Annotated in this window: 45 protein-coding genes and 1 riboswitch; of the genes, 11 read left to right on the plus strand and 34 right to left on the minus strand. The window is 71.7% G+C overall.

The window, feature by feature from the left end:
* On the plus strand, positions 1-1886 hold a 1886-nt coding region (locus tag EAD98_RS19295; protein ID WP_147457444.1), incomplete at its 5' end, for a PhoX family phosphatase.
* A gap of 77 nt (positions 1887-1963) precedes the next feature.
* Here the strand turns inward: EAD98_RS19295 and EAD98_RS19300 are convergent.
* Positions 1964-2746, minus strand: coding sequence for an IclR family transcriptional regulator (locus EAD98_RS19300; protein WP_121655448.1), 783 nt, complete (start codon positions 2744-2746; stop codon positions 1964-1966).
* A 154-nt stretch (positions 2747-2900) separates the two neighbouring features.
* Between EAD98_RS19300 and EAD98_RS19305 the strand changes: the two genes are divergently transcribed.
* Complete coding sequence (locus EAD98_RS19305) at positions 2901-4130, plus strand: MFS transporter (protein ID WP_121655449.1); 1230 nt, start codon at positions 2901-2903, stop codon at positions 4128-4130.
* On the opposite strand, the gene EAD98_RS19310 is transcribed toward EAD98_RS19305, so the two are convergent.
* The 26 genes from EAD98_RS19310 to paaA all read right to left on the minus strand — a co-directional run bounded on the left by EAD98_RS19310 (position 4106) and on the right by paaA (position 31592).
* Positions 4106-5179 (minus strand): polyprenyl synthetase family protein, encoded by a 1074-nt coding sequence (locus tag EAD98_RS19310; protein WP_121655450.1) that lies wholly within the window; start codon positions 5177-5179, stop codon positions 4106-4108. The genes EAD98_RS19305 and EAD98_RS19310 overlap by 25 nt on opposite strands.
* Positions 5180-5280: 101 nt before the next feature.
* On the minus strand, positions 5281-6834 hold the full coding sequence (nuoN, locus tag EAD98_RS19315) for an NADH-quinone oxidoreductase subunit NuoN (protein ID WP_121655451.1): 1554 nt from the start codon (positions 6832-6834) through the stop codon (positions 5281-5283).
* Positions 6835-6886: 52 nt separating this feature from the next.
* Positions 6887-8422, minus strand: a complete 1536-nt coding sequence (locus tag EAD98_RS19320) for an NADH-quinone oxidoreductase subunit M (protein WP_121655452.1) — start codon at positions 8420-8422, stop codon at positions 6887-6889.
* A 64-nt stretch (positions 8423-8486) separates the two neighbouring features.
* Complete coding sequence (nuoL, locus tag EAD98_RS19325; RefSeq protein ID WP_121655453.1) at positions 8487-10412, minus strand: NADH-quinone oxidoreductase subunit L; 1926 nt, start codon at positions 10410-10412, stop codon at positions 8487-8489.
* An 11-nt stretch (positions 10413-10423) separates the two neighbouring features.
* On the minus strand, positions 10424-10741 hold the full coding sequence (nuoK, locus tag EAD98_RS19330; protein WP_121655454.1) for an NADH-quinone oxidoreductase subunit NuoK: 318 nt from the start codon (positions 10739-10741) through the stop codon (positions 10424-10426).
* Positions 10741-11511 carry an NADH-quinone oxidoreductase subunit J gene (locus tag EAD98_RS19335; RefSeq protein ID WP_121655455.1) on the minus strand — a complete coding sequence of 257 codons (771 nt, stop codon included), beginning with the start codon at positions 11509-11511 and terminating at the stop codon, positions 10741-10743. Before EAD98_RS19335 ends, nuoK begins: the two co-directional genes overlap by 1 nt.
* Positions 11508-12149 (minus strand): NADH-quinone oxidoreductase subunit NuoI, encoded by a 642-nt coding sequence (nuoI, locus tag EAD98_RS19340; protein WP_121655456.1) that lies wholly within the window; start codon positions 12147-12149, stop codon positions 11508-11510. The genes EAD98_RS19335 and nuoI overlap by 4 nt, the downstream gene beginning before the upstream one ends.
* 1 nt (position 12150) lies before the next feature.
* On the minus strand, positions 12151-13503 hold the full coding sequence (nuoH, locus tag EAD98_RS19345) for an NADH-quinone oxidoreductase subunit NuoH (RefSeq protein WP_121655457.1): 1353 nt from the start codon (positions 13501-13503) through the stop codon (positions 12151-12153).
* Between the two features lie 31 nt (positions 13504-13534).
* On the minus strand, positions 13535-16042 hold the full coding sequence (locus tag EAD98_RS19350) for an NADH-quinone oxidoreductase subunit G (RefSeq protein ID WP_121655458.1): 2508 nt from the start codon (positions 16040-16042) through the stop codon (positions 13535-13537).
* Positions 16042-17358 (minus strand): NADH-quinone oxidoreductase subunit NuoF, encoded by a 1317-nt coding sequence (gene nuoF / locus EAD98_RS19355; protein WP_121655459.1) that lies wholly within the window; start codon positions 17356-17358, stop codon positions 16042-16044. The genes EAD98_RS19350 and nuoF overlap by 1 nt, the downstream gene beginning before the upstream one ends.
* On the minus strand, positions 17355-18536 hold the full coding sequence (nuoE, locus tag EAD98_RS19360; RefSeq protein WP_121655460.1) for an NADH-quinone oxidoreductase subunit NuoE: 1182 nt from the start codon (positions 18534-18536) through the stop codon (positions 17355-17357). The genes nuoF and nuoE overlap by 4 nt, the downstream gene beginning before the upstream one ends.
* Positions 18533-19858 (minus strand): NADH-quinone oxidoreductase subunit D, encoded by a 1326-nt coding sequence (locus tag EAD98_RS19365; protein WP_121655461.1) that lies wholly within the window; start codon positions 19856-19858, stop codon positions 18533-18535. Before EAD98_RS19365 ends, nuoE begins: the two co-directional genes overlap by 4 nt.
* Positions 19855-20592, minus strand: coding sequence for an NADH-quinone oxidoreductase subunit C (locus tag EAD98_RS19370; RefSeq protein ID WP_121655462.1), 738 nt, complete (start codon positions 20590-20592; stop codon positions 19855-19857). Before EAD98_RS19370 ends, EAD98_RS19365 begins: the two co-directional genes overlap by 4 nt.
* Positions 20589-21266 carry an NADH-quinone oxidoreductase subunit B family protein gene (locus EAD98_RS19375; protein WP_121655463.1) on the minus strand — a complete coding sequence of 226 codons (678 nt, stop codon included), beginning with the start codon at positions 21264-21266 and terminating at the stop codon, positions 20589-20591. Before EAD98_RS19375 ends, EAD98_RS19370 begins: the two co-directional genes overlap by 4 nt.
* Before the next feature lie 14 nt (positions 21267-21280).
* Entirely contained in the window at positions 21281-21646 is a 366-nt protein-coding gene (locus tag EAD98_RS19380) for an NADH-quinone oxidoreductase subunit A (RefSeq protein WP_121655464.1), read from the minus strand.
* A gap of 134 nt (positions 21647-21780) precedes the next feature.
* Complete coding sequence (locus tag EAD98_RS19385; protein WP_121655465.1) at positions 21781-23058, minus strand: geranylgeranyl reductase family protein; 1278 nt, start codon at positions 23056-23058, stop codon at positions 21781-21783.
* 139 nt (positions 23059-23197) lie between these two features.
* Entirely contained in the window at positions 23198-23422 is a 225-nt protein-coding gene (locus EAD98_RS19390) for a hypothetical protein (RefSeq protein ID WP_121655466.1), read from the minus strand.
* 85 nt (positions 23423-23507) lie between these two features.
* Positions 23508-24218 (minus strand): demethylmenaquinone methyltransferase, encoded by a 711-nt coding sequence (locus EAD98_RS19395; RefSeq protein ID WP_121655467.1) that lies wholly within the window; start codon positions 24216-24218, stop codon positions 23508-23510.
* Between the two features lie 108 nt (positions 24219-24326).
* A complete protein-coding gene (locus tag EAD98_RS19400) occupies positions 24327-25622 on the minus strand; it encodes an LPXTG cell wall anchor domain-containing protein (protein WP_121655468.1) in 1296 nt (431 codons plus the stop codon).
* Positions 25623-26078: 456 nt separating this feature from the next.
* Complete coding sequence (gene mqnC / locus EAD98_RS19405) at positions 26079-27269, minus strand: cyclic dehypoxanthinyl futalosine synthase (RefSeq protein WP_121655469.1); 1191 nt, start codon at positions 27267-27269, stop codon at positions 26079-26081.
* Between the two features lie 78 nt (positions 27270-27347).
* Positions 27348-27749: a hypothetical protein gene (locus EAD98_RS19410; RefSeq protein ID WP_121655470.1), complete on the minus strand. Its 402-nt coding sequence runs from the start codon at positions 27747-27749 to the stop codon at positions 27348-27350.
* Complete coding sequence (gene paaE / locus EAD98_RS19415) at positions 27746-28855, minus strand: 1,2-phenylacetyl-CoA epoxidase subunit PaaE (protein WP_121655471.1); 1110 nt, start codon at positions 28853-28855, stop codon at positions 27746-27748. The genes EAD98_RS19410 and paaE overlap by 4 nt, the downstream gene beginning before the upstream one ends.
* Positions 28852-29328, minus strand: coding sequence for a 1,2-phenylacetyl-CoA epoxidase subunit PaaD (gene paaD / locus EAD98_RS19420; protein WP_121655472.1), 477 nt, complete (start codon positions 29326-29328; stop codon positions 28852-28854). The genes paaE and paaD overlap by 4 nt, the downstream gene beginning before the upstream one ends.
* A 110-nt stretch (positions 29329-29438) precedes the next feature.
* Positions 29439-30164, minus strand: a complete 726-nt coding sequence (paaC, locus tag EAD98_RS19425; protein ID WP_121655473.1) for a 1,2-phenylacetyl-CoA epoxidase subunit PaaC — start codon at positions 30162-30164, stop codon at positions 29439-29441.
* 64 nt (positions 30165-30228) lie between these two features.
* The gene (gene paaB / locus EAD98_RS19430) at positions 30229-30510 is read right to left on the minus strand and encodes a 1,2-phenylacetyl-CoA epoxidase subunit PaaB (protein WP_121655474.1); all 282 of its coding nucleotides are present in this window, start codon (positions 30508-30510) and stop codon (positions 30229-30231) included.
* 14 nt (positions 30511-30524) lie between these two features.
* Complete coding sequence (gene paaA, locus EAD98_RS19435; RefSeq protein WP_121655475.1) at positions 30525-31592, minus strand: 1,2-phenylacetyl-CoA epoxidase subunit PaaA; 1068 nt, start codon at positions 31590-31592, stop codon at positions 30525-30527.
* A gap of 372 nt (positions 31593-31964) precedes the next feature.
* On the opposite strand from paaA, the gene EAD98_RS19440 reads away from it, so the two are divergent.
* Together EAD98_RS19440 and EAD98_RS19445 are read left to right on the plus strand one after the other, a co-directional pair.
* Positions 31965-32954 (plus strand): hypothetical protein, encoded by a 990-nt coding sequence (locus EAD98_RS19440; protein WP_121655476.1) that lies wholly within the window; start codon positions 31965-31967, stop codon positions 32952-32954.
* Complete coding sequence (locus EAD98_RS19445; RefSeq protein WP_121655477.1) at positions 32954-33913, plus strand: hypothetical protein; 960 nt, start codon at positions 32954-32956, stop codon at positions 33911-33913. Before EAD98_RS19440 ends, EAD98_RS19445 begins: the two co-directional genes overlap by 1 nt.
* 50 nt (positions 33914-33963) lie before the next feature.
* On the opposite strand, the gene EAD98_RS19450 is transcribed toward EAD98_RS19445, so the two are convergent.
* The 3 genes from EAD98_RS19450 to EAD98_RS19460 are packed head-to-tail and all read right to left on the minus strand — an operon-like array spanning position 33964 to position 36760.
* Positions 33964-34815 (minus strand): menaquinone biosynthetic enzyme MqnA/MqnD family protein, encoded by an 852-nt coding sequence (locus tag EAD98_RS19450; RefSeq protein WP_121655478.1) that lies wholly within the window; start codon positions 34813-34815, stop codon positions 33964-33966.
* Positions 34767-36137 carry an MFS transporter gene (locus tag EAD98_RS19455; RefSeq protein WP_121655479.1) on the minus strand — a complete coding sequence of 457 codons (1371 nt, stop codon included), beginning with the start codon at positions 36135-36137 and terminating at the stop codon, positions 34767-34769. The genes EAD98_RS19450 and EAD98_RS19455 overlap by 49 nt, the downstream gene beginning before the upstream one ends.
* A 38-nt stretch (positions 36138-36175) precedes the next feature.
* Positions 36176-36760 carry a helix-turn-helix transcriptional regulator gene (locus EAD98_RS19460; protein WP_121655480.1) on the minus strand — a complete coding sequence of 195 codons (585 nt, stop codon included), beginning with the start codon at positions 36758-36760 and terminating at the stop codon, positions 36176-36178.
* Positions 36761-37076: 316 nt separating this feature from the next.
* On the opposite strand from EAD98_RS19460, the gene EAD98_RS19465 reads away from it, so the two are divergent.
* Both EAD98_RS19465 and EAD98_RS19480 read left to right on the plus strand, forming a co-directional pair.
* Positions 37077-38327, plus strand: coding sequence for an HNH endonuclease signature motif containing protein (locus EAD98_RS19465; protein ID WP_121655487.1), 1251 nt, complete (start codon positions 37077-37079; stop codon positions 38325-38327).
* A gap of 819 nt (positions 38328-39146) precedes the next feature.
* Positions 39147-41618 (plus strand): AAA family ATPase, encoded by a 2472-nt coding sequence (locus tag EAD98_RS19480; protein ID WP_233583890.1) that lies wholly within the window; start codon positions 39147-39149, stop codon positions 41616-41618.
* Here the strand turns inward: EAD98_RS19480 and EAD98_RS19485 are convergent.
* Entirely contained in the window at positions 41598-42203 is a 606-nt protein-coding gene (locus EAD98_RS19485) for a hypothetical protein (RefSeq protein ID WP_121655481.1), read from the minus strand. The genes EAD98_RS19480 and EAD98_RS19485 overlap by 21 nt on opposite strands.
* A gap of 200 nt (positions 42204-42403) precedes the next feature.
* Between EAD98_RS19485 and EAD98_RS19490 the strand changes: the two genes are divergently transcribed.
* From EAD98_RS19490 to EAD98_RS19510, 5 genes are all read left to right on the plus strand, one after another.
* A complete protein-coding gene (locus tag EAD98_RS19490; protein WP_121655482.1) occupies positions 42404-43048 on the plus strand; it encodes a transporter in 645 nt (214 codons plus the stop codon).
* Positions 43045-43356, plus strand: coding sequence for a transcriptional regulator (locus EAD98_RS19495; RefSeq protein WP_121655483.1), 312 nt, complete (start codon positions 43045-43047; stop codon positions 43354-43356). The genes EAD98_RS19490 and EAD98_RS19495 overlap by 4 nt, the downstream gene beginning before the upstream one ends.
* Entirely contained in the window at positions 43353-44333 is a 981-nt protein-coding gene (locus tag EAD98_RS19500) for an ABC transporter ATP-binding protein (RefSeq protein ID WP_233583891.1), read from the plus strand. The genes EAD98_RS19495 and EAD98_RS19500 overlap by 4 nt, the downstream gene beginning before the upstream one ends.
* Positions 44334-44343: 10 nt before the next feature.
* Positions 44344-45081 carry an ABC transporter permease gene (locus tag EAD98_RS19505; protein WP_121655484.1) on the plus strand — a complete coding sequence of 246 codons (738 nt, stop codon included), beginning with the start codon at positions 44344-44346 and terminating at the stop codon, positions 45079-45081.
* 93 nt (positions 45082-45174) lie between these two features.
* The gene (locus EAD98_RS19510) at positions 45175-45948 is read left to right on the plus strand and encodes a VOC family protein (protein ID WP_121655485.1); all 774 of its coding nucleotides are present in this window, start codon (positions 45175-45177) and stop codon (positions 45946-45948) included.
* Positions 45949-45957: 9 nt separating this feature from the next.
* Here EAD98_RS19510 and EAD98_RS19515 read toward each other — a convergent pair whose 3' ends face one another.
* The 3 genes from EAD98_RS19515 to EAD98_RS19525 all read right to left on the minus strand — a co-directional run bounded on the left by EAD98_RS19515 (position 45958) and on the right by EAD98_RS19525 (position 48873).
* Positions 45958-46716 carry an ABC transporter ATP-binding protein gene (locus EAD98_RS19515; protein ID WP_121655489.1) on the minus strand — a complete coding sequence of 253 codons (759 nt, stop codon included), beginning with the start codon at positions 46714-46716 and terminating at the stop codon, positions 45958-45960.
* Positions 46717-46760: 44 nt separating this feature from the next.
* Entirely contained in the window at positions 46761-47858 is a 1098-nt protein-coding gene (locus EAD98_RS19520) for an iron ABC transporter permease (protein ID WP_121655490.1), read from the minus strand.
* 79 nt (positions 47859-47937) lie between these two features.
* On the minus strand, positions 47938-48873 hold the full coding sequence (locus EAD98_RS19525; RefSeq protein WP_121655486.1) for an ABC transporter substrate-binding protein: 936 nt from the start codon (positions 48871-48873) through the stop codon (positions 47938-47940).
* Between the two features lie 111 nt (positions 48874-48984).
* A riboswitch (cobalamin riboswitch) is annotated at positions 48985-49050 on the minus strand.
* Positions 49051-49204 lie beyond the last annotated feature (154 nt).

Below are 49204 nucleotides of genomic sequence, written 5' to 3' on the forward strand. Positions count from 1 at the left end.
GGGGGGCGCCGGCCGGGGCCGCCCCCGCCGTTCCGGACGTTCCGGAGGCGTTCGGTTTCGGACGGCCCAGCACCGGTGTCGGCAGCGGGGCGTTGACCTTCAAGCCAATCCCGCCGAACAAGTTGGACACCCTGGTCGTGCCGAACGGGTACGACCACGCCGTGGTCATCAAGTGGGGTGACCCGGTGGTGCCGGGCGCGCCCGAGTTCAACGTGCACGGGCAGACCGCCGCGGCGCAGTCCAGGCAGTTCGGCTACAACAACGACTTCGTGGGCGTGCTGCCGCTGGACAAGCGAGGCAATCGGGCGCTGCTCGTGGTCAACCACGAGTACACCAACGAGGACCTGATGTTCCCGGGCTTCCCGGGGCTGGACGGCCTCTCGGTCGAGCAGCTGCGCACCGCGATGGCAGCGCACGGCATGTCCGTGGTGGAGATCGAGCGGGTCGCCGGCACCGGTCAGTGGAAGCCGATCGACAACGGCCGCCGACCGTACAACCGCCGGGTCACCGCGCACGCCACCAAGTTCGACCTGACCGGCCCGGCCGCCGGCTCGGCCTGGCTGAAGACCGCCGCCGACCCCAGGGGCCGTACGGTCGTCGGCACGCTGAACAACTGCGCCGGCGGCGTGACCCCGTGGGGCACGGTGCTCTCCGGTGAGGAGAACTTCAACCAGTACTTCGTCGGCGCCGACGGCGCACCCGCGGAGCTGAAGCCGAAGCTGGACCGCTACGGCATCAGCACGGCGTCCCGCTACCCGAGCGGCAGCCGCAAGTGGGAACGCGCCGACGAGCGCTTCGACCTGGCAAAGCACCCCAACGAGGCACACCGGTTCGGCTGGATCGTCGAGATCGACCCGTTCGACCCGGAGAGCCGCCCGCGCAAGCACACCGCGATGGGCCGGTTCAAGCACGAGGGCGCGAACGTGATCGTGGCGAAGGACGGCCACGTGGTCGCGTACATGGGTGACGACGAGCGGTTCGACTACCTGTACAAGTTCGTCTCGGACAAGAAGTTCCTCAAGGGCAACTCGTGGGCTGCCCGCAAGCACAACCTGACGCTGCTGGAGTCCGGCACGCTGTACGTGGCGAAGCTGGACCAGACCAGCGCGGCCGAGATCGACGGCTCGGGCGGGCTTCCCGCCGACGGCGCGTTCAACGGCCGGGGCCGCTGGATCAAGCTGGTCAGCGGCAACCGTTCGTTCGTCGACGGGATGACCGCCGCGGACGTGCTCACCTTCACCCGGCTCGCCGGCGACCGGGTCGGCGCGACCAAGATGGACCGCCCGGAGGACGTCGAGCCGAGCCTGCTCACCGGCAAGGTGTACGTGGCGCTGACGAACAACACCAACCGGGGCGTCGGCAGCAACCCGAAGGCCGACGAGGCCAACCCGCGCAACGCCAACAAGCACGGGCAGATCCTGGAGCTGGTCGAGGACCGGGGCGACAACACCGCCGAGACGTTCGCCTGGTCGCTGCCGATCGTCTGCGGCGACCCGACCGACCCGTCGACCTTCTTCGCCGGGTACGACAAGACGAAGGTCTCCCCGATCTCCTGCCCGGACAACGTCGCCTTCGACGCCACCGGGAACCTGTGGGTCTCGACGGACGGCAACGCGCTGGGCAGCAACGACGGCCTCTTCGCCACCGCCGTGGAGGGCCCGGAGCGCGGCCACCTCAAGCAGTTCCTGACCGTGCCGCTCGGCGCGGAGACCTGCGGCCCGTTCATCACCGGCGACAACCGTTCGGTGTTCGTCGCCGTGCAGCACCCCGGTGAGATCACCGGGGCCTCGGTGGAGAACCCGGCCTCCAACTGGCCCGACGGGGACTACGCCAAGCCGGGCGTGGTGGTCACCTGGCGCCTGGACGGCGGCCCGGTGGGCAGCTGACGTTGCTCCGGCGGTCCGGCGCTGGACCGCCACGAAAGGCCCTCTCCCAGCCGGGGAGAGGGCCTTTCGCCGTCGGGTCAGTGGTCGGCGGCGATGCCGTCGGCGACGGCGCGGGCCACCGTGAGCAGCTTCGCCCGGACCACCCGGGCGGAGGTCATCATCTCGCTGGCGGGCAGCGCACACGCCAGCACGACGCGGCGTTCCATGTCCTTGTCCGGCGTCACCAGCACGGACGCGCAGGCCACTCCCTGACGGAACTGACCCAGCTCCAACTGCATCCCACGCCGGTCGCCGGCGGCCAGGTCGGCCTCGAACGTCTCGGTGCTGGTCAGCGTCGCCGTGGTGAACGGGCGCATGCCGTACTCCCGCAGGTAGCGGAAGCGTTGTTCGGCGGTGAGGGTGGCGAGCAGGGACTTGCCGAGGGCGGTGGCGTGCGCCCCCTCGTCGAAGCCGGGAACCAGGTCCTCCAGGTAGGGCGACCGGGGCCCCTCGGCGACCGCCGTGAGGGCGACCTGGCCGCCGACGAAGCGGCCCAGGTAGTGGCTGTAGCCGGTGTCCCCGGCGGCCCGCCGCAGCGTCTCACCGACCGCTGGCGGGCCCCGGAACGCCGTCACCAGCTCCCGGTACCGGTCGGCGACCTCCAACCCCACGATGTACGTGCCGTCCTCCCGACGGATCACGTAGCCCTCGTAGGCCAGGGTGCGGACCAGGTGGTACGTGGTGGCCACGGTCAACTCGCACCGCCGGGCGATCTGCTTGACGGTCAGGCCCTTCGGGGCGCGACCGACCGACTCCAGCACCCGCAGCGCTCGGGACACGCTGCGGATCAGGTCCGAAGGTTCTGCCAAGGGGTCGCGCACAACCACCTCCGCCGCCGGGGACTTACACCATATGAAAAACAGGCCGGGTGCGAAATGCCTGTTCGGGTCGAGGATGCCAGATCACCATCCACGCGTTGTGCACCGACGGTCACCGGGAGTGGTCCGAGCGCGACTCGCGTAGGTTTGCCGGACGATGACCGACACCGCCCACACCTCCGCCCCGGACACCGCCCGGACCCGCCCGATCCGGGCCAGCGCCGGCGCTGTCCTCACCACCGTGGCCTGCGTGCTGCCCGTCTTCCTGCTCGGTGGTCTCGCCGTGCAGATGGGCGCGGACCTCGGGTTCTCCCCGGCCGGCCTCGGCCTGGCCGTGGCCGTCTACTTCGGGGTCAGCGCGCTGGCCTCGGTGCCCTCCGGCCGTCTGGTCGAGCGGTACGGACCGGCGCTGGTGGCCCGCTGCGGCATCGTGCTGGCCGCCGGGTCGATGCTGGCCGTGGCGGTGCTGGCCCGGTCGTATCCGGTGCTGGTCGCGCTGCTGGCGCTCAGCGCCGCCGCGAACGCCCTCGGCCAGTTGGCCAGCAACGCCGCGCTGGCGCAGCACGTCCCGACCCGACGGCAGGGGCTCTCGTTCGGCGTGAAGCAGGCGGCCATCCCGGTCTCCACCCTGCTGGCCGGGGTGGCGGTGCCCACCATCGCGCTCACCGCCGGCTGGCGCTGGGCGTTCGTGGCCGCCGCCGGTGCGGCGCTGACGACGCTGCCCGCCGTACCCCGGCAGCTGCCCGGCCGCGCCCGGCGGGCCGACGCCAAGCGTGCTGGCCGCGCCACGGCGGCCCTGGTGGTGATCGGTGTGGCGGCGACACTGGCCGCGGCCGCCGCCAACGCGCTGGGCACGTTCCTGGTGGACTCGGCGGCCGCCCGGGGGCTCTCGCCCGGCCTCGCCGGTCTCACCCTCACCCTGGGCAGCGCGGTCTGCGTGGCGGCCCGGGTCGGTGCCGGCTGGCTGGCCGACCGCCGCACCAGCGGCCACGTCGCGCTCATCGCCGCGATGCTGGTGGTCGGCGCCGGCGGGCTGGGCCTGCTCGCGCTGACCGGCACGGTGCCGCTGGTGGTCGGCGTGGTGCTGGGCTTCGGCCTGGGCTGGGCCTGGCCCGGCCTGGTGAACTTCGCGGTGGTCCGGCTCCACCCGCAGGCCCCGGCCGCCGCCACGTCGATCACCCAGACCGGGGTGTACGCGGGCGGCTGCCTCGGCCCACTGAGTCTCGGCCCGCTCGCCGCGCACCTCGGCTACCCGGCGATGTGGACCACGGCCGCGGTGTCCATGCTGCTCGCCGCCGCTCTGATGCTCGTCGGTAGCCGCCTGCTGACCCGGATCGCGGCCGGGGCGGGTCGAGCTGAGGATCAGCTGGTGCGGTCGGCGATGTAGTCGCAGAGCGATTCGAGGGCGCGGCGGGACGGGCCGGCCGGAAGCGGGGCCAGGCGCTCACGAGCGTCCTCGGCGTAGCTGCGCACGGTCTCCCGGGCACGCTTGAGCGCCGGGCTCTCCCGGAGCAGCCCCAGCGCCTCGGCGTGCAGCGCGTCGTCGGTCAGCGGGCCGGTGGCCAGGATCTCCCGCAGCCGCACCGAGGACGCGTCGAAGTCGTCCGCCGCCTGGGCGTAGAGCACCGGCAGCGTGGGGACACCCTCGCGCAGGTCCGTGCCGGGCGTCTTGCCGGACTGCACCGACTCGGAGGCGATGTCCAGCAGGTCGTCGGAGAGCTGGAAGGCGACGCCGATCGTCTCGCCGTATCCGGCCAGCGCCTCGATGTGCTCGGTGGAGGCGCCACCGAACATGCCGCCGAACTGGGCCGACGTGGCGATCAGGGAGCCCGTCTTGTCGGCGATCACGCTCAGGTAGTGCGCGACCCTGTCGTCGCCGGCGCGCGGCCCGACGGTCTCGGCGATCTGGCCGTGCACCAGGCGGGCGAAGGTCCGCGCCTGCAACCGGACCGCCTCCGGACCCAGGTCGGCCGCGATGTCGGCGGCCCGGGCGAAGAGGTAGTCACCGACGAGGATGGCCACCGAGTTGGTCCAGCGCGAGTTGGCGCTCGGAGCGCCCCGGCGCACGTCCGCCTCGTCCATCACGTCGTCGTGGTACAGCGTGGCCAGGTGGGTGAGCTCCATCACCACCGCCGCCGAGACCACCTGCGGGCTGGTCGGGTCACCGAACTGGGCGCCCAGCGCCACCAGCAACGGCCGGAACCGCTTCCCGCCGGCCTCGAGGAGATGCCGGGCGGCCTCGGTGACGAACGGGTCGGCGCTGGCCACACTGGCCCGCAGCTCGACCTCGACCCCGTCCAACAGCCTCAGCACGGACGCCTCGACGCGGGGATCGGCGAGATGAAGGCCGAGCGCGCCGAACTGACTCGTGCTCGCCCGACCCCGGCGACCGCCGGAGCCGGTGGCACCTGAACGCTCGCCAGCCGGAATCACCACGCATCAACCATGCCACACCCGTTCTACCTGCTCCGGGCCGGGGATACGCACCGGGGGCCGGCACGCGAACACGTGCCGGCCCCCGGTTGCCGAGGCTCTGGTCATCGTACGAAGTCAGCGGCTCCGGTTGCCAGGTCGAGCAGCGGCGCCGGCGCGATGCCCAGCACCAGGGTGGCCAGCACGCCGATCATCAGCGCGGCGGAGGTGAGGCCGCCGGGCACGGTGACGGTCGGCGTGGACTCGCCCGGCTCGGAGAGCCACATCATCACCACGACCCGCAGGTACGGGAAGGCCAGCACCATGCTGGTCAGCACACCGGCGATCACCAGCCAGGCGTGGCCACCGTCCAGCGCCGGCCCGAAGACCGCGAACTTGCTCGTGAAGCCGCTGGTGAGCGGGATGCCGGCGAAGGCCAGCAGGATGAACGTGAACAGTCCGGCGAAGAACGGCGAACGCCGGCCCAGCCCGGCCCAGCGGGACAGGTGGGTGGCCTCCCCGTCGTCGTCCCGGACGAGGGTCACCACCGCGAACGCGGCCAGCACCGAGAAACCGTACGCGACCAGGTAGAACATCGTGCCGGAGAGCCCCTCGCTGCCCGGCGACAGCACACCGACCAGCAGGTAACCGGCGTTGGCGATCGAGGAGTACGCGAGCAGCCGCTTGATGTCGGTCTGGGTGACCGCGAGCACCGCGCCGACCAGCATGGTCAGCACCGCCACCACGCCGAGCACCGGAGTGAAGTCCCAGGCGGCGCCGGCGAACGCGACGTGGAAGACGCGCAGCAGCGCGCCGAACGCGGCGACCTTGGTGCAGGCGGCCATGAAGCCGGTGACCGGGGTCGGCGCGCCCTGGTAGACGTCCGGCGTCCAGACGTGGAACGGAGCCGCCGCGGCCTTGAAGAGCAGGCCGATGGCGAGCAGCCCCATGCCGGCGAAGAGCAGCACCCGGCTGGCCGGCGACTCGGTCACCGCCGCGTTGATGGTGGCGAAGTCGACCCCCGCCACGCGGCCCGGGATGCCGGCGGTGAAGCCGTAGATCAGGGCCACGCCGAACAGGAAGAACGCCGAGGCGTACGCGCCGAGCAGGAAGTACTTCATCGCCGCCTCCTGGCTCAGCAGCCGCCGGCGACGGGCCAGCGCGCAGAGCAGGTACAGCGGCAGCGAGAAGACCTCCAGCGCGATGAACATCGTCAGCAGGTCGTTCGCCGCCACGAAGATCAGCATGCCGCCGATCGCGAACGTGGTGAGCGGGTAGATCTCGGTGAGGCCGTTACGCCCCTCGGCCTGCCGCCGGTCGTCGGCCGACTCGGCGGTCACCGCGGCCTGGGCGACGAACGCCCCACCGCGCTCCACCGAGCGGTCACCGATCAACAGCAGCGCCATCGCGGCCAGCACCAGGATCGCGCCCTGGAGGAAGAGCGTCGGCCCGTCCACCGCGAGAGCCTGGCCGGCGGTGATGATCCGGTCGTCGGCGTTGAGGACCACCATCGTCAGCGCGGCGAGGACGGCCAGCAGGGCCAGCGTCAGCTGCACGACGTGCCGCAGGCGCCGGGGTACGAAGGCCTCGACCAGCACGCCGAGCAGGGCGACGCCCAGCATGATCAGGATCGGGGCGAGCGCCGCATAGTCGAGCGACGGCAGTTTCAACTCGGTCACCGGGCTAACCTTTCGTTCGCGACTGCGGGGCTCGCAAGCTCACTCCTCGCGCTCACCGGCCTGCCTCCTGGACGGTGCCGCCCACCGACGGGGCGGGGTCGGTCCTGCCGATGTCGTCCATGGTCGCCTGGACGGCGGGGTTGATCACGTCAGTGACCGGCTTGGGATAGAAGCCGAGCAGCACGATCAGCGCGATCAGCGGGGCGACCACGAACTTCTCGCGCAGGTTGAGGTCCTTGCGCATCCCGTCGACCTCGGTCAGTGCCGGGTTGAGCGTGCCCTGGGTGGTGCGCTGCACCATCCACAGCACGTACGCGGCGGCCAGGATGATGCCGAGCGTGGCGATGACCGCGACCGGCTTGTTCACCGTGAAGGTGCCGATCAGCACCAGGAACTCGGAGATGAACGGCGCGGTGCCGGGCAGCGCGAGCGAGGCGAGACCGGCGAAGAAGAGCACCCCGGCGAGCACCGGAACCAGCTTGCCGGCACCCCCGAAGTCACTGATCAGGGCCGAGCCGCGCCGGGCGATCAGCATGCCCACCACGAGGAAGAGCAGGCCGGTGGCCAGACCGTGGTTGAGCATGTAGAGCACCGCGCCGGTGCCGGCCTGGGTGGTGAAGGCGAAGATGCCCACCCCGATGAAGCCGAAGTGCGCGATCGAGGTGTACGACACCAGCCGCTTGAGGTCGTTCTGGCCGACCGCCAGCAGCGCGGCGTAGACGATGCCGATCACGCCCAGCGCCAGCGCCCACGGCGCGAACCACTTGGACGCCTCGGGGAACAGCGGCAGGCAGTAGCGCAGGATGCCGAACGTGCCGACCTTGTCCAGGACGCCGACCAGCAGCGCCGCGGCGCCCGCGGGTGCGGCGCCACCGGCGTCCGGCAGCCAGGTGTGGAACGGGAAGAACGGCGCCTTGATGGCGAACGCGAGGAAGAAGCCGAGGAACAGCCAGCGCTCGGTGCCGGTGCTGATGTCGACCTGCGACAGCGCCTGCCAGTCGAAGGTCTTGCCGCCGACCACCCACAGCCCGATCACCGCGGCCAGCATGAACAGGCCGCCGACGAGCGAGTAGAGGAAGAACTTCACCGCCGCGTACTGCCGCTGGTGGCCGCCGTAGCTGCCGATGAGGAAGTACATCGGCACCAGCATGACCTCGAAGAACACGTAGAACAGGAAGACGTCGGCGGCCGCGAAGACGCCGATCATCGTGCATTCGAGGACCAGCAGCAGCGCGAAGTAGACGGGCACGGACCGCTTCGACGACTCCGCGTCGTGCCACGACGCCAGGATCACCAGCGGCACCAGCACCGCGATCAGCATCAGCATCACCAGCGCGATGCCGTCGGCGGCGAAGGTGAAGCTGACACCCCAGTTCGGGATCCACGAGTACGACTCGCGGAACTGGAACCGGTCACCGCCGGCGTTGAAGCTGACCCACATCACCACCGAGAGCACCAGCACCAGCAGCGACCAGGCGAACGCCACCTGCTTGGCCAGCTCCGGCCGGTGGCGCGGCAGGAACGCCACGACCAGGGCGCCGACCAGTGGCGCCACGGTGAGCACCGAGAGGAACGGGAAGTTGGACATTATGCGGCCTTACCTCCGTCGTCACTGCGTGGTCCGCCGGCGGGGGCGGCCGGAAAGAGGTCGATCACGCCAACCACCCGGCCTGCACCGCCAGGAACGCCGCCATCACCAGCAGCGCACCGGCCAGGATCGAGGTGGCGTACGAGCGGACGAAGCCGGTCTGGAGCCGCCGGAGCCGGCCCGAACCACCGCCGACCGCGGCGGCGAGCCCGTTGACCAGCCCGTCGACGCCCCGGTTGTCGAGGAAGACCAGCGCCCGGGTGAGGAAGATGCCGGGCTTCTCGAAGACCGCCTCGTTCACCGCGTCGGTGTAGAGGTTGCGCCGGGCGGCGGTGACCAGCACACCGGCCGGCTGCGGCGCGGTGGCCGTACCGGCCCGGAACAGGAACCAGGCCAGCCCGGCGCCGAGCACGGTGACCAGCAGCGACAGCGTGGTGATCACGGCGTGTGAGAGGACCGCCTCGTGCTCGGCGTGCTCGCCGCCCAGCCCGCCGGCCGCCGTCAGCCAGTCCGGCACCGACGTGGAGAGCAGGAAACCGGCGCCGACCGAGCCGATCGCCAGCAGGACCAGCGGAATGGTCATCAGTGCCGGCGACTCGTGCGGGTGCTCGATGTCCTCGGTCCACCGCTTCGGGCCGTGGAAGGTGAGCACGAAGAGCCGGGTCATGTAGAACGCGGTCAGCCCGGCGCCGAGCAGCGCCGCCCCGCCGAAGAGCCAGGCGGTCCAGTCCTCCCGCTCGAAGGCGGCCACGATGATCGGCTCCTTGGAGAAGAAGCCGGAGAACGGGAACATGCCGATGATGGCCAGCCAGCCCATCATGAAGGTCAACCAGGTGATCTTCATGTGCTTGGACAGCCCGCCGAAGCGGCGGATGTCCACCTGGTCCTTCATCCCGTGCATGACCGAGCCGGCGCCCAGGAACATGTTGGCCTTGAAGAAGCCGTGCGCCAGCAGGTGCACGATGGCCAGCGCGTACGCGCCACCGCCCAGGCCGACGCCGAGGAACATGTAGCCGATCTGGCTCACCGTCGACCAGGCCAGCACCCGCTTGATGTCGTCCTTGGCCGCGCCGATGATGCAGCCCATCAGCAGAGTGAGCGCACCGACGCTGACCACCACGAGCTGGAGCGTCGAGTTCGCGGAGAAGATCGGGTTGGAGCGGGCGATCAGGTAGACGCCCGCCGTGACCATGGTGGCGGCGTGGATGAGCGCCGACACCGGGGTCGGGCCCTCCATGGCGTCCGGCAGCCACGCCTGGAGCGGGAACTGGCCGGACTTGCCGGCCGCGCCGAGCAGCAGCAACAGGCCGAGCACCAGCACCGTGGCGCCGGTCAGGGCGCCGACGCCGTTGAACACCTCGTCGTACTGGGTGGTGCCCAGCGTGGCGAACATGATGAAGATGCCGATGGCCAGGCCGGCGTCGCCGACCCGGTTCATCAGGAACGCCTTCTTGCCGGCGGTGGCCGCGCTCGGCCGCCCGTACCAGAAGGAGATCAGCAGGTACGACGCCAGACCGACGCCCTCCCAGCCGAAGTACAGCATCACGTAGTTGTTGCCGAGCACCAGCAGCAGCATGGCCGCGACGAACAGGTTGAAGTACGCGAAGAACCGGCGGCGGCCCCCGTCGTGCGCCATGTACTCCACGGCGTACAGGTGGATTAGGAAACCCACCCCGGTGATCAGCAGCACGAAGACCGCGGCCAGCGGGTCGAACAGCAGACCGAAGTCGACGCGGAGGTCACCGACCGCGATGAAGTCCCAGAGGCTCAGCTCGACCGACTTGTTCTCCAGGCCGCGCAGCTGGAAGAAGGAGGCCAGGCCGAGCACGAACGCGGCACCGATGGCGGCGACGCCCAACCAGTGCCCCCAGCGGTCGGCCCGCCGGCCGAGCAGCAGCAGGATGGCCGCGCTGACCAGCGGGATCGCCACCAGCAGCCAGACGCTGCCGAGCAAGCCCGTGGCACCGGCGTACTGCACAGTCTCTTCCACTTGCTTGCCCCTTAGTACTTGAGCAGGTTGGCGTCGTCGACGCTCGCGGAGCGTCGAGTCCGGAAGATCGACATGATGATCGCGAGACCGACCACGACCTCGGCCGCCGCCACCACCATCACGAAGAACGCCATGATCTGGCCGTTGAGGTCACCGTTGATCCGGCTGAAGGTGACCAGCGTCAGGTTGGCCGCGTTGAGCATCAGTTCCACGCACATGAACAGCACGATCGCGTTGCGCCGGACGAGCACCCCGGCGGCGCCGATGGTGAACAGCACCGCGGCGAGAACCAGGTAGTAGTTCGGCTCGACCGAGAAGAACCCGTTCATTACTTGTCCGTCCCCTTCAGCGAAGTCTCCTCGGCGGTCAGCTCGCGCTGCGGAAGGATCGCCGGGGTGCTGCGGTCGGTCAGGCGGCCGTCGGGCAGCCGGGCCGGGGTGGCCACCGAGGAGGAGGTCGCGAAGACGCCGGGGCCCGGCTTGGGGCCGGGGTAGTTGCCCGGCGCGAAGCGCGCCCGCATGGTGGCCGGCTGGTCCATCTTGTCCTGCTTGCGCCGCTCGACGTGCGCCAGCACCATGGCGCCGACCGCCGCGGTGATCAGCAGCGCCGAGGTCAGCTCGAACGCGAAGACGTACTTGGTGAACAGCAGCCGGGCGATGCCTTGCACGTTGCCTTCCGCGTTGGCCTGCTCCAGGCCGACCGCGGTGGTCTTCTCCAGTGCGTGGTAGACGCCGCTGCCGACCAGGCCGGCGAAGCCGAGCCCGAGCACGATCGCGGCGACCCGCTGGCCGCGCAGCGTCTCGATCAGCGAGTCGGTGGAATCCCGACCGACCAGCATCAGCACGAAGAGGAAGAGCATCATGATCGCGCCGGTGTAGACGATGATCTGCACCATGCCGATGAACGGACCGGCCTGGAGCACGTAGAACACGCCCAGACAGAGCATGGTCAGCACCAGCCAGAGCGCCGAGTGCACGGCATTGCGCGCCGCCACCATGCCGATCGCGCCGATCAGCGCCAGCGGGGCGAGGATCCAGAAGGTGACCGCCTCGCCGCCGGGCACCGAACCCGCCGCGGCGAGCACCGTCTGCGTGGTCATGCTCCGTCTCCCTTACCCGCGCCGGCTCGCTGGGCCGCCTGCTCGGCGCCCGGGAACGTCACGCCGGGGTGCTCCTCGACCTGGTAGCGGCCGGGGCCCATCGGGGACGTCTCGGCACCCGCGGAGGTGCCCGGGTTGTCCAACGCGCCCACGTAGTAGTCCTTCTCGCTGTCGCCCAGACGCATCGGGTGCGGCGGCTGCTCCATGCCTTCGAGCAGCGGTGCGAGCAGCTGCTCCTTGGTGAAGATCAGATCCTGCCGATTGTCCCGGGCCAGCTCGTACTCGTTGCTCATGGTGAGCGACCGGGTCGGGCAGGCCTCGATGCACAACCCGCAGAAGATGCACCGGGCGTAGTTGATCTGGTAGACGCTGGCGTACCGCTCGCCCGGCGAGAAGCGCTGCTCGTCGGTGTTGTCGCCACCCTCGACGAAGATCGCGTCCGCCGGACAGGCCCAGGCGCACAGCTCACAGCCGATGCACTTCTCCAGCCCGTCCGGGTGCCGGTTGAGGATGTGCCGCCCGTGGTAGCGCGGCGCCGACACCGGCGGCTTGAACGGGTAGTCGGTGGTGACGACCTTCCTGAACATGTGCGAGAAGGTGACCCCGAAGCCCTTGAACGTTCCGGTGATCGTGCCCATGTCACACCTCCCTGGAGTCCGAGCCGGTGGCGATGTTGGCCGGCTCCCGCTCGGCGACCACGCGCGTGATACGCGGGCTCGGTGGTACCTGAAGATCCATCGGTGGCAGCGGGAAGCTCCCGTACGGGCGGCTGTCCACCTGTTCCTGCGGCGTCGGCTTCGGCTGCGGCCGGCGGCTGGGCCAGAACAGCGTGGCGATCAGCAGGATGCCGGCCGGGATGCCGACGGCGATCAGCTTGCCGCGCGTGTCCCAGTCCTCGATGGAGCGCAGGCCCGACAGGACCAGGATCCAGACCAGGTTGATCGGCAGCAGCACCTTCCAGCCGAAGCGCATGAACTGGTCGTAGCGCAGCCGAGGCAGCGTGCCCCGCAGCCACACGAAGACGAAGACCAGCGCGATCACCTTGCCGAAGAACCAGAGCATCGGCCACCAACCGGAGTTGGCGCCCTCCCAGATGGTGATCGGCCACGGCGCGCGCCAACCACCGAGGAACAGCGTGGTGGTGACCGCCGACATGGTCACCATCGCGACGTACTCGCTGAGCATGAAGAGCGCGAACTTCAGCGAGCTGTATTCCGTCATGAAGCCGGCGACCAGCTCGGACTCGGCCTCGGGCAGGTCGAACGGGGCCCGGTTGGTCTCACCCACGGTGGCGATGAAGAAGATGATGAAGCTGGGCAGCAGCAGGATCGCGTACCAGCCCGGCGCCGGGAGCTGCTGGCCGAAGATGGTCAGCTGGGTGCCGGAGCCCTGGGCGGCGACGATCCCGCTGGTGCTCATCGTGCCGGCGGTCATGAACACCGCCACGATGCTCAGCCCCATGGCGACCTCGTAGGAGATCATCTGGGCGCTCGACCGCAGACCGCCGAGGAGCGGGTACGTCGAGCCGGAGGCCCACCCGCCCAGCACGATGCCGTAGACGCCCATCGAGGAGCAGGCCAGCAGCAGCAGCACCGCCACCGGCACGTCGGTGACCTGCAACGGCGTGTGGTGGCCGAAGATGCTCACCATCGGGCCGAACGGCACCACCGACAGCGCGGTGACCGCGCAGATCACCGAGATGGTCGGGGCGAAGAAGTAGACGACCTTGTCGGCCGCCTTCGGCAGGATGTCCTCCTTGAAGGCCATCTTCAGACCGTCGGCCAGCGTCTGCAGCAGGCCGAACGGGCCGACCTGGTTGGGGCCGGGCCGCACCTGCATGTAGCCCACCACGCGCCGCTCGAACCAGACGCCGAGCAGCGTGGCCAGCAGACCGAAGGCGAACGCGAAGACAATCTTGATGAGGACCAGCCACCACGGATCCTGGCCGAAGTCGGCCAGCGTCGGATCCTGGGCCAGGTAAGACGGGCTCACTGTGCCCACCTTTCGTTCGCGACTGCGGGGCTCACTGGTTACCCCCAGCGTTGAGGAGCGGACCCGGGAGACCGGTCTCGTCCGCCGCGACCCGCCCGGCCGGGACGGCCGCACCCGGTGCGGGGACGGAGATCCGGACGACCGCGCCGGACGTCGCCCCGAGGCTGCGTCGCACGGTCGAGCCGGGTGAGTTGGTCGGCAGCCAGACCACGCCGTCCGGCATCTCGGTGAGCTCCGCCGGCAGGGTCAGTGCCCCCCGGTCGGTGCCGACCGTGACCGCGTCACCGTCGGCGACACCGAGCGCCTCGGCGGTGCCCTTGCCCAGCCGCACCACCGGCGGGCGGGCGGTGCCGGCGAGGTGCTCGTCGCCGTCGGTCAGGGTGCCCAGGTCGACGAGCTGGTGCCAGGTGGCCAGCACGGCCTCCCCGGCGCCCGGGTGCGGCACCCTGCCCGGCGCCACCGACGGCGGGGCCGGCCGCTGGGTGCGGGTCGCCGGCAGCGAGCCCAGTTCGCGGCGCACGCTCGGCACGTCCGCGGTGCCGAGCCGCACGTCGAGCAGCGCGGCCAGCGCGTCGAGGACGCGGCCGTCGGTCATCGCCGCGGTCTGCAGCACCGCCTCGAACGGGCGCAGCCGACCCTCCCAGTCCAGGAAGCTGCCGGCCTTCTCGACCACCGGGGCGATCGGGAGCACCACGTTCGCCCGCCGGGTCACCGCGCTGCCCCGCAGCTCCAGGCTGACCAGGAACGGCACCGCGTCCAGGGCGGTCTCGGCGAGCCGCGGGTCGGCCAGGTCGGCCGGGTCGACCCCGCCGACCACCAGCGCGCCGAGCTGCCCGTTCGCCGCAGCCGCCAGGATCTGATCGGTGTCCCGACCGGCCTGGCTCGGGATCACCCCGGCCGGGATGTCCCACGCCTCGCCCAGCTCGGCCCGGGCCGCCGGCTCGGTGACCAGCCGGCCACCGGGGAGCAGGTTGGGCAGGCAGCCCGCGTCGACCGCGCCGCGGTCACCCGCGCGCCGCGGCACCCAGACCAGCTTCGCGCCGGTCCGCCGGGCCACGTCCGCCGCGGCGGAGAGCCCGCCCGGCACGCTGGCCAGTCGCTCGCCGACGATCAGGATCGCGCCCGGCGCGCTGAGCGCCTCGGCGACCGTGGCGTGCTCGGCGAGCACGCTGGCCTCCTCGCCCGGCACCACCCGGGCCAGCTTGGCGCCGAGCTTCTCCAGGCCGCGGGTGGCGAACGGCGCCAGCGCGTACACCGTCAGGGTCTTCTTCAGGTACGCCTTGCGCAGCCGCAGGAAGAGGATCGGGCACTCCTCCTCCGGCTCCAGGCCCACCAGGACCACCGCCGGCGCGTTCTCCACGTCGGTGTAGCTGACGTCGGTGACCCCGGCGACCGAGCTGGCCAGGAAGTCGGCCTCCTCGCGGGAGACCGGCCGGGCCCGGAAGTCGATGTCGTTGGTGTTCAGCGCGACCCGGGCGAACTTCGCGTACGCGTAGGCGTCCTCGACGGTCAACCGACCGCCGGTGAGCACCGCCGTGCCCTGCCCGCTCTCGCGGGCCGCGTGCAGCCCCTCGGCGGCCACGGTGAGCGCCTCACTCCAGGAGGCCTCGCGCAGCTCGCCGGTGTGCTCGTCGCGGACCAACGGCGTGGTCAGCCGGTCGGTGGCCCGGGCGTACTGGAAGCCCCACCGGCCCTTGTCGCAGTTCCACTCCTCGTTGACCTCCGGCTCGTCGCCGGCCAGCCGGCGCAGCACCTTGCCGCGCCGCCAGTCGGTGCGCTGCCCGCAGCCCGCCGAGCAGTGCTCGCAGACGCTCGGGCTGGAGACCAGGTCGAACGGCCGGGCCCGGAACCGGTACTGGGCACCGGTCAGCGCGCCCACCGGGCAGATCTGCACGGTGTTGCCGGAGAAGTAGGAGTTGAACGGCACGTCACCGGCGTCGCCCTCCTCGCCGTACGCGTCGTCCCGGTAGATGTTGATCTCCTCGGCGGACGACCGGCCCATCAGGTCGATGAACTTGTCGCCGGCGATCTCCTCGGAGAACCGGGTGCAGCGCTGGCAGAGCACACAACGCTCGCGGTCCAGCAGCACCTGGCTGCTGATCGCCATCGGCTTCTCGTACTCCCGCTTGTGCTCGTGGAAGCGCGAGTCGGTGCGGCCGGTGGACATCGCCTGGTTCTGCAGGGGGCACTCGCCGCCCTTGTCACACATCGGGCAGTCCAGGGGGTGGTTGAGGAGCAGCAGCTCCATCACACCCTCCTGCGCCTTCTTGGCCACCGGGGAGGTGAGCTGGGTGCGCACCACCATGCCGTCGGCGACGGTCTGGGTGCAGGAGGCGACCGGCTTGCGCTGCCCCTCCACCTCGACCAGGCACTGCCGGCACGCGCCGGCCGGGGCCAGCAGCGGGTGGTCGCAGAACCGGGGGATCTCCGTGCCCATCTGCTCGGCGGCCCGGATCAGCAGCGTCCCCTTGGGGGCGGTGACCTCGACGCCGTCGATGGTGAGCGTGACGGTCTCGGTCTGCTTGGCTACGTCGGTCATCAGTGCGCCCCTACCAGGGTCTTCTCCGACAGCTTGGGTGCGGTCCGACCCTCGATGTAGTCGAGGTAGTCCTGCTTGAAGTACTTCAGGGACGACGTCACCGGGCTGGTCGCACCGTCGCCCAGACCGCAGAACGAGCGGCCGAGGATGTTGTCGCAGGTGTCCAGCAGGGTTTCCAGGTCCTCGTGGGTGCCCTGGCCGGCGAGGATCCGCCGGTAGACCCGGACCATCCAGTAGTTGCCCTCACGGCACGGGGTGCACTTGCCGCACGATTCGTGGTGGTAGAACTCCAGCCACCGGTACGTCGCGTAGACCGGGCAGTCCTGGTCGGAGAAGATCTGCGTGGCCGTGGTGCCGAGGATCGAGCCGGCCGCCGCCACCCCCTCGAAGTCCAGCGGCACGTCCAAGTGCTCGGCGGCGAGCAGCGGGGTGGACGAGCCGCCCGGGGTCCAGAACTTCAGGTTGTGCCCGGGCTGCATCCCGCCGGCCAGCTCCAGCAGCTCGCGCAGCGTGACGCCCATCGAGCACTCGTACTGGCCCGGGTTGACGACCCGGCCGGACAGCGAGTAGATCATCGGCCCGGAGGACTTCTCGGTGCCCATGCTCTTCCACCAGTCGGCCCCGCCGAGCACGATCGGCGGCACGCTGGCGATGGTGCCGACGTTGTTCACCACCGTCGGGCTGGCGTACAGGCCGTGGGTGGCCGGGAACGGCGGGCGCAGCCGGGGCTGGCCCCGGAACCCCTCCAGCGAGTCCAGCAGCGCCGTCTCCTCGCCGCAGATGTACGCCCCGGCGCCCGAGTGCACCACCAGCTCCAGGTCGTACCCGCTGCGCAGGATGTTCCGGCCGAGGTAGCCCTTGTCGTACGCCTCCTGGACCGCGTTGCGCAGCCGGCGCGCGGCGTGCACCGCCTCGCCGCGGATGTAGATGTAGGCGCGGTTGGCCCGGATCGCGTACGACGCGATGATCACGCCCTCGACCAGCGAGTGCGGGTCGTGGGTCATCAGCGGCAGGTCCTTGCAGGTGCCCGGCTCGCCCTCGTCGGCGTTGACCACCAGGTAGTGCGGCTTGCCGTCGCCCTGCGGGATGAAGCCCCACTTGAGACCGGTGGGGAAGCCGGCGCCGCCACGACCGCGCAGCCCGGAGTCCTTGATGAGCTGGATCAGGTCGTCCGGGTGGGCCTTGAGCGCCTTGCGCAGCGCGGCGTAGCCGTCGAGCTGCTCGTACGTGCCGATCCGCCAGGCGTCCGGCGACAGCCAGCGCTTGGTCAGCACCGGCGTCAGCTTGGCCAACGTCTCCGGGCGGGGAGTGGTCACTTCTGGGCCCCCGTTTCGCTCGCGGCGGCGGAGTTCGCGCCACCGGCGCCCGCCGACGCTTCGTTGAGGTTTCGCTCCTGCGCGCCGGTGGAGTCACCGGCGGGCTTGCCGTCACCAGCCGGTGCGTTGTCCGCCACGCCGGCGGCCTCCGCCTCCCGCGCGTCGCGCGCGGCCGGCGGCGAGTTCTCCACCGGGACCTTGGTGCCGGGTGCGTCGGGCACGGCGGTCGCCGCGTCCGGCTGGCGGGTCTCGGCGGTACGCACCTGCGGCGACTTGTCGTCCGGCGCCTTCACGTCCGGCGCGGTGCTGCCGGTCGCCGCAGCGGCGGGAACCGGCTGGCCGGCGCCGGCGTTGCCGGGCGTACCCGTCGGGGCGGACGCTCCGTCGCCACCCTTCACCGGGCCGACCTGCGGGGCGGGCGCCTCGACCGGCTTGGCGGCCGCCTCGGCGGCCTTCGCCTCGGCGGCCTTCGCCTTGGCGGCTGCCTTGTCCGCCTCGGCCTTGCTGCGGATCGGGGTGTTCGGGTCGAAGCCCGGCACCGACACGCCGTGCTGCTGCGCCAGCCGCAGCCCGCGCAGGGTGGGCTCGCCCGGCCCACCGTCGGCGACCGCGCCGTCGCGCTCGTCGGCGAAACCGGCGAGCTGCACGGCCATCTCCTTGAGCGTGCAGAGCCGGGCGCCCCGGGTCGGCATCGGCCGGCCGCCGGCACGCAGCTCGTCGACCACACCTACCGCGGTGGACGAGTCCACGCCGTCGAAGAAGTCGTAGTTGACGGTCATCACCGGGCCGTAGTCACAGGCCGCCAGGCACTCGGCGTGCTCCAGGGTGATCTTCCCGTCGGCGGTGGTCTCGTCGTGCCCGACACCGAGGTGCTCGGCGAGGGTGTCGTAGACCTCCTGGCCACCGAGCACGTTGCACATGGTGTTGGTGCAGACGCTGACCAGGAAGTCGCCGGTCGGCTTGCGCTTGTACATGGTGTAGAAGGTGGCCACCGCGCCGACCTGGGCCTTGTTCAGTCCGAGCACCTCGGCGCAGAACGCGACACCGGCCGGGGAGACGTAGCCCTCCTCCGACTGGACCAGGTGCAGCAGCGGCAGCAGCGCCGAGCGGGACCGGTCCGCCGGGTAGCGGGCGATGATCTCGCGCGCCCGCTCGCGGGTCGTTTCGGTAAAACTCATCGGTCACACCCACCCATCACGGGGTCCAGCGAGGCGCCGCCGGCGATCACGTCGGCGATCAGGCCGCCCTCGGCCATCGCCGGGAGGGCCTGGAGGTTGACGAAGCTCGGTTCCCGGTAGTGCACCCGGTACGGCCGGGTGCCACCGTCGGAGACCGCGTGCACGCCCAGCTCGCCGCGGGGCGACTCGATGCCGACGTACACCTGGCCCGGCGGGACCCGGAAGCCCTCGGTGACCAGCTTGAAGTGGTGGATCAGCGACTCCATCGACTGACCCATGATCTTCGCGACGTGCTCCAGCGAGTTGCCCATGCCGTCGACACCGATGGCCAGCTGCGCCGGCCAGGCGATCTTGCGGTCGGCGACCATCACCGGGCCCGGCCGGAGCCGGTCCAGCGCCTGCTCGACCAGCTTCATCGACTCCCGGATCTCGGCCAGCCGGACCTGGTAGCGGCCCCACACGTCACCGTCGGGGTGGGTCGGCACGTCGAACTCGTACGTCTCGTAACCGCAGTACGGCATGGTCTTGCGCAGGTCCCAGGCCAGCCCGGCGGAGCGCAGCACCGGCCCGGTGATGCCGAGCGCCACGCAGCCGGTCACGTCCAGCACCGCGACGTTCTTCGTCCGCTCGGTCCAGATCGGCTGGCCGGAGAGGAGGTCCTCGTACTCCTTGAGCTTCTTCGGCATCATCTTCAGGAACTCGCGGATCTTGACGATCGCCTCGTCCGGCACGTCCTGCGCCACGCCGCCCGGCCGGACGTACGCGTGGTTCATCCGCAGGCCGGTGATGGTCTCGAAGATGTCGAGGATGTACTCGCGCTCGCGGAAGCCGTAGAGCATGATCGAGATCGCGCCCAGCTCCATGCCGGTGGTCGCCAGCCAGACCAGGTGCGACGAGATCCGGTTGAGCTCCATCATCAGCACGCGGATGGTGGTGGCGCGCTCGGTGATGTCGTCGGTGATGCCGAGCAGCTTCTCGACGGCGAGGGCGTACGCCGTCTCGTTGAAGATCGGGGCGAGGTAGTCCATCCGGGTCACGAACGTCGAGCCCTGGACCCAGTTGCGGTATTCGAGGTTCTTCTCGATGCCGGTGTGCAGGTAGCCGACGACCGAGCGGGCCTCACGGACCGTCTCGCCCTCCAGCTCCAGGATCAGCCGCAGCACCCCGTGCGTGGACGGGTGCTGCGGACCCATGTTGACGACGATCCGCTCGTCGTTGATCGGGTCGGTGCTCGAGACGACCGTGTCCCAGTCCCCGCCGGTGACGGTGAAGACCCTGCCCTCGGTGGTCTCGCGTTCGGTCGCGTAGTTCGACGTGGTCACTGGTAGGACCTCCTCCGGTCCGGCGGCGGGATCTCAGCGCCCTTGTACTCGACCGCCACGCCACCGAGCGGGTAGTCCTTGCGCTGCGGGTGGCCCTCCCAGTCATCCGGCATGAGGATCCGGGTCAGGTTGGGGTGGCCGTCGAAGACGATGCCGAACATGTCGTACGCCTCCCGCTCCTGCCAGTCGGCGGTCGGGTAGACCGCCGTCACGCTGGGCAGGTGCGGGCTCTCCGCGGAGACGGCGGCCTCCAGCCGGACCCGACGCCGGTAGGTCATCGAGGTGAGCAGGTAGACCACGTGCAGCCGGCGCTCGTCGGCGCCGAGGTAGTCCACCCCGGACACCGAGGAGCACAGCTCGAAGCGCAGCGCCAGGTCGTCGCGCATCACCTGGCAGACCTCGGCGATCCGCTCCGGGCGTACGTGCAGGGTCAGCTCACCCCGGTCGACCACGACCTTCTCGATCGCGTCGCCGAAGGCGGGGTACGCCTCCTCCAGCGCGTCGCGGACCTCGTCGAAGTAGCCGCCGTACGGCCGGGCGGCCTCCTCGATCGGCTGGCGCTGGCGGACCAGGCCGCCGTAGCCGGACACGTCGCCGGTGCCGTGGTTGCCGAACATCCCGCGGCCGGCCGGGCTGGCCGGCGGGTACTCGGCGGGGGCGGTGCTGCTGGCACCGGCCGGGGTGACCGGAACCGGCACGCCGCCGTCGTTGGGCTTGTCGGTGGGTGAGGTCATTTGGGGCCTGCCTGCGGGTGGAGGTGGTTCTGCGCGTTCATCCAGTTCTCGATCCGCAACTGCTCCTCGCGCCCCTCGCGGACCGCCTTGGTCCACTCGGCACGCCGGGCCTTGTCGTTGCGGTACGAGGACGGCATGGAGCCGTAGGGCACGACCGGAACGTCGCCACGCTCCTGCCGGGCCGCCAGCATCTTGCGGCCGGTCGGGCCCAGCGGCTCGTACATGATCTTCTCGCGGAGCTTGAGGATCGCGTCGATGAGCATCTCCGGCCGGGGCGGGCAGCCGGGCAGGTACATGTCGACCGGCACGACGTGGTCGACGCCCTGCACGATGGCGTAGTTGTTGAACATGCCGCCGCTGCTGGCGCACACGCCCATGGAGAGCACCCAGCGGGGCTCGGCCATCTGGTCGTAGATCTGGCGCAGCACCGGGGCCATCTTCTGACTCACCCGGCCGGCCACGATCATCAGGTCGGCCTGCCGGGGCGAGGCCCGGAAGACCTCCATGCCCCAGCGGCCCATGTCGTAGTGCGGACCACCGGCGGCCATCATCTCGATGGCGCAGCAGGCCAGGCCGAAGGTGGCGCCCCACACGGACGACTTCCGGGACCAGTTGACCAGCTTCTCCACCGAGGTGAGCAGGACGCCGGCGGGAAGCTTCTCCTCGATGCCCATCTGACGTTCCTTCCTCAGTCCCAGTCCAGGCCGCCGCGCCGCCACACATAGGCGTACGCGACGAAGACCGCGACGATGAACAGGACCATCTCCACGAAGCCGAAGATCGGCAGAGCGTCGAACGAGACCGCCCAGGGGTAGAGGAAGATGATCTCGATGTCGAAGACGATGAAGAGCATCGCCGTCAGGTAGAACTTGATCGGGAACCGCCCACCGCCGACCGGCTGGGGGCTGGGCTCGATGCCGCACTCGTAAGCCTCGAGTTTGGCCTTGTTGTAGCGATGGGGACCAGCGAAGCGGGCGGCGCCGACGGAGAACAGCGAGAACGCCGCGGCGAGGGCAAACAGCCCGATGATCGGTGCGTAAGGCGAGAGCGACATCGTTTTCTCCTGCTCGTCCTTCCCTGCCCTCGGTGCTTGACGAAAATCACACTATTCACGTCCCTCGCGGTGGCTGCCGGCGGGGGTCGATCTTTGTCCGCGTCGGGGCTGTGACCAGCCCCGACGCGGTCGGTCTAGACCGCTGGCGCGGCCTTCGTCATCGCGTTGATGACCCGGTCCATCGCGTCCCCGCCACGGGGGTCGGTCAGGTTGGCCAGCAGCTTGAGGACGAAGCGCATCAGCGTCGGGTGCGGCATGCCGTGCTTGGTGGCGATCCGCATGATTTCCGGACGGCCGATCAGCTTCACGAAGATGCCGCCCAGCCGGTAGTAGCCACCGAGCCGGGCCTTCAGCTCGTTCGGGTACGCCATCAGCGCCCGCTCCCGCTCCGGGCCGGCCGGTCGCGCGAGGGCCTGCAACGCGACCTCCGCTGCCAGCTCGCCGGATTCCATGGCGTAGGCGATGCCCTCCCCGTTGAACGGGTTGACCATGCCGCCGGAGTCACCGACCAGCATCACGCCACGGGTGTAGTGCGGCACCCGGTTGAAGCCCATCGGCAGCGCGGCGCCGAGGATCGGGCCGTCGGCGTTGGCCTCGTCGGTCATCCCCCAGTCGGCGGGCGTGTTCGCCAGCCAGTCGGTGAGCAGCCGGCGGTAGTTGGTCTTGCCGAACGCGGAGGACGAGTTGAGCACGCCGAGGCCGACGTTGACCCGCCCGTCACCGAGCCCGAAGATCCAGCCGTACCCGGGCAGCAGGTTGTCGCCGCTGTCCTTGCTGCGTAGCTCCAGCCAGGACTCCAGGTAGTTGTCGTCGTGCTTGACCGGAGAGTGGTAGTAGCGGCGGACGGCCACGCCGATCGGCCGGTCCTCCCGCTTGGCCAGCCCGAGAGCGAGCGGGAACCGGCCGGAGACCCCGTCCGCCGCCACGACCAGCGGAGCGTGGAAGGTTGCGGGCTCCTTGCCGGGGCCCACCTCCGCCTCGACGCCGGTCACCCGGCCGTCGCCGTCGAGCACCGGGCCCAGCACGTTGACGTTGGTGCGCAGCTTGGCGCCGGCGGCCACCGCCCGTTGGGCGAGCAGGTCGTCGAAGTCGAGTCGGGTACGCACCAGACCGTAGTTGGGGAAACTGGCGAGCTCCGGCCAGTCCAGTTCCAGGCGCACCCCGCCGCCGATCACCCGCAGGCCCCGGTTGTGCAGCCAGCCGGCCTCGGGCGAGGTGTCCACGCCCATCCGTACGAGCTGGCGCACCGCGCGCGGGGTCAGCCCATCGCCGCAGACCTTCTCCCGGGGGAACTCGGTCTTCTCCAGCATCAGCACCCGTACGCCGTGCCGCGCCAGGTGGTAAGCCGTCGCCGATCCACCGGGACCGGCGCCCACGACGATGACGTCGGCATCGTGTTCCACCGCGGTCATCCGCGCCTCCTCCCGCACGCTCGTGAAATGCTTCACAAGCCAGACGGGACGAGTGTATGACCGGCGTCATACCTGCCCAGGATCAGGGGTACCTAACTCGCAGATGTGACAGTCAACGACCGTCCACAGCAGGCAGGTGTCAGGCCGGGCTGGGCGCGTCCAGGCCCGCATCGACGCGGATGGTCTCCGGCAGGTGCTCGCGGAGCGCGCCGCCGGCCGCCCGGTCCAGCGCGGCCAACACCTCGGCGACGACCTGCCGGACCTCCGCCGGATCGGCGCCCGCCAGCGCGCGCAGCTGCGCGATGAGTTCGGCCGCGTCGTCGTCGGTGGCGGCCACCGGGTCCGCCCGCTCTGCTCGGGTCATGCGGACGAGCGTACGGCGCAAAGTGGACTAAAGACCGATATTCACGAAACCTGACTATTGTCGGTGTCGGCGGTGGGGGCCAGGGCTACTCGCGGATTCCCCGGTGCAGGGCGACCACGCCGCCGGTCAGATTGCGCCACGCCACCCGTCCCCAGCCGGCCGCGGCGACCCGACCGGCCAGCGCGGCCTGGTTCGGCCAGGCCCGGATCGACTCGGCGAGGTAGACGTACGCGTCGGGGTTGCTGGACACCGAGCGGGCCACGACCGGCAGGGACCGCATCAGGTACGACAGGTAGACCGTCCGGAAGGCCGGGTTGACCGGGGTGCTGAACTCGCAGACCACCAGCCGTCCGCCGGGCCGGGTCACCCGGGCCAGCTCACGCAGGGCCGCGTCGGTGTCGTTGACGTTGCGCAGCGCGAAGGAGATGGTCACCGCGTCGAAGCTCGCGTCGGCGAACGGCAGCCGCAGCGCGTCCCCGGCCAGCAACGGCACCTCGGGCCGGGCCCGCTTGCCGGCGTGCAGCATGCCCAGGGACAGGTCCACGCCGACCGCGTACGCCCCGGACTGGGCCAGCTCCCGGGTCGAGACACCGGTGCCCGCGCCCACGTCCAGCACCCGCTCGCCGGGCCGTAGCCCGAGGGCCGCACGGGTGGACCGACGCCAGGAGCGGTCCTGGCCGAAGGAGAGCACCGTGTTGGTCAGGTCGTATCGCTCCGCCACGCCGTCGAACATCGCGGCGACCTCGTGCGGCTGCTTGTCCAGGCTGGCGCGCTGGCCCTGCGGGGTACGGCTCACCCCTCCACTCTGCCAGCCGCGTCCCGACCGGTGGTCGCTGGGTGCCGCGGGCCCGGCACGCGAAAGGGCGGGGTGGTCGCCCACCCCGCCCTCGCGTCGTGCCGTGTGTCAGTCGGTCGACTTCTCGTCGCCCGGGGCCACCAGGACGACCTTGCGCCGGCGGGAGAGCACCAGCAGCGCCCCGCCCGCGAGCAGGATCATGCCGCCGATGCCGCCGATCAGGCCGACCTGCACACCGGTGACCGGCAGCCCGCCGCCGTCACCACCGCCGCCACCCGTACCCGGCGACGTGGTCGCGCCCGGCGTCGTCGTGCCACCCGGGGTCGGCGTGGCCGTACCCGTGGGCGTGGCCGTCGCCGTCGGCGTGGCCGTGGGCGTGGCGGTGGGCGTCGCCGTCGGAGTCGGGGTCGGGGTGGGCTGCACGGTCAGGTCGACGAAGACGTCGAACTGTGCGCTGTTGTCGCCGTCGTCGGTCTCGGTGAACGTCCGGCGCTGCGTGCTGGTCGCCACCTGCGGCTGATCCTCAGGGGTGCCCCGAGCGGCGTCCAGGCCGGCGGCGAAGAGGAAACCGGGCCGGAGCACCGGCTGGGTCACGTCCGCGCCGATCTTCACCCGCACATCGGCGGTGTAGAACTGGCCCGGCTTCAACACCACGCCCGAGTCCTCGCAGTACGCGTTCGCCAGACCGTTCAGCGGCTGCTCCACGCAGCCCTCCGGCAGCTCGGCGAAGGTGACGCCGGCCGGCAGGGTGATCCCGTACGCCAAGCCGGTGGCCTTGCGGCTGCCGTCGTTGTACACCGCCCAGTCCAGCGGCGCGGTCGCGCCGAGCGCCACCGGCTTGCGGCCGGACTCGCCCGCCGTGTCGCCGTCCACCACCACGTCGGCGTAGACGTCCTGCACCCAGGTGGTCAGGTCGTAGCCGGGCTTGGCGACGGTGATGTCGTGCTCGACGGTGTTGTCGTCGAGGTTGGGGTCGGCGGTGGCCGAGCTGATGGTGACCACCAGCGTGCCGGCCTCCCCGCGACCTCCGGTGGAGAAGAGCGGGATGCCGAAGTCCTCGGTGGTGCCGGCGGCCAGGTCACCGAGAAGGCAGCTGAAGGTGGTGCCGGCGAACTCGCAACCGTCCCAGGCGAGCACACCGACCTTGCGGTTCAGACCCTTGGTCTCGACGGTGACCCGGACGTCCTTGGCATCGACGGTGCTGCGGGTGTTGTCGACCTGGAACTTGAACGGCTTGGCCTTGGCTTCCTTGACGCCCTTGGCGAGTTCGTAGCTCATCGGCACCAGGGCCAGATCGGCCTGGTCGGCGGCCTGCGCCGGGGCGGCCGCGGTGGCCAGGCCACCGGCCGCGAGCAGGGCCACGACGCCGGCGCGGGCCAGTGCCGAGCGGTGGAAGGCTGTCATCAGTCCCCCGGGGGTAGGGAAGAAAGAACGGTTGCGGAACGAGCGGACGTTATCGAAGGTCGATCTCCGGCGCCAGCGGGCGGGGCCGCTTTCATCCGTCCGGCCGGGAGCGAGCAGACGGTACGGGCGGAATGGTCACCCATCCCGCCCGTACCGCCGTGCGTTATGTGAACGGCCCGCACGGGCCGATGGAGGACTGTCTCGCGCCGTCGCGCGACCGCACCATCAGACCATCCGCCACCAGCACGGTCGTGCCGATTCCACCGATCCACGCCCCCGACGGTGACGACGGTCGGCGGTGTGGACCCCGGAGCGGCTGGCGAAGGGTATGAGGCGGCACGCTAGCCGCGCACGATCATCTCCACCACCCCTGAAGGGCAGGGACGACCCGATCGCCGGGACGGCCGGGCGGGAGCATGAGCCCCGGTCAGCCGAACGGCCGGGCTTCGACCAGGGTCAGTTGACCTCGACCAGCGGCAGGGACCGGCCGGCGCCGCCGCCGGGCAGCGCGATCGAGGAGAAGTGCGAGACCACCCGGTCGTCGGTCGGGTCGTCGGCCGGGGTGTGGTGCACGGCGAGCCGGTTGTAGAGCGTGTCCCGCTGGGCGGGGATCCGGTCCGCGGAGCGGATCATGCCGATCAGCTCGTGCAGGTTGGAGCGGTGCCGCGCGCCGGCCGAGGAGATGACGTTCTCCTCCAGCATGATCGAGCCGAGGTCGTCCACGCCCATGTGCAGCGCGAGCTGCCCGACGTCCTTGCCGGTGGTCAGCCAGGACGCCTGGAGGTGCGGCACGGTCTCGAAGAAGAGCCGGGCCACCGCGACCAGTCGCAGGTATTCCAGCGTGGTCGCCTGGGTGCGGCCCTTGAGGTGGTTGTTCTCCGGCTGGTACGTCCACGGAATGAAGGACCGGAAGCCCCCGGTGCGGTCCTGCACGTCGCGGATCATGCGCAGGTGCTCGATCCGCTCCGCGTGCGTCTCGCCGGTGCCCATCATCATGGTGGCGGTCGACTCGATGCCCTGCCGGTGCGCCAGCTCCATGACCTCCAGCCAGCGCTCACCCGACTCCTTGAGCGGCGCGATGGCCCTGCGCGGCCGCTCGGGCAGCATCTCGGCGCCGGCGCCGGCGATCGAGTCCAGGCCGGCGGCCTTGATCCGGGCGATGGCCTCGTCCAGGCTCACGCCGGAGACCTTCGCCATGTGCAGGATCTCGCTCGGCCCGATGGAGTGGATGACCAGCTGCGGGTACGCCTGCTTGACCGAGGCGAACAGCTCCTCGTAGTACTCCACGCCGTAGTCCGGGTGGTGCCCGCCCTGGAGCATCACCTGGGTCGCGCCCAGCTCGACGGCCTCGCCGCAGCGGCGCAGGATCTCCTCGGTCGGGTGCGTCCACCCCTCGCCGTGCTTCGGCGCGCGGTAGAAGGCGCAGAACTTGCACGCCGTCACGCAGACGTTCGTGTAGTTGATGTTGCGGTCGATCAGGTAGGTGACGACGTTGTCCGGGTAGCGCCGCCGGCGCACCGCGTCCGCCGCCTCGCCCAACGCGTGGAAGGGCGCCTCGGTGTAGAGCAGCAGGGCCTCCTCGGGCGTGATCCGCCCGCCGTCCGCGCCACGCTGCAGGATGTCGTCGATCTCCCGGCTCACCGTCACGCCCCGAGCCTACGTCGCCTCGCCCGGCTCGACCGGGTGGCCCCGGCGAGGTGCGGCACGTCCCACAGCCGCCGCCGGTCAGCTCTCGCGTACCTCGACCCGTACGCCGTAGCTGCTCCACAGCTCCGCCGCGAGCACCGGCCCCGCCCACGCCGGCACGTACGCCTCCCACCACGGCAGCTCGCGGCGCGCCGGCATCCGCTGCTCGGAGAGCACCGCCCGGAACCGCTCGTCCAGCTCGCGGACCTGTTCCCGGAACCAGCCCAGCTGCGGAAAGCCGTGCAACCGCTCGTCGGTCAGCACCCTCTCGATGCCGTGCCGGACGCCGAGGTCGAACCAGTACTCGTCGAGGTTGTCGTCGTAGCCCTCCTCGCAGAGCTCGACGACCTGCTCCCACCGCTCCACGTAGCCGGTCGGACGCCTTCCCCCGGTGACCTCGGCGAACCGTTCGACGAACTCCCGGTCGTTCGGCGGTCTCACGCGTCGTAGTCGACCGTGAGCTTGTCCGTGGTCGGGCTCGACTGGCAGGTCAGGACGTAGCCGGCGGCCAGCTCGTCGGGCTCCAGCGCGTAGTTGCGCGCCATCGTGACCGCGCCGTCGACGACCTTCGCCTTGCAGGTCGAGCACACACCGCCCTTGCAGGCGTACGGCAACTCGCCGCGGACCTTCAGCGCGGCGTCCAGCACCCGCTCCTCGCGACCCATCGTGAAATTCGACGACCGGCCGTCCAGCACGATGGTGACCTCGGCACCGACGCCCGCCTGATCGGAAGGGCGGCGTACCGGCTCCGGCGGCGCGTCGACGTGGAACAGCTCGGTGCGCACCGCCGACTCGGGCAGCCCCCGCTCGGTCAGCACGGCCCGGACGTCGACCACCATGCCGTACGGGCCGCAGAGGAACCACTCCTCGATGGCCTCGCCCGGCACGATCGTGTCCAGCAGACGGCCGAGCCGCTCGGCGTCGATCCGACCGGAGAGCAGCGGCGACTCGCCCTGCTCCCGGGACAGCACGTGCACCAGGTGCAGACGGGTGGGATACCGGTCCTTCAGGTCCGCCAACTCCTCGGCGAACATCACCGTGTTCGCCGTGCGGTTGCCGTACACCAGGGTGAAGGTGCTGGCCGGCTCGACGGCCAGGGCGTTCGCGACCAGCGCGAGCACCGGGGTGATGCCGGAACCGGCGACGACCGCGCCGTAGTGCCGCGCCCGGTCCGGCGCGAAGGCCGTGGTGAAGGTGCCCAACGGCGGCAGCACCTCGACCGTGTCGCCGCCGCGCAGCGCGCCGCAGGCGAACGCCGAGAACGCGCCGCCGGGAATCTCCCGCACCCCGATCCGCAGCCGGCCGTGCCGGGCCAGGTCGTCCGGTGTGGAGCAGATGGAGTACGAGCGGCGCACGTCCGTGCCGTCCTCGGTCACCCGTCGCACGGTGAGGTGCTGACCCGCGCGGAACGCGAACGTCTCCCGCAACTCGTCGGGTACGGCGAAGGTGACCGCCACGGCATCGTCGGTGAGCCGGTCGACGGCGGCGACCGCCAGCGGGTGGAAGACCGGCCGGCGACGCACCGGCCGGGAGATGGTGACTGTCACAGCGCCTTCAGGTGGTCGAAGGGTTCGGAGCAGGAACGGCAGCGCCACAGCGCCTTGCACGCGGTCGAGCCGAACCGGCTGACCTGCTCGGTCTCCGGCGAGCCGCAGTGCGGGCAGCGGACCGCGAGGGTCAGCGGCACCACGCCGGCGGCGGGCACCGGGGCCGGTGGGGCGATCCCGGCGGCGGCGAGCTTCGCCCGCCCGCTGTCGGAGATCCAGTCGGTGCTCCACGGTGGGCTGTAGACCGTGCGCACCTCGGCGTCCGGGTGACCGGCGACCGCCAGGGCCCGGCGGATGTCGGCGCGGATCACGTCCATCGCCGGGCAGCCGGTGTACGTCGGGGTGATGGTGACGGTGACCCGCCCGCTGGCCGGATCCTTCTCGACCGCGCGCAGGATGCCCAACTCATCGATGGTGATCACCCGGATCTCTGGATCCACCACGCTCGCCGCAGCCGTCCTCGGATCCGTCACCGTGCCGCCGTCGTTCGCGACTGCGGGGCTCCGCTGCGCTGCACTCCTCGCGCTCACCGTGCCGCCGTCGTTCGCGACTGCGGGGCTCCGCTGCGCTGCACTCCTCGCGCTCACCACTTCGCTCCGGGGTGGGCGCGGTGCAGCACCTGCATCTCGGCGAGCAGGTACGCCAGGTGCTCGGTGTGCACGCCCGTCCGCCCGCCGGCCGGCGCCCACCGACTCTCCGGCCGGGTGAGCGTCGCCTCCGCCAGCACCGCGTCGACGGTCTCGTCGAACGCCGACCGCAGGGTGGCCGGGTCGACCGGCGCGGCCGGATCGGCGGCGAACAGCTCGTGGGTGTACGGCCAGACCTGGTCGACGGCCGCCTGCATCCGGCGGTGCGACTCCTCGGTGCCGTCGCCGAGCCGCTTCACCCACAACGCGCCGTGGTCCAGGTGGTACGCCGACTCCTTGCGCGCCTTGGCGCCGATCGCGGCGAGCCGCTCGTCCCGGCACCCGGCCAGCGCCGTGTACAGCGGCAGTTGGTACGCCGCGAGGAAGAACAACTTCGCCATGGTCACCGCGAAGTCGCCGTTCGGCAGCTCGACCAGGAGCACGTTGCGGAACTGGCGGTCGTCGCGCAGGTACGCCAGCGCGTCCTCGTCCCGGCCGGCGCCCTCCAGCTCGCCCGCGTACGACAGCAGCAGGCGGGCGGCGCCGAGCTGGTCGAGGGCGATGTTGGCCAGCGCGATGTCCTCTTCCATCTCCGGCGCGCGAGTGGTCCACTCGGCCAGCCGTTGCGCGGCGATCAACGCGTCGTCGCCGAGGGCGAGGGTGAAATCGAAGGGGCCGTTCACGCCACCACCTCGCTCCGCTCGGCGGCGGCGCCGCTGAGCTGGCTGGTTCGCTCGCTCCGCTCGCTCACAGGTGGGCCACCCCGTCCGGGACCTCGTAGAAGGTGGGGTGGCGGTAGACCTTGTCGGCGGCCGGGTCGAAGAAGGCGTCCTTCTCGTCCGGGCTGGACGCGGTGATCGCGCCGGCCGGCACCACCCAGATCGACACGCCCTCCTGCCGTCGGGTGTAGAGGTCCCGGGCGTTACGCAGGGCCAGTTCGGCGTCGGGGGCGTGCAGGCTGCCGACGTGGGTGTGCGACAGCCCGCGCCGGGCCCGCACGAAGACCTCCCACAGGGGGGTCTGCTCCATGCTCGTTCGCTCGGTCACGCCGCCACCTTCTCCTTCTGCCCAGCCCGCTTGGCGGCGTACGCCGCGGCGGCTTCGCGTACCCATGCGCCCTCGGCGTGCGCGGCCCGGCGGCGCGCGATGCGCTCCCGGTTGCACGGCCCGTCGCCGGAGATGACCCGCATCAGCTCGTCGTAGTCCGGCTGGGTGTAGTCGTACGCCTGCCGCTCCTCGTTCCAGCGCAGGTCCTCGTCGGGGATGCGCAGCCCCAGAATCTCCGCCTGCTGGACGCACATGTCCACGAAGCGCTGGCGCAGATCGTCGTTGGAGAAGCGCTTGATCTTCCAGGCTATCGACTGCGCGGAGTGCGTGGAGTTGCCGTCCGGCGGGCCGAACATGGCCAGCGACGGGTACCACCAGCGGTCCACCGCGTCCTGGGCCATCGCCTGCTGCTCCGGGGTGCCGTGCGACAGGGTGTGCAGGATCTCGTAGCCCTGGCGCTGGTGGAACGACTCCTCCTTGCAGACCCGGATCATCGCCCGCGCGTACGGGCCGTAGGAGCAGCGGCACAGGGGCACCTGGTTGACGATCGCCGCGCCGTCCACGAGCCAGCCGATCGCGCCCATGTCGGCCCAGGTCAGCGTGGGGTAGTTGAAGATCGAGCTGTACTTCTGCCGCCCGTCGAGCAGCAGCCGGACCAGCTCGTCCCGGCTGATGCCGAGGGTCTCGGCGGCGGCGTAGAGGTAGAGGCCGTGGCCCGCCTCGTCCTGCACCTTGGCCAGCAGGATCGCCTTGCGCTTGAGTGAGGGCGCCCGACTGATCCAGTTGCCCTCCGGCTGCATGCCGATGATCTCGGAGTGGGCGTGCTGGGCGATCTGCCGGATCAGCGTCTTGCGGTACGCGTCCGGCATCCAGTCGCGGGGCTCGATCTTCTGCTCCGCGTCGACCACCGCGGAGAAGTACGCCGCCAGGTCCTCGTCCGGCGCGGGTCCGCCGCGCCGTTGCCGCGCGGCTGCGGCGCGTAGCTCCGCCTCGGCTGCCTCGACCTCGCCGAGCAGGCCGCCGCCGGTTGCGTCGTCCGGGGCGGAGAAGTCATTGCCATACATGAGGACAAGTGTTACAGCTTGCGCCCTGATGCACCAGGGGGTGTAACAGGAAACCCGAGTCACCTTCGGTCACCGCTGGGCGCTTCCGTCTCACGCAGGGCGACCGTGTCGGCTATGACTTGGCTCACTGAGCAAAGATGAAACCTCCTAGAAGCCGCATACCGGCGCGACATCCCACCTTTATCGCGCATTGCCAGGTGTCGGGCTCTGGCGGTCGGGCGGTCCGGACGTAGACTTCTGCCGGTCACACGATCGGCTGCCCAGAATCGCCGTCTCCACAGAGGCCATCTCCCCCGGCCTCGGCGATCGCACCGGTCGCCCCGGACAACAAGCCGGTCCCCCCGGCCCTGACATCTGGAGCTCACCCAACTCATGCGATCCCGCGTGATCATGGTGTTCGCCGTCGTGGCGGTCCTGCTCGGTGGCGTTCTGCTGGTCCCCGCCGCGTACGCCCGGCTCGCCGGCGACGACGGCAGCGCAGGCGGCGGTGGCGGCGCCGAGAGCGTCGCCGCGCCCTCGCCCACCCCACCGCCTCCGCCCACGCTGGCCGCCGGCCCGGTGTCGGTGGCCTTCAAGGGCGAGTTCTTCTCGTGGGCGTTGCTGGACCGGAAGACCGGCAAGATCTCCGGGTCGTCGAACATGACGGCGACCAGCTCCACCGAGTCGATGATCAAGGCCTGGATCGTGTCCGACTACCTGCGCCAACTGGGCGACAAGGAGCCGAGCGCGGGGTTGAAGGAGGCGGCCCGGCTGGCGATCATCGACAGCAACGACGGCGCGGCCAACAAGGTCCACGCCGCCGCGGGCGGCTCGTACAAGGCGTCGAAGAGCAGCAAACCCGACGCGGTGATCCAGCGGGCGATCACGATCTGCGGGCTGACCGACACCAAGCGCGGCAACGTCGAGCCCTACACCGGCTACTGGAGCTTCACCCGGATGTCCCCCCGCGACGCGGTCCGGCTCGGCGACTGCATCGCCGACGGCAAGGCCGCCGGCCAGAAGTGGACCAAGTGGGTGCTGGATCAGATGAGCAAGGTTCGAGGCACCACCGCGACGAAGGACCAGAAGCGCGAGTCCGGGGGCGGGCGCTGGGGGATCATCAACGGCCTGCCGAAGTCGATCACCAGTCAGGGTCCGGTCAGCATCAAGAACGGTTGGACCCAGCTCAACTACGACGGCAACTGGCACGTCAACTGCCTCGCGGTCAACGCCAAGTGGAGCCTCGCGGTGATGCTGCGCTACCCGACCAAGTACGGGCTGGACTACGGCGCGCAGGTCTGCGCCAGCGTGGCCACCCAGCTGGTCACCCCGCAGCCCGGCGCCGCGCTGAAGGTGCCGCAGCAGCCGGTCGGGAAGCTCTGATGGCCGGCAACCGTCGTGCCGACCGACGCGGCAGCGGCGAGGCGTCCCCGCTGCGGCTGGTCGCGGTCGCGGTCATCCTGATCGGGCTGGTCCTGGTGTCGCTGCGACTGCTGCCCGGGTCGCCGTTCGAGTCCAGTGCCGCCGCACGCTGGGGCGACCCCGGCAGCGCGACGAACGGCCGGTCCACCGGTACGCCCACCGACCGCAGCGCCCGCCAGCCGGCGCCGACACCGAGCCCCACCCCCTCCCTGGAGCCGCTGCCGTTCCAGGCCAAGGACCTCAAGCTCGACATCGAGGGCTGGTACTCCTGGAGCGTGCTCGACCGCCGCACCGGGAAGATCATCGGCTCCAAGAACATGGACGAGACCAGCACGACCGCCTCCATGATCAAGTCGTGGATCGTCGCCGACTACCTGCGGCGCACGGCCGACGCCGGCGACACCCCGAGCGACGCGAAGCTCTCCGACGCGACGCGGATCATCCGGGACAGCGACAACACGCGGGCCGAGCAGTTCTACAACTCGGTCGGCCGCGCCGCCTCGATCCGGCGGCTGCTCTCCATGTGCAAGCTGACCGACAGCGGCGTCGCCCCCGACGGTGGCTGGAGCCGGACGGCGCTCTCCCCCCGGGACACCGCCCGGCTGGGCAACTGCATCGCCGACGGCACCGCCGCCGGACCGAAGTGGACCAAGTGGCTGCTCAACGAGATGAAGCTGGTGCGCGGCGCCGGTGACTTCGGCATCCGCAAGGCGTTCCCGGCCGCCCAGCAGAAGCAGATCGCCATCAAGAACGGGTGGATCGACCGGACCAGGGAGCAGGAGATGCACATCAACTGCCTGGCCATCGGCGACACCTGGACGATGGGCGTGATGGTCAAGTACCCGATCAACATGGGCTACGACTACGGCATGAAGAACTGCGAGAAGATCACCGAGGCGCTGCTCCGCCCCGGCGTCTGACCCACGCCCCACCGCCGCGCCGGGCGGGCTGACTCAACCCGCTCGGCGGCTCAGCCGGCGAAGAACTCCGGGCCACCGTCCGGCAGCGCGGGCGCCTCGCCGATCGCGGCGGCCCGGCGGGCCCACTCGCGCAGCCCGGCGATCTGCCGGTCGCCGAGCGAGAAGTCCAGGGTCCGGAAGTACGTGGCCAGCGTCGCGGCGTCGAACGTCTCCCACCGCGCCGCCGCCTCGGCCACCTGGTCGAGCTCGTTCAGGCAGAGGTCACGCGAGCGCAGGAACGCCTCGTGCACCTCCTTGACCAGACCCGGGTGGGCGGCGGCGAAGTCACGGCGGACAGCCCAGACGGCGAAGACCATCGGCAGTCCGGTCCACTCGCGCCACGCCTGCCCGAGGTCGGTGACGGTGAGGCCACGTTGCGGCGCCTCGTAGAGCGCCCGCAGTGCCACGTCACCGATCAGCACCCCGGCGTCGGCCTCCAGCAGCATCTGGGTCAGGTCCGGCGGGCAGCGGAAGTAGTCGGGCCGCACGTTGTACCGCTCGGCGAGCAGCAGCTGAGCCAGCAGCACCCCGGTCCGCGAGGTCGAGCCGAGCGCCACCCGTGCGCCGTCCAGCTCGGCGAGGGGACGGGTGGAGACGACGTTGACCGAGAGCACCGGCCCGTCGCTGCCCACCGCGAGGTCCGGCAGGAGCAGCAACTCGTCGGCGTGCCGCAGATACTCCAGCAGCGAGATCGGGCCGATGTCCAGGTCACCGGCGACCAGCGCGGCGTTCAACCGGTCCGGCGAATCCTTGTGCAGGTCGACGTCGAGCAGGGCACCGGACCGCATCAGGCCCCAGTAGATCGGCAGACAGTTCAGGAACTGGATGTGCCCGACCCGGGGACGTGCGATGCGCTCAGCCATGACCCGACCGTATCGCCGGCTTCCGGCTTCGGCTCGGCGGGCCCGTCCGGAGTGGCCAAGCCCGCATCCGCGCCGGCGGGCCGCAGCTGTCGTACACCCGGGTCACCGGGTGACGGCCGGCGTACGGCCCGGGCGACAACCGGGACGAAGATCAGCACCACCAGGATCCCCGCGACGCCGGCGCCGGCGATCAGTGGCCGGGGCGGGACGGCCGTGAGCAGCGCGCCGCCGACCAGAAAGCCGGCCATCGAGCCGCCCTGCACCGCCGCGCCGTAACTGGCGTACGCCCGGGCCCGCATCGCCTCCGGCACCCGGCGAGCGGTGAGCAGGTTGGCGAAGACGTTTTCGCCGCCGTTGGCCGCGCCCGCCACCAGCCAGAGCGGCACCAGCAGGCCCGCACCCGGGACCATCGCGGCGAGCAGCACCATCAGGCTGCAAGCGGCCAGGGTGACCAGCACCCCACGGATCAGCGCGGCATCGTCGCCGAGTCGGTTCGCGAGCCGGGCGGCCAGCCAGCCACCGGGCAGCATGCCGGCCATCCAGGCGGCACTGACCAGCCCGTAGGTCGTCGGTGAACCGTTCAGGGTCTCCCGGATGAAGAAGACCTCGATCACGTTGATGCCGCCGATCGCCGCGATCACCACCGCGGTGCTCACCACCATGACGAGCATCAGCGGGTCGCGGCGCAGCCGCCAGGCGGTGGCCGTACCGCGTGGGTCCGCCGGGGTGACCACCGCGGTGGTCCGCCGGCCACCGCGCCGCGTCCGCAGCAGCAGGCCGGCGACCACCAGCGCCAGGTAGGTCGCGGCGTCCAGCAGCAGCGGTACGCGGGTGCCGAACTGCCCCACCAGCAGCCCGGCCAGCACCGGGCCGCCGAGCGCGCCGAGGGAGACCGCGGTCTGACTGATCGCGCTCGCCCTCGGCAGGTCGCGCGAGCGGACCATCGCCGGCAACAGCGCCGCCAGGCAGGGCTGGGTCACCGCGAGCCCGCAGGCGAGCAGTGCGACGAGCCCGACCACCAGCACCGGGTGATCGGCGAGGGCGAGCAGCGCACAGATCGCGGCCTGGGCCAGCCCGACGGTCACCAGCAGGGTGCGGCTGTCCACCCGGTCGGCGAGTCGGCCGGCGAGCGGGGCCAGCACCACCAGGGGCAGGGTGGCGGCGAGCAGCAGCCCGGACACGGCGAGCCCGCCGGCGCCGGCGCCCTGGAGCGCCAGCGCGAGCGCGGTGGCGGCGAGGAAGTCGCCGCAGATCGTGGTGGCCCGCGCGGTGGCGGCGAGCCAGACGTCCGGCCAGCGCGACTCGACAACTGTGAAGGACATACTTCGAAATTATTCCTTCACACCATGTGGCGCAAGCCCTACGGCAGCGGCACCACGTGGTACTGCACCGAGACGGCTCGCGCCCCCGCCGGCGGATCGGTCCGGCGGTTCCGCTGGCGGTACGGCTCCAACACCGCCAGGACCGCCTCGTTAACCCCGGCCATCTCCTCCGGGGTGAGCAGCAGCAGGGTGTCGCTGAAGAGCGCCACGTCGTACCACTCGGCCGGCTCCTCCCCGGCGCGCCGCGACCAGTCCCGGGCCCGTTCCATGTCCCGAGCCGCATGCGCCTCCACCAGCGCCTGCTCGGCCGCACGCCCGTCCGGACCGGCATCGCGACCCGCGTCGGCCATCCAGTTGGAACTGAACGTGCGCCACACCCGCTCGCGCGCGTCCCCCCGGCTCGGCGCCTGCTCGATCAGGCCGAACTTCGCCAGCGCCCGCAGGTGGTAACTCGTCGCGCTCGGCGACAGCCCGGCGATCTCCGCGCACTCGGTGGCGGTCCCGCCATCATCGCGGCTGCTCAGGTATTCCATGATCGCGATCCGGGCCGGATGGGCCAACGCCCGCATCACCTGCGGGTCACTGATCGTCATCCGGCGCGGCTCGGGGCGGGCCTCGGTCATGCCCCCATGATCCCGGCCAGCGAAGCGAGCCGCCATCACCCCCGTGGTCCACCCGGATCGCACCCGCGCCGTCGGTGACCTGAGCGGCTCGTCGGTGGCGGCGCGCACGGCTCGCCGGTGGGCCCGCGCGGCTCGCCGGTGGCCCGCGCGGCCCGTCGGCAGCCAGCGCGGCTCGTCGGTAACCGCGCAGCCCGTCGGTGGCCTGCGCGGTTACCGGAACACGGATCGCGGCGGCACGGGGAGATCGAGGGCGATCAGGGTGCCCTGTCAGCGATCAAGGCCAGAAAGTGTCGTACATATGTTCTACTGTGGATTCATGTTGGGGGTGTTGGCGCAGGCGGACGATGCCATCGACGACTGCGCCGCGACCTCAATCTGGGCACTTCCCGACGACGAGTTGCTCGCGTCGCTCGACGCGACGCACACGGTGGCGCAGCGACTGGCCGCCGTGCAGCTCGGGCTGGTCCGCGAGCTGGACGCCCGCGGCCTCGCGGTGGCCCGGGGCGCCTCGTCCACCGCCGTCTGGCTGCGGGAACGGCTGAGGCTCTCCGGTCGATCTGCCCGCGAGTTGGTCCAGCTCGCCGCCACCGTCGACGCCGCGCCGACCGCGGTGCGCGAGGCCATGCTCACCGGTGCCGTCACCGTCGAGCAGGGTCGGGTGGTGGCGGAAACGGTCGCCACCCTCCCCGCTGAGGCGGGGCCGGAGGTGGCCGAGAAGGCCACCCAACTGCTCATCGGCTGGGCCGACCGGTTCGACCCGGCGATCCTGCGCCGGCTCGGGGAGCGCGTGCTCACCCACGTCGCACCGGACCTGGCCGACCAGGCCGAGCTGGCGGCCCTGGAACGGGCCACCGAGCGCGCCGAGGCCCGTCGGCACGTCACCCTCTCGGAGCAACAGGACGGGCAGGTACGCCTCACCGGCAGCCTCGACACCGAAACCGCGAGCCTGCTGCGCGAGGCGATCGATCCGCTCTCCGCACCGACCGGTGAACACGACGACCGCAGCCCCGGCCAGCGCCGGGCGGACGCGCTCGGCGAGATATGTCGGCTGGCATTGCGTACCGGTCACCTGCCGGACAGCGGCGGGGACCGACCGCAGCTCGTGGTGACCGTGTCGCTGGACGCGCTGGTCAACGGCGTGCGAGCGGGCACCCTGGAGACCGGGGCGCAGCTCACGCCGGGCGCGGTCCGCCGGCTGGCCTGCGACGCCGCCGTGTTGCCGGCCGTGCTGGGCGGTAACAACCAGGTCCTGGACGTCGGACGTCAACGCCGCCTCTTCACCGGGCCACTGCGCCGCGCACTCGTGCTGCGGGACGGCGGCTGCGCCTTCCCCGGCTGCGATCGACCATCCCGATGGTGCGACGGTCACCACGTCCGGCACTGGGCCGACGGCGGCGCGACCGCGCTGGGCAATGCCGTTCTGCTGTGCGGCCACCATCACCGGCTCATACATCAAGGCGACTGGACGGTCCGCATCTCGGCCGACGGCCAGCCCGACTTTCTCCCGCCCCGCTGGCTCGACCCAGACCGTACGCCGCGCCGCAACCTCTACCACCGGCGCTGCTGACGGCGAGGAAGCATCCTGAGCCGTGCTCGCACGGATCGAGCACAGCGCCGCCACGGCCCTGCGCGCCACGCCGCCGGGGCCACACGTCCGGCCCGGCGCCGCAGCGCCGCGCACCATTGCCGGAAGGGTCCGGCACGATGCCGTGCCTGCGTGCCCGCGCATCGCCGCTCCCGCTGCACCACCCCCTCGCTGCACCACCCCCTCGCCACAGCGCCCCATCGCGAGAAGGGTCCGGCACGAGGCCGCGCCTCTACGCCCGCGCGAACCGCCGCTCCCGCCGTGCCACCCCCTCGCCACAGCGCGGCGCCCATCGCCAAAAGGATCCGGCACGACGCCGTGCCTTCAGGCCCGCGCGAACCGCCACTCCCACCGCGCCACAGCGCCGCGCCCCACCGCCAGAAGGGTCCAGCGCGACGCTATGCCGAAGGCCCGCGAGAACCTCCACTCCCGCCGCGCCACACCCTTGATCCCGCGCACACACCTTGACGTCGCGCCACACCCTCGACGTCGCGCCACACCTTGATGCCGGGCCGTCAGCGCCACAACGTCCGGTCCCACGGCACAGCGCCGCACCTACCGCGCCGCACCTCCGACACGCCGTCGCTGCGTCCCCGGCCACGCCGGTCGTGCCGCCACGCCGTCTCTGTCGGGTGGTCGCGTCGGTAATTCGGTGGAAGGACCGGGCGTGGGAGCGTAGGGTTGCAGGCCGCTTGACGGCCGAGGTGAGCTGCACCGGAACGGACGTCCCCGCGCCGGGCGGCCGGCCATCCGCCCCCGGACACGCGAGCGCGCAGCAGATGTGAACGATGGGACGTCAGCATGCCCGCACTCGACCTCGACACTCACCTCGACACGGATCTGGCCGCCGAGCGCGCACACCTGGCCACCTCGCGGGAGGCGCTACGGCGGATGCGGGAGCGGGCCGAGGCCCTCTTCGCCACCGGAGACCAGGTGGCCGGCGACGCCTACGCCGCGGAGACGCTCGGCCGCACGCTGTCCCGTCGGGTGGCCGAACTGGCCGACGACCCGACCACACCGCTCTTCTTCGGCCGCCTCGACTTCTCCGGGAGCACGGTCAGTGGAGTCGGCGAGGCCGCCTCGGACGCGAGCGCGAGCGCCGGGTCGGGCACGACCGACGCCACCGGCACGACCGGCACGACCGGCACGACCGGCACCACCAGCACGGCCGGCACGACCGGCACGACCGGCACCACCAGCACGGCCGGCACGACCGGCACGACCGGCACCACCAGCACGACCGGCACGACCGGCACCACCGGCACCACCAGCACGACCGGCACAACCGGCACGACCGGCACCACCAGCACGACCGGCACGACCGGCACCACCGACGCCACCGGCACTACCGACGCCACCAGCACGACGGCCACAACCGCCACCACCGTCACAACCGCCGCCACCAGAACAACCAGCGCGAGCACGACCAGCGCGAGCACGACCAGCGCGAACCCGACCAGCAGCGTCGGTGATCATGAGGGTCGGCGGTACCACGTCGGGCGGCGGCATGTCAGTGACGAGCTGGGCGAGCCGTTGGTGCTGGACTGGCGGGCGCCGGTCTCGCGGTCGTTCTACCGGGCCAGCGCGCGGGATCCGCAGGGGGTGGCGGTCCGGCGGCGGTTCGGGTTCAGCAACGGGGTGCTGACCAGCTTCGAGGACGAGCGACTCGACCGGGGCGAGGAGCTGGGCACGACCAGCCGGATCCTCACCGCGGAAATCGAGCGGCCGCGCGTCGGGCCGATGCGGGACATCGTCGCCACCATCCAGCCGGAGCAGGACGAGCTGGTCCGGGCCGACCTGGCCGACTCGATCTGCGTGCAGGGCGCGCCGGGCACCGGGAAGACGGCCGTCGGCCTGCACCGGGCCGCGTACCTGCTCTACCTGCACCGGGAGCGGTTGCGACGGGCGGGTGTGCTGATCGTCGGGCCGAACCGGGCGTTCCTGTCGTACATCGCGGCGGTGTTGCCGGCACTGGGTGAGGTTGAGGTCGAGCAGGCGACCGTGGAGGAGTTGATCTCGCGGGTGCCGGTCCGGGCGGTCGACTCGCCGGCGGTCGCGGCGCTCAAGCACGACGTACGGATGGCCAGCGTGCTGCACCGCGCGGTGCAGGCACAGATCGGCTCGCCGACCGACTCGATCACCGTGTCGGACGGCTCGTTCCGGTGGCGGATCGGGCTGGAGCCGTTGCACCGGATCGTCGAGGAGACCCGCCGGGAGGGGCTGCCGTACGGCACCGGCCGGGAGCGGGTCCGGGCGCGGGTGGTGAGCCTGCTGCAACGGCAGGCCGAGGCGCGGCGGGCGGAGTCGCCCAGCGACGCCTGGCTGCGCCGGATGGGCCGATGCCGGCCGGTGATCGACTTCCTGGACGCGGTCTGGCCGGCGCTCACCCCCGAGGGGCTGGTACACGGGCTGCTGGCGGACCCGGCGCGGCTCGCCGCCGCGGCGGACGGGTTGCTCAGCGACACCGAGCAGGCGCTGCTGACCTGGGCGAAGCCGGCCCGTACGCCGAAGGCGACCCGCTGGACCGCCGCCGACGCGGTGCTGATCGATGAGGCGACGGGGCTGCTGGAACGGCCATCCGGGTTCGGGCACGTGGTGGTGGACGAGGCGCAGGACCTGTCGCCGATGCAGTGCCGGGCCATCGCCCGGCGCAGCGAGCACGGCTCGGTCACGCTCCTCGGTGACCTCGCGCAGGGCACCGCGCCGTGGGCGGCGACCGACTGGAAGGAGTCGCTGGCCCACCTGGGCAAGCCGGACGCGGTGGTGGTGCCGCTGACGGTCGGCTTCCGGGTGCCCGCCGCGGTGGTCGCGTTCGCCAACCGGCTGCTGCCGGCGCTCGCGGTGAACGTACCCCCGGCGGAGTCGCTGCGCCGCGACGGCGGCTTGGACGTGCGTACCGTGACGGACCTGACCGCCGCGACGGTGGCCGAGGTGCGGGCGGCGCTCGCGCACGACGGCTCGGTCGGTGTGATCGCCGCGGACGACGCGGTCGACGGGCTGCGCGCGGCGCTGGCCGCCGCCGGTGTCCCGACCGCGAGCGCCGACGACGTGGCCGACGCGGAGCGGGTCACCGTGGTGCCCGCGACGCTGGTCAAGGGCCTGGAGTACGACCACGTGGTGGTGGTCGAGCCGGCCGCGATCGTCGCGGCCGAGCCACGGGGGCTGCACCGGCTGTACGTGGTGCTCACCCGCGCGGTGTCCCGGCTCGCGGTGGTGCACCACGAGCCGCTGCCCGCGCCGCTTCTGAACTGGTCAGCGGCCGGAGAGGGCTGAGGCGATCGCACGCAGCGGCTTGCCGGGCTCGGCGATCGGCACCGTGAACGCCAGCCACGAGCCGTCGGTGAACTCCACCCGGAGTCGCTTCGGGTTGAGCCGGTGCCAACCCACCCGGGCGTCCGCCACGGCGGCCCGGGGCGCCGACCAGACGACCCGGGTACCGGCCACCGCGCGCTCGTCGTCGGCGCGGCTCGACCAGAGCTTCACCGGCCCGGATGCGCACACCAGCAACCGTCGGTCGGTGACGGCGAGGACCGTGTCGTCGAGGGTGATTGCCGGAGGCACCGGTCGCCGCGAGTGTTGCAGCGTCGAGGCGAGCGAGCCCGGGGCTCCGCGACCGGCCACGCCGTGGGTGAGGCGGTCGACGATCCGGTCCGCCGCCGGGAACGAGATCAACGGCGAGATCAGGTTGAGCAGGACGCCGCCGATGCCGGCACCGGCCCCGGAGGCCTGCGGACGCTCGGCGTCGGGTGGATCGGGCGGCAGGGCGCCGTGGGCGATCTCCGTCTTCGCGACGGCGAGCACCTGTTCCCCCGGCTCGACGAGCTGGGTCAGCCGTTCCTGGTAGCTGATGTCCGCCATCGGCTCAGTATCGGTCCGGGTGGTCGGTGGTCGGTGGTCGGTGGCCGGTGGCCGGTGGCCGGTCGGCCCGCCGGGCGCGTCGCCGATCAGCCCGCGCCGGCCCCGGCCCGCCGCTCCGAATCCTCGCCCACCAGGGCACGGACCCGGGCGGCGGCGTCGGGGGTCACACCACTTCGACTTTGTGGTTTAAAGTTCTCTGTGTGCACCCCGACGACGATCCGCCTCCCGCCGACGCCGCGACCGCACTCCAGCTGATCCGTAAGCAGCGAGGGGCGACCGCACGTCGACTCGATCCCGATGCCCGTCTGCTCTACTGGCCGTGGGGAGTCGCCTGGCTGGTCGGCTTCGGGCTGTTCTTCCTCCGGTTCTCCCCCGGCGAGCGAGAGCTGCTCCGGCTGCCGAGCTGGCTGCCGCTGACCGTCCTCTTCGCTCTGCTGCTGGCGGCCGCCGCGGTCCAGGCAGCGGCCAGGGAGCGGGCCCACGACCAGGTGACCGGTGACTCTGCTCGGCGTGGGCGCTGGTACGGGTGCGCCTGGGGCCTGGGATCCGTGAGCGTCTACGCGGGCCTGGGTCGGATCAGCGAGCACCTGCCCCACGACCTGGCGGCGCTGCTCTGGTCGGCGACCGCCGCCGGGCTGATCGGCGCGCTGCAGATGGCCGGCGCGGCGATCTGGCTGGACCGGCCCCTGTTCGGGCTGGGCGTCTGGATCAGCGTGATCAACCTGGTGGGCACGATCGCCGGGCCGGGTTGGCACGCGCTGGTCGTGGCGGTGGCCGGCAGCGGCGGGATCCTGGTCGCCGGCGCACTCGCCCGACGGCGGCAGCGAGAGCGGCACCAGCCGTGACCGAGTTGGATCCGGTGATCCACGCGCAGGCCCGGCTACGGGTGGTCGCCAGCCTCTCCGCCCTCGGCGACGGCGACATGATCGCGTTCCCCCGGTTGCAGGAGCTGCTCGCGATGACCGCCGGCAACCTCTCCGTGCACCTGCGCAAGCTCGAGGACGCCGGCTACGTCGAGGTCAGCAAGACACACCGTGGACGCACCCCGGCCACCCTGATCCGGCTCAGCCGGCGGGGCCGGCTTGCGTTCGAGGAGTACACCGAGGCCATTCGCACCCTGCTCGACCCCACCCCGACGAAGGAGCAGTCATGATCCTCGCCCGCGCCGACCAGGCCAGCCGCCGGTACGGCGACGTCCTCGCCCTCGACCGCGTCGATGTGGAAGTCCGGGCCGGTGAGCTGGTCGGCCTGCTCGGCCCGAACGGCGCCGGCAAGAGCACCCTGATGAACCTGCTGGTCGGTCTGCGTCGCCCCAGCTCGGGACGGGTCGAGCTGTTCGGCGGCGATCCCCGCGACCCGGCGTCCCGCCGACAGATCGGGGTCACCCCGCAGGAGACCGGCCTGCCGGGCACGCTGCGCGTCGGTGAGGTCGTCGACTTCGTCTCCGCGCACTACCCGGACCCGGTGCCCCGGGGAGAACTGCTCGACCGCTTCGGCCTGGGCGACCTCGCCCGGCGGCAGACCGGCGGCCTCTCCGGCGGGCAGCGCCGCCGGCTGGCGGTGGCGCTGGCGTTCGTCGGCCGGCCCCGGCTGGTGCTGCTCGACGAGCCGACCACCGGTCTGGACGTGGCCGCGCGGCACACCCTCTGGGACGCCATCCGGGCGTTCCACGACGACGGCGGGACCGTGCTGTTGAGCAGCCACTACCTGGAGGAGGTGGAGGCGCTGGCCCGCCGGGTCGTGGTGATCGGGCAGGGTCGGGTGCTCGCCGACGACACGGTGGACGCGGTGCGCGGCATCGTCGGCGTACGCCGGGTCAGCCTGGTCGCCGCCGACCTGCCCGAGCTGCCCGGCGTGGTCCGCACCGAACGGATCGACGGGCGATTGCACCTGCTCACCACCGACGCCGACCAGCTGGTCCGGTCGCTGGTCACCGCCGGGACCGCCTTCACCGACCTGGAGGTCCGGCCCACCTCGCTGGAGGAGGCGTTCCTCGCCATCACCAACAGCAGCGAGCCCACGGCCGCAAGCCAGCCCACCGCCGCAAGCCGGCCCACCATCGGGGGCCAGCCCACCACCGGGGACCAGCCCTCCACCGCCGCTGCCGGCGGCCGACCGACCACCGCCTGAGGAGGCGACCGTGCAGCTCGCCCTGGTCCACGCCCGCTACCAGCTCCTGGAGATCATCCGGATCCCGGTGGCCGTCTTCGGCAGCGCCTTCTTCCCGGCCGCCGCGATGATCTTCTTCGTGGTGCCGTTCGCCGGCGACGATCCGGCCGGCGCCACCTTCGCCACCGCGTCGATGGTCACCTTCTCGGTGATGAGCGCCAACATCTTCCAGTACGGCGTCGGTGTCGCCGAGGACCGCGACCAGCCGTGGAATCCGTACACCCGGACCCTGCCGGCCGGGCCGGCACCCCGCTTCGCCGGCCGCGTGCTGGCCGGCCTGGCGCTGACGTACCTCTCGCTGATCCCGGTCGTGGTGATCGGCGCGACGCTGACCGCGGCCCGGATCACCCCGGCGGCGTTCCTGCTGACCGCCGGCACGGTGGCCGTCATCTCGGTGCCGTTCACGCTGATGGGGCTCGCCATCGGCTACTCGCTGCCGAGCAAGGCGGCGATCGTGGTCGCGCAGGTGGTCTTCCTGCCGCTCGCGTTCGGCGGCGGTCTGCTCTCCGCTCCGGGCGAGGCGCCCGGCTTCATCGAGACGATCGCGCCGTTCCTGCCCACCCGGGGGGCTGCCGAACTGATGTGGTCGGCGGTGGGTGACTACCGCATCGAGCCGCTGTCAGTGATCATGCTCGGCGTCTGGGTGGTGCTGCTCGCAGCGCTCGCGGGCTGGGCGTACCGGCGGGACGAGGGTCGCCGGTTCAGCTGACGATTCGTCCGTTTCCGCCCCGGGCCGCAGCGGGACGGTGCCAGGATTCCGGCAGGGGGCCGTCGTGGCCGCCGGGCCGAGAGGGGTCTTGACGTGAGCACCGTCCCGCCGGGTACGCCCTGCTGGGCCGACCTGGCCACCCCGGACCTGACCGACGCGCGGCGTTTCTATCCGGAGCTGTTCGGGTGGACCGGCCGGGTGACGCCGGAGCCCGAGGCGGGTGGCTACACCGTCTTCCTGCTCGACGGGCGGGCCGTGGCCGGGGCCGGGCCGCCGGCGATCCCGGACCAGGTGCCGATCTGGTCGACGTACCTCGCCACCGACGACGCGGAACTGGTCGCCGGCCGGGTCGAGCGGGCCGGCGGGCAGGTCGTGGTGCCGCCGTTCGAGGTCTTCGACCGGGGCCGGATGGCGGTCTTCGCCGATCCGGCCGGCGCCACGTTCAGCGTCTGGCAACCGCTGGCGATGCCCGGGGCCGAGGTGTTCAACGTGCCGGGCGCGCTGAGCTGGACGGAACTGGTCACCCCGGACCCGGAGGGCGCGAAGGTCTTCTACGAGCTGGTGTTCGGCTGGCAGCCGGACGACCAGATGGTCGGTGGGATGACGTACACCGGGTGGCGGCTCGGGACGCAGATCGTCGCCGGCATGATGCCGCCGTTCGCCGACGACTTCCCGGCCGACCTGCCGGCGTACTGGACGGTGTACTTCGCGGTGGCCGACGCGGACGCCGCCGCCGCCCGGGCCGCCGAACTCGGCGGGACCATACTGGTGCCGCCCCGGGACAACCCGGCGGGCCGGTTCGCCGCCCTGCGCGACCCCCAGGGGGCCCTCTTCTCCGTCATCGACCTCGGCCCGGACGGGGACTGACCGCCCGGCTCAGCGGCGGCGCACGGGGACGACGAGGGGTCCGTGGGTGCCGGGGACGACCCGGACGCTGGCCCGGTAGTGGGTGGCGAGCAGGTGCTCGGTCAGCACCTCCTGCGGGCTCCCGACAGCCACCACCCGGCCGTCGGCGAGCAGCACCATCCGGTCGGCGTACTCGCCGGCCAGGGACAGGTCGTGCATGGTGGCGAGCACGGTGAGGCCGTGCTCCCGGCGCAACTGGTCGACCAGCTCCAGCACCTCCTGCTGGTGGCCGATGTCCAGCGCGCTGGTCGGCTCGTCGAGCAGCAGCAGCGTCGCGCCTTGAGCCAGCGCCCGGGCGAGGAACACCCGCTGGCGTTCGCCGCCCGAGAGGGTGGCCAGCTCCCGGCGGTGGAAGCCGGTGAGGTCCAACCGGTCGAGCACGTCGTGCACGGCGGCCACGTCCGCGGCGGACTCCCGGCCCAGCGGCGGGATGTAGGGGGTGCGGCCGAGCAGCACGTAGTCGAGCACCGACATGCCGGGCGGCACCACCGGGGACTGGGCCACCGTGGCCACCACCCGGGCCCGGTCGCGGCGGCGCAGCTCGGCGCTCGGCGTACCGAACAGGGAGATCGCCCCCGGCGCGGGCAGCAAGCCGCCGACGGCGCGCAGCAGGGTCGACTTGCCGGCGCCGTTCGGACCGATCACGGTGACCCACTCGCCGGCGGCGACGGTGAGGTCGACGCCGGTGAGGATCGGTGCGCGGTCCAGGCTGACGTGCAGCCCCCGCACCTCGACCGCCGGCGCGCCGGCCGGGCCGGCGGCGGGTTCGGGGGTCACGTGAGCACCCGCCGGGCGGTACGCAGCACGAGCACGAAGAACGGGCCGCCGAGCAGGGCGGTGACCACCCCGATCGGAATCTCGGCCGGCGCGGCGGCGGTGCGGGCCACCACGTCGGTCAGCGCCAGGAAGGCCGCGCCGAAGAGCATCGACAGCGGCAGGATCACCCGATAGCTCGCCCCGGCGAGCAGCCGGACGGTGTGCGGCACGATGATGCCGACGAAGCCGATCAGGCCGGTCGCGGAGACCGCCGCGGCGGTGCCCAGCGAGGCGGCCGCGATCAGCAGGTAGCGGGAGCGCTGCGGGTGCAGCCCGAGGCTCTTCGCCTCGTCGTCGCCGACCGCGAGGACGTCCAGCTCGCGGCGGTGCAGCAGCACCACCACGGTGGTCAGCGCGGCGTACGGCAGCACCAGCAGCACGTCGTGCCAGCCGGCGGTGGCCAGCCGGCCGAGCAGCCAGGAGTAGACCGGCTGGATGCTGTCGGAGTGCCGTTGCAGCAGGTACGTCTGGCCGGCGGAGAGGAAAGCGGAGACCGCCACCCCGGCCAGGATCAGCATCGCCGGTGACCGGCTCCGCCCGCCGGCGCCACCGAGCAGGTAGGTCATCGTCACGGCGAGCAGCGAGCCGGCGAACGCGGCCAACGGGATGGTCATCGGCAGCCCGGTGATCGCGCCCTGCCGGCCGACGCCGCCGAGGGCGATCACCGCGGTGACCGCGAGCCCGGCGCCGGCGGCCACGCCGAGCAGGTACGGGTCGGCCAACGGGTTGCGGAACACGCCCTGGTAGCAGCCGCCGGCCAGGGCGAGCAGGCCGCCGACGAGCAGGCCCAGCACCACCCGGGGAAGCCGCAGCTCGGTGACGATGGCGATCTCCCGCTCCGTCAGCCCGCTCTCCAGGTGCACCCCGGGTATCAGGTTGAGCAGCTCGGCGGCGACGCTGCCCGGCGGCAGGCTGATCGGGCCGAGCGACACCCCGGCGATCAGCGCGAGGAGCACCGCGAAAACGCCGGCGACGAGCCAGCGCCTGCGCAGCCCGGCGGGCCGCGACGCGGGTGGCGTCGCGGCCGGCCGGGTGGGTGGCGCCGGGGCGGCCACCAGCGACGTCCCGGTCACCGAGCCTTCTTCCGTTGCTCGCGAAGCCGGCTCACTCCTCGCGCTCACCGACGGACGACGGTCACGCGGGCACCTTGGCGACCGCGTCGATGATCACCCGGAGCAGGTCCACGACCCGCGGACCCCAGCGCGAGGCGATGTCGTCGTCCAGCGCGACCACCTGGTTGTTCTTCACCGCGTTCAACCCGGCCCAGCCGCTGCGCGCCTTGACCGAGTCGGCGTTCTGCTGGCAGCACTTGGAGTCGGCCAGGAAGACGAAGTCCGGGTTGGCCTTGACGATGAACTCCTGGGACAGCTGGGGGTAGCCACCGCTCTTGCCGTCCGCGTCGGCCGGGTCCGCGATGTTGGTCAGACCGACCTGGCTGTAGAGCGAGCCCATGAAGGTCTTGCTGGTCACGCTGTACAGCTCCGGGCCCAGCTCGTGGTAGTAGGTGAGCTTCTCGGCGCGCTGCGGCAGGTCCTTGACCAGCTTGGCGATGTCGTCCTTCATCCGGCTGGTGACGTCGGTCGCCTGGTCGGCGTGCCCGGTCAGCGTGCCCAACTCGGTGAGCTGCCGGTACGAGTCGTCCAGGGTGATCGCCGCGGGCGTGAGGTAGACCGGAATCTTCAGCTTGCCGAGCTGGTCGACGATCTTGTTGGTGTCGTTGGCGAGCACCACCAGGTCGGGGCTCTTCGCGGCGATCGCCTCGGCGTTCGGCTGGAAGCCGGACAGGTCGCTCTTGGGCGCGTCGGCCGGGTAGTTGGACTGGTCGTCGACCGCGCTCACCTGCGGGCCCGCACCGATGGCGAAGAGCATCTCGGTGGCGGTGGGCGAGAGCGAGACGATCTTCTCGGGGCGCTTGTCGAGGGTCAGGGAGCCGACCGTCACCGGGTAGGTGACCGTCGCGGAGCTGCCGCCGGCGGCCGGCTCGTCGGCGGTCTTCTCCGCGCACGCGCCGAGGGCGAGTGCGGCGACCGCGAGGGTCGCGGCGAAGAGCCGGGGGGTACGTCTGGACATGGGGCCTCCTGTCGGTCGAGGAGTGTGGTGCTTCGCCGACAGGGACTTTCGTACGCCCGCCCACGAGGCGCCCTTCCTCGAGAGCGCGTGTCGCGACCCATCCGCAGGCGACCTGGCTCGTCCCCGCCGTCAGGGCGGGGCATCACAGTTGCGGGACAGCGCCGGGCTCGCACCGGCTTCGCTGCGGAGTGGTCGCTAAGACGGTAGCGCACCGCCGGGACGTGCCGGATCGATCAAGCACGGATCGCCGCAGGTCGATCACCTCGGCCCCGAAAGGTGGGGCGAGATGACCGACCGACGGCGATTTGTCGCGCATCGCGGGGGTCGGGGG

The sequence above is a fragment of the Micromonospora sp. CV4 genome (assembly GCF_003667455.1).
GTDB lineage: Bacteria > Actinomycetota > Actinomycetes > Mycobacteriales > Micromonosporaceae > Micromonospora.

What these genes read in the sequence shown, in the direction of transcription:
- EAD98_RS19305 (WP_121655449.1), top strand. Translation starts at nt 2,901, where the DNA reads ATGACCGACACCGCCCACACCTCCGCCCCGGACACCGCCCGGACCCGC.
- EAD98_RS19320 (WP_121655452.1), bottom strand. Translation starts at nt 8,422, where the DNA reads ATGTCCAACTTCCCGTTCCTCTCGGTGCTCACCGTGGCGCCACTGGTC.
- nuoK (WP_121655454.1), bottom strand. Translation starts at nt 10,741, where the DNA reads ATGAACGGGTTCTTCTCGGTCGAGCCGAACTACTACCTGGTTCTCGCC.
- EAD98_RS19335 (WP_121655455.1), bottom strand. Translation starts at nt 11,511, where the DNA reads ATGACCACGCAGACGGTGCTCGCCGCGGCGGGTTCGGTGCCCGGCGGC.
- nuoI (WP_121655456.1), bottom strand. Translation starts at nt 12,149, where the DNA reads ATGGGCACGATCACCGGAACGTTCAAGGGCTTCGGGGTCACCTTCTCG.
- EAD98_RS19350 (WP_121655458.1), bottom strand. Translation starts at nt 16,042, where the DNA reads ATGACCGACGTAGCCAAGCAGACCGAGACCGTCACGCTCACCATCGAC.
- nuoE (WP_121655460.1), bottom strand. Translation starts at nt 18,536, where the DNA reads ATGAGTTTTACCGAAACGACCCGCGAGCGGGCGCGCGAGATCATCGCC.
- EAD98_RS19370 (WP_121655462.1), bottom strand. Translation starts at nt 20,592, where the DNA reads ATGACCTCACCCACCGACAAGCCCAACGACGGCGGCGTGCCGGTTCCG.
- EAD98_RS19375 (WP_121655463.1), bottom strand. Translation starts at nt 21,266, where the DNA reads ATGGGCATCGAGGAGAAGCTTCCCGCCGGCGTCCTGCTCACCTCGGTG.
- EAD98_RS19380 (WP_121655464.1), bottom strand. Translation starts at nt 21,646, where the DNA reads ATGTCGCTCTCGCCTTACGCACCGATCATCGGGCTGTTTGCCCTCGCC.
- EAD98_RS19385 (WP_121655465.1), bottom strand. Translation starts at nt 23,058, where the DNA reads ATGACCGCGGTGGAACACGATGCCGACGTCATCGTCGTGGGCGCCGGT.
- EAD98_RS19390 (WP_121655466.1), bottom strand. Translation starts at nt 23,422, where the DNA reads ATGACCCGAGCAGAGCGGGCGGACCCGGTGGCCGCCACCGACGACGAC.
- EAD98_RS19400 (WP_121655468.1), bottom strand. Translation starts at nt 25,622, where the DNA reads ATGACAGCCTTCCACCGCTCGGCACTGGCCCGCGCCGGCGTCGTGGCC.
- paaB (WP_121655474.1), bottom strand. Translation starts at nt 30,510, where the DNA reads ATGGAGCAGACCCCCCTGTGGGAGGTCTTCGTGCGGGCCCGGCGCGGG.
- paaA (WP_121655475.1), bottom strand. Translation starts at nt 31,592, where the DNA reads ATGTATGGCAATGACTTCTCCGCCCCGGACGACGCAACCGGCGGCGGC.
- EAD98_RS19440 (WP_121655476.1), top strand. Translation starts at nt 31,965, where the DNA reads ATGCGATCCCGCGTGATCATGGTGTTCGCCGTCGTGGCGGTCCTGCTC.
- EAD98_RS19445 (WP_121655477.1), top strand. Translation starts at nt 32,954, where the DNA reads ATGGCCGGCAACCGTCGTGCCGACCGACGCGGCAGCGGCGAGGCGTCC.
- EAD98_RS19450 (WP_121655478.1), bottom strand. Translation starts at nt 34,815, where the DNA reads ATGGCTGAGCGCATCGCACGTCCCCGGGTCGGGCACATCCAGTTCCTG.
- EAD98_RS19455 (WP_121655479.1), bottom strand. Translation starts at nt 36,137, where the DNA reads ATGTCCTTCACAGTTGTCGAGTCGCGCTGGCCGGACGTCTGGCTCGCC.
- EAD98_RS19460 (WP_121655480.1), bottom strand. Translation starts at nt 36,760, where the DNA reads ATGACCGAGGCCCGCCCCGAGCCGCGCCGGATGACGATCAGTGACCCG.
- EAD98_RS19465 (WP_121655487.1), top strand. Translation starts at nt 37,077, where the DNA reads ATGTTGGGGGTGTTGGCGCAGGCGGACGATGCCATCGACGACTGCGCC.
- EAD98_RS19480 (WP_233583890.1), top strand. Translation starts at nt 39,147, where the DNA reads ATGCCCGCACTCGACCTCGACACTCACCTCGACACGGATCTGGCCGCC.
- EAD98_RS19485 (WP_121655481.1), bottom strand. Translation starts at nt 42,203, where the DNA reads ATGGCGGACATCAGCTACCAGGAACGGCTGACCCAGCTCGTCGAGCCG.
- EAD98_RS19500 (WP_233583891.1), top strand. Translation starts at nt 43,353, where the DNA reads ATGATCCTCGCCCGCGCCGACCAGGCCAGCCGCCGGTACGGCGACGTC.
- EAD98_RS19525 (WP_121655486.1), bottom strand. Translation starts at nt 48,873, where the DNA reads ATGTCCAGACGTACCCCCCGGCTCTTCGCCGCGACCCTCGCGGTCGCC.